51 protein-coding genes, 1 tRNA gene and 1 rRNA gene (1 of these 53 running past the window's edge) are annotated in these 57671 nt (G+C 29.1%); all 53 read left to right on the top strand.

Going from position 1 to position 57671, the window contains the following annotated elements:
- Nucleotides 1–684 carry the 3' portion of a PhnD/SsuA/transferrin family substrate-binding protein gene (locus F594_RS0105975; RefSeq protein WP_019034905.1) on the top strand. The gene continues 375 nt to the left of window position 1, outside the view, so only the last 684 of its 1059 coding nucleotides appear in the window; the start codon falls outside the window, past its left edge; the stop codon is at nucleotides 682–684.
- A 43-nt stretch (nucleotides 685–727) separates the two neighbouring features.
- Nucleotides 728–1504 carry a phosphonate ABC transporter ATP-binding protein gene (phnC, locus tag F594_RS0105970; RefSeq protein WP_004824516.1) on the top strand — a complete coding sequence of 259 codons (777 nt, stop codon included), beginning with the start codon at nucleotides 728–730 and terminating at the stop codon, nucleotides 1502–1504.
- On the top strand, nucleotides 1491–2312 hold the full coding sequence (phnE, locus tag F594_RS0105965) for a phosphonate ABC transporter, permease protein PhnE (RefSeq protein WP_019034904.1): 822 nt from the start codon (nucleotides 1491–1493) through the stop codon (nucleotides 2310–2312). Before phnC ends, phnE (F594_RS0105965) begins: the two co-directional genes overlap by 14 nt.
- A 7-nt stretch (nucleotides 2313–2319) precedes the next feature.
- A complete protein-coding gene (phnE, locus tag F594_RS0105960; protein ID WP_019034903.1) occupies nucleotides 2320–3126 on the top strand; it encodes a phosphonate ABC transporter, permease protein PhnE in 807 nt (268 codons plus the stop codon).
- A 1-nt stretch (nucleotide 3127) separates the two neighbouring features.
- Entirely contained in the window at nucleotides 3128–4579 is a 1452-nt protein-coding gene (locus F594_RS0105955; RefSeq protein WP_019034902.1) for a bifunctional metallophosphatase/5'-nucleotidase, read from the top strand.
- A 91-nt stretch (nucleotides 4580–4670) separates the two neighbouring features.
- Nucleotides 4671–6431 (top strand): aminopeptidase P family protein, encoded by a 1761-nt coding sequence (locus F594_RS0105950; RefSeq protein WP_019034901.1) that lies wholly within the window; start codon nucleotides 4671–4673, stop codon nucleotides 6429–6431.
- 4 nt (nucleotides 6432–6435) lie between these two features.
- Nucleotides 6436–8295 (top strand): excinuclease ABC subunit UvrC, encoded by a 1860-nt coding sequence (uvrC, locus tag F594_RS0105945; RefSeq protein ID WP_019034900.1) that lies wholly within the window; start codon nucleotides 6436–6438, stop codon nucleotides 8293–8295.
- Complete coding sequence (hprK, locus tag F594_RS0105940; RefSeq protein ID WP_009345918.1) at nucleotides 8292–9206, top strand: HPr(Ser) kinase/phosphatase; 915 nt, start codon at nucleotides 8292–8294, stop codon at nucleotides 9204–9206. The genes uvrC and hprK overlap by 4 nt, the downstream gene beginning before the upstream one ends.
- A gap of 256 nt (nucleotides 9207–9462) precedes the next feature.
- Entirely contained in the window at nucleotides 9463–12999 is a 3537-nt protein-coding gene (gene nifJ / locus F594_RS0105935) for a pyruvate:ferredoxin (flavodoxin) oxidoreductase (protein WP_019034899.1), read from the top strand.
- 164 nt (nucleotides 13000–13163) lie between these two features.
- On the top strand, nucleotides 13164–14150 hold the full coding sequence (plsX, locus tag F594_RS0105930; protein WP_019034898.1) for a phosphate acyltransferase PlsX: 987 nt from the start codon (nucleotides 13164–13166) through the stop codon (nucleotides 14148–14150).
- The gene (locus F594_RS0105925) at nucleotides 14150–14377 is read left to right on the top strand and encodes an acyl carrier protein (RefSeq protein ID WP_004824608.1); all 228 of its coding nucleotides are present in this window, start codon (nucleotides 14150–14152) and stop codon (nucleotides 14375–14377) included. The genes plsX and F594_RS0105925 overlap by 1 nt, the downstream gene beginning before the upstream one ends.
- A 5-nt stretch (nucleotides 14378–14382) precedes the next feature.
- Nucleotides 14383–15075 carry a ribonuclease III gene (gene rnc, locus F594_RS0105920; RefSeq protein WP_036746305.1) on the top strand — a complete coding sequence of 231 codons (693 nt, stop codon included), beginning with the start codon at nucleotides 14383–14385 and terminating at the stop codon, nucleotides 15073–15075.
- The gene (locus F594_RS0105915) at nucleotides 15068–16123 is read left to right on the top strand and encodes an elongator complex protein 3 (RefSeq protein WP_019034896.1); all 1056 of its coding nucleotides are present in this window, start codon (nucleotides 15068–15070) and stop codon (nucleotides 16121–16123) included. Before rnc ends, F594_RS0105915 begins: the two co-directional genes overlap by 8 nt.
- Nucleotides 16114–19650 carry a chromosome segregation protein SMC gene (smc, locus tag F594_RS0105910; RefSeq protein ID WP_019034895.1) on the top strand — a complete coding sequence of 1179 codons (3537 nt, stop codon included), beginning with the start codon at nucleotides 16114–16116 and terminating at the stop codon, nucleotides 19648–19650. The genes F594_RS0105915 and smc overlap by 10 nt, the downstream gene beginning before the upstream one ends.
- 8 nt (nucleotides 19651–19658) lie before the next feature.
- Nucleotides 19659–20885 carry a signal recognition particle-docking protein FtsY gene (gene ftsY, locus F594_RS0105905; protein WP_019034894.1) on the top strand — a complete coding sequence of 409 codons (1227 nt, stop codon included), beginning with the start codon at nucleotides 19659–19661 and terminating at the stop codon, nucleotides 20883–20885.
- A gap of 102 nt (nucleotides 20886–20987) precedes the next feature.
- A complete protein-coding gene (ylxM, locus tag F594_RS0105900) occupies nucleotides 20988–21341 on the top strand; it encodes a YlxM family DNA-binding protein (RefSeq protein ID WP_019034893.1) in 354 nt (117 codons plus the stop codon).
- Nucleotides 21342–21351: 10 nt separating this feature from the next.
- Nucleotides 21352–22689: a signal recognition particle protein gene (gene ffh / locus F594_RS0105895; RefSeq protein ID WP_004825658.1), complete on the top strand. Its 1338-nt coding sequence runs from the start codon at nucleotides 21352–21354 to the stop codon at nucleotides 22687–22689.
- 48 nt (nucleotides 22690–22737) lie between these two features.
- A complete protein-coding gene (gene rpsP / locus F594_RS0105890; RefSeq protein ID WP_004825655.1) occupies nucleotides 22738–23034 on the top strand; it encodes a 30S ribosomal protein S16 in 297 nt (98 codons plus the stop codon).
- A gap of 12 nt (nucleotides 23035–23046) precedes the next feature.
- On the top strand, nucleotides 23047–23286 hold the full coding sequence (locus tag F594_RS0105885; RefSeq protein WP_004825665.1) for a KH domain-containing protein: 240 nt from the start codon (nucleotides 23047–23049) through the stop codon (nucleotides 23284–23286).
- Entirely contained in the window at nucleotides 23270–23770 is a 501-nt protein-coding gene (rimM, locus tag F594_RS0105880) for a ribosome maturation factor RimM (RefSeq protein WP_019034892.1), read from the top strand. The genes F594_RS0105885 and rimM overlap by 17 nt, the downstream gene beginning before the upstream one ends.
- Entirely contained in the window at nucleotides 23767–24507 is a 741-nt protein-coding gene (trmD, locus tag F594_RS0105875) for a tRNA (guanosine(37)-N1)-methyltransferase TrmD (protein ID WP_019034891.1), read from the top strand. Before rimM ends, trmD begins: the two co-directional genes overlap by 4 nt.
- Nucleotides 24494–24841: a 50S ribosomal protein L19 gene (rplS, locus tag F594_RS0105870; RefSeq protein ID WP_004825662.1), complete on the top strand. Its 348-nt coding sequence runs from the start codon at nucleotides 24494–24496 to the stop codon at nucleotides 24839–24841. The genes trmD and rplS overlap by 14 nt, the downstream gene beginning before the upstream one ends.
- Nucleotides 24842–24895: 54 nt before the next feature.
- A complete protein-coding gene (locus F594_RS0105865; RefSeq protein WP_019034890.1) occupies nucleotides 24896–26533 on the top strand; it encodes a glycosyl hydrolase family 18 protein in 1638 nt (545 codons plus the stop codon).
- Between the two features lie 105 nt (nucleotides 26534–26638).
- Nucleotides 26639–27289: a zinc dependent phospholipase C family protein gene (locus F594_RS0105860; protein ID WP_019034889.1), complete on the top strand. Its 651-nt coding sequence runs from the start codon at nucleotides 26639–26641 to the stop codon at nucleotides 27287–27289.
- Nucleotides 27290–27379: 90 nt separating this feature from the next.
- Nucleotides 27380–28375: an aspartate--ammonia ligase gene (gene asnA, locus F594_RS0105855; RefSeq protein ID WP_019034888.1), complete on the top strand. Its 996-nt coding sequence runs from the start codon at nucleotides 27380–27382 to the stop codon at nucleotides 28373–28375.
- Nucleotides 28376–28465: 90 nt separating this feature from the next.
- Nucleotides 28466–29221, top strand: coding sequence for a hypothetical protein (locus F594_RS0105850; protein ID WP_019034887.1), 756 nt, complete (start codon nucleotides 28466–28468; stop codon nucleotides 29219–29221).
- Between the two features lie 37 nt (nucleotides 29222–29258).
- Nucleotides 29259–29753 carry a crossover junction endodeoxyribonuclease RuvC gene (ruvC, locus tag F594_RS0105845; protein ID WP_009344688.1) on the top strand — a complete coding sequence of 165 codons (495 nt, stop codon included), beginning with the start codon at nucleotides 29259–29261 and terminating at the stop codon, nucleotides 29751–29753.
- Nucleotides 29753–30349, top strand: a complete 597-nt coding sequence (ruvA, locus tag F594_RS0105840) for a Holliday junction branch migration protein RuvA (protein ID WP_009344684.1) — start codon at nucleotides 29753–29755, stop codon at nucleotides 30347–30349. The genes ruvC and ruvA overlap by 1 nt, the downstream gene beginning before the upstream one ends.
- Complete coding sequence (gene ruvB / locus F594_RS0105835; protein ID WP_009344682.1) at nucleotides 30350–31354, top strand: Holliday junction branch migration DNA helicase RuvB; 1005 nt, start codon at nucleotides 30350–30352, stop codon at nucleotides 31352–31354.
- Nucleotides 31351–32484 carry a SpoIID/LytB domain-containing protein gene (locus tag F594_RS0105830; RefSeq protein WP_009344690.1) on the top strand — a complete coding sequence of 378 codons (1134 nt, stop codon included), beginning with the start codon at nucleotides 31351–31353 and terminating at the stop codon, nucleotides 32482–32484. The genes ruvB and F594_RS0105830 overlap by 4 nt, the downstream gene beginning before the upstream one ends.
- Nucleotides 32471–33490, top strand: a complete 1020-nt coding sequence (gene queA, locus F594_RS0105825) for a tRNA preQ1(34) S-adenosylmethionine ribosyltransferase-isomerase QueA (protein ID WP_019034886.1) — start codon at nucleotides 32471–32473, stop codon at nucleotides 33488–33490. Before F594_RS0105830 ends, queA begins: the two co-directional genes overlap by 14 nt.
- An 8-nt stretch (nucleotides 33491–33498) precedes the next feature.
- Nucleotides 33499–34611, top strand: a complete 1113-nt coding sequence (tgt, locus tag F594_RS0105820) for a tRNA guanosine(34) transglycosylase Tgt (RefSeq protein WP_019034885.1) — start codon at nucleotides 33499–33501, stop codon at nucleotides 34609–34611.
- A 55-nt stretch (nucleotides 34612–34666) separates the two neighbouring features.
- The gene (yajC, locus tag F594_RS0105815) at nucleotides 34667–34963 is read left to right on the top strand and encodes a preprotein translocase subunit YajC (RefSeq protein WP_004825677.1); all 297 of its coding nucleotides are present in this window, start codon (nucleotides 34667–34669) and stop codon (nucleotides 34961–34963) included.
- Nucleotides 34964–34972: 9 nt separating this feature from the next.
- The gene (scfA, locus tag F594_RS09225) at nucleotides 34973–35128 is read left to right on the top strand and encodes a six-cysteine ranthipeptide SCIFF (protein WP_004825679.1); all 156 of its coding nucleotides are present in this window, start codon (nucleotides 34973–34975) and stop codon (nucleotides 35126–35128) included.
- A gap of 61 nt (nucleotides 35129–35189) precedes the next feature.
- Nucleotides 35190–36539 carry a thioether cross-link-forming SCIFF peptide maturase gene (gene scfB / locus F594_RS0105805; RefSeq protein ID WP_019034884.1) on the top strand — a complete coding sequence of 450 codons (1350 nt, stop codon included), beginning with the start codon at nucleotides 35190–35192 and terminating at the stop codon, nucleotides 36537–36539.
- Between the two features lie 205 nt (nucleotides 36540–36744).
- Nucleotides 36745–37272 carry an energy-coupled thiamine transporter ThiT gene (thiT, locus tag F594_RS0105800; RefSeq protein ID WP_004825687.1) on the top strand — a complete coding sequence of 176 codons (528 nt, stop codon included), beginning with the start codon at nucleotides 36745–36747 and terminating at the stop codon, nucleotides 37270–37272.
- A 274-nt stretch (nucleotides 37273–37546) separates the two neighbouring features.
- Nucleotides 37547–37717, top strand: coding sequence for a DUF362 domain-containing protein (locus F594_RS0105795; RefSeq protein WP_004825682.1), 171 nt, complete (start codon nucleotides 37547–37549; stop codon nucleotides 37715–37717).
- Between the two features lie 258 nt (nucleotides 37718–37975).
- Complete coding sequence (locus tag F594_RS0105790; protein WP_019034883.1) at nucleotides 37976–42253, top strand: acyl-CoA dehydratase activase-related protein; 4278 nt, start codon at nucleotides 37976–37978, stop codon at nucleotides 42251–42253.
- Nucleotides 42254–42571: 318 nt separating this feature from the next.
- On the top strand, nucleotides 42572–44047 hold the full coding sequence (locus F594_RS0105785; protein WP_019034882.1) for a C69 family dipeptidase: 1476 nt from the start codon (nucleotides 42572–42574) through the stop codon (nucleotides 44045–44047).
- A gap of 72 nt (nucleotides 44048–44119) precedes the next feature.
- On the top strand, nucleotides 44120–44242 hold the full coding sequence (locus F594_RS0105780) for a hypothetical protein (protein ID WP_004825684.1): 123 nt from the start codon (nucleotides 44120–44122) through the stop codon (nucleotides 44240–44242).
- Between the two features lie 114 nt (nucleotides 44243–44356).
- Entirely contained in the window at nucleotides 44357–48037 is a 3681-nt protein-coding gene (locus tag F594_RS0105775; RefSeq protein ID WP_019034881.1) for a phosphoribosylformylglycinamidine synthase, read from the top strand.
- A 127-nt stretch (nucleotides 48038–48164) separates the two neighbouring features.
- Nucleotides 48165–48551, top strand: coding sequence for a prepilin-type N-terminal cleavage/methylation domain-containing protein (locus tag F594_RS0105770; RefSeq protein ID WP_019034880.1), 387 nt, complete (start codon nucleotides 48165–48167; stop codon nucleotides 48549–48551).
- Complete coding sequence (locus tag F594_RS0105765) at nucleotides 48552–49253, top strand: prepilin peptidase (protein ID WP_019034879.1); 702 nt, start codon at nucleotides 48552–48554, stop codon at nucleotides 49251–49253.
- 7 nt (nucleotides 49254–49260) lie between these two features.
- The gene (locus tag F594_RS0105760; protein WP_019034878.1) at nucleotides 49261–50514 is read left to right on the top strand and encodes a hypothetical protein; all 1254 of its coding nucleotides are present in this window, start codon (nucleotides 49261–49263) and stop codon (nucleotides 50512–50514) included.
- Nucleotides 50515–50532: 18 nt separating this feature from the next.
- Entirely contained in the window at nucleotides 50533–51510 is a 978-nt protein-coding gene (locus tag F594_RS0105755; protein WP_019034877.1) for an AIR synthase family protein, read from the top strand.
- Nucleotides 51511–51523: 13 nt separating this feature from the next.
- Nucleotides 51524–52927, top strand: a complete 1404-nt coding sequence (locus F594_RS0105750; RefSeq protein WP_019034876.1) for an N-acetylmuramoyl-L-alanine amidase — start codon at nucleotides 51524–51526, stop codon at nucleotides 52925–52927.
- 10 nt (nucleotides 52928–52937) lie between these two features.
- Nucleotides 52938–53654, top strand: coding sequence for a ribonuclease PH (rph, locus tag F594_RS0105745; RefSeq protein WP_019034875.1), 717 nt, complete (start codon nucleotides 52938–52940; stop codon nucleotides 53652–53654).
- On the top strand, nucleotides 53651–54235 hold the full coding sequence (rdgB, locus tag F594_RS0105740; RefSeq protein WP_019034874.1) for an RdgB/HAM1 family non-canonical purine NTP pyrophosphatase: 585 nt from the start codon (nucleotides 53651–53653) through the stop codon (nucleotides 54233–54235). The genes rph and rdgB overlap by 4 nt, the downstream gene beginning before the upstream one ends.
- Before the next feature lie 50 nt (nucleotides 54236–54285).
- A tRNA-His gene (locus F594_RS0105735) sits at nucleotides 54286–54362 on the top strand.
- Nucleotides 54363–54619: 257 nt separating this feature from the next.
- Nucleotides 54620–55258 carry a tRNA (guanosine(46)-N7)-methyltransferase TrmB gene (trmB, locus tag F594_RS0105730; RefSeq protein WP_019034873.1) on the top strand — a complete coding sequence of 213 codons (639 nt, stop codon included), beginning with the start codon at nucleotides 54620–54622 and terminating at the stop codon, nucleotides 55256–55258.
- Between the two features lie 67 nt (nucleotides 55259–55325).
- The gene (bioB, locus tag F594_RS0105725) at nucleotides 55326–56309 is read left to right on the top strand and encodes a biotin synthase BioB (protein ID WP_019034872.1); all 984 of its coding nucleotides are present in this window, start codon (nucleotides 55326–55328) and stop codon (nucleotides 56307–56309) included.
- A 118-nt stretch (nucleotides 56310–56427) separates the two neighbouring features.
- Nucleotides 56428–57327, top strand: coding sequence for an arginase (gene rocF / locus F594_RS0105720; protein ID WP_019034871.1), 900 nt, complete (start codon nucleotides 56428–56430; stop codon nucleotides 57325–57327).
- Between the two features lie 249 nt (nucleotides 57328–57576).
- A 16S ribosomal RNA gene (locus F594_RS0105715) occupies nucleotides 57577–57671 on the top strand; the annotation flags it as partial.

Genomic DNA, 57671 nt, shown 5'->3' with positions numbered 1-57671 from the left:
ACTAGAAAAGCTCTTTCAGTAGAATCAGATAATCCTAAAGAATGGAATGATAAAAAGCCAACAAAACAATTAGATGACAATATGGCAAGTTTTTATAGAGGTCTTATAATTGCTGGTCCATCTGAAAAAGGTAAAGAACTTGCACAAAAAGTAAATAATGGCGAAAAGCTTACTTGGGACGATTTAAATTCTGCAAAATGGTCAGTAATGGGTTCATCTTCTTCTGCAGGATACATTTATCCATATTTATGGTTAGAAAAAAATTATAATAAAGGAATAACAGATTTAGCAAATGTAGTTCAAGCTGATTCTTACGCTTCATCAGCAGCAAGACTTGCTTCTGGTCAAGTAGATATAATTATTGGTTATGCTGATCTTAGACTAGATTATGCAGACAAATGGCAAAGTGAATTTGCAAGGAGTGCTTCAATTTGGGATGAAACAAATGTAATTGGAGTTACAGATAAGATTTATAATGATACAATTTCTGTTTCAAAGAAATCTGAAATTATGACTGATGATTTTAAAAATGCACTAGCTCAATCTTTCATAGAAATTGCTCAAACTGAAGAAGGCAAACAAATAATTTCTATTTACAATCATGAAGGATATGAAAAAGCTGAAGATAAAAACTATGACGGCGAAAGAGAAGCACAAAAATTGTTAAAAGATGCTAAAAACTAATTAATAGGGCCCCATGGGCCTTATTTTTTTAAGAGGGAGTAAAATGATAAAATTTACTAATGTAGATAAGGTATATCCTGGCGGTTTTAAAGCTTTGAAGGATGTAAATTTGGAAATTAAAGATGGAGAATTTGTAGCTATTATCGGTAGATCTGGGGCAGGCAAATCTACTTTAATTAGGACAATAAATAAAATGCACGATATTACTGGGGGTTCACTAACAGTTGGAGATATTAATGTTTCTTCATTAAAAGGTAAGGAGCTTAGAAAGTTCAGAAGAAATGTCGGTATGATTTTTCAATCTTTCAATCTAGTGGATAGAATGTCTGTAATTAATAATGTGCTCACAGCTTTTGTTCCCGAACTCAGTCCTATAAGGTCAATATTTGGAATTTATCCTAAAGAATATAAGATTAAAGCTCTTGAATCACTGGAAAAAGTTGATATTTTAGATAAAGCTTATGTTAGAGCAGATAATTTATCAGGAGGTCAACAACAGAGAGTGGCTCTTGCAAGGACCCTTGCCTATAATCCTAATATCATCTTAGCAGATGAACCAGTTGCAAGTCTTGACCCAATAAATGCAAGATCTGTTATGAGTTATTTTAAGAGAATAAATGAAGAGATGAAAATAACAATTCTTTTAAATATTCATCATGTTGATTTGGCACTTGAATATGCAACAAGTGTAATAGGTATTAAAGATGGGCAGATAATTTATCATGGTCCCAGCAAGGATGTAAACGATAAAATTTTAACGCAAATATATGGAGATTCTATTGACGAAATAAAAAAGGGTGAAAAAAATGAGTCTATATGATAAAATCTTCAAGCCTAAAGTTTACAAGCTTTCTAACGGGAAACTTGTTTATGAAAAAAGGTCAAGAATGCCTTTTATTTTATCGGTTTTATTTATTTTTTCATTTATATCAATTAAAATTACCGGTTTTTCTCTTTCAGTTTTGATTAAAAACTTTGGCGAATTTTTTATAATTCTTAAAGAAATTTTCAATCCAAATTTATCTTATTTTAAATCGGTAATTGAACCCTTATTTGATACGATTAAGATGAGTTTTTTAGGTTCATTTTTGGGAGCATTTGTAGCTATATTTTTTTCCTTTTTAGCTTCAAATAATATGGTTAAAAGTAAAATCATTAATTCTTTAACTAAACTGCTGTTTTCAATTATAAGAACTATACCTACTTTAGTATCGGCACTAATATTTACTTATATATTTGGGCTTGGAACTTTTGCAGGAACTTGTGCAATATTTCTATTTTCTTTTTCTTATGTGGGAAAACTTCTTTATGAACAGATTGAAACAGTGAATATGGGAGCGTATGAGGCTTTGATTTCTATGGGATATACTTCACCACTTGCTTTTATAAAGGGTATTATTCCACAAATTCTTCCTTATTACCTATCAACTAGCCTTTATAACTTTGAAGGAAATGTAAGATATGCGGCTATACTTGGTTATGTAGGTGCAGGTGGACTTGGACTTTTAATTAATGAAAATATAAATTGGAGAGATTATAATAGAGTTGGAACAATACTTTTAGCTCTACTTATCACAGTTTTTTTAATTGAAAATATAAGTCATTATTTCAGAAATAAATTAAACTAGGTGAAATATGGATAAAATAGAAAAAAAATATAGAGAAGAACCTAATAATAAATTATATATTTTAACAATTGTTGTGACTTTACTAGCAATCTTAATTTGGTCTAGTTCTGTAGTTAATTTTGATAATTCAGCAGGAGATGGGCTTTCAATAGCAAAAAATATTTTTAAAGGAATTTTAAATCCTGATAAAGAACTTTTATTTAGTTTGAACAGTAAGGGTGTTATTTACTTATTGCTTGAGACTATAGCCATAGCATTTTTAGGGACTGTTATAGGAGCGATAATTTCAATTCCATTGGCATTTTTAGCCTCTTCAAATATAGTTCCTAAACAAATAGCTTTTTTAACAAAACTTTTAATTATGGTTATAAGAACTATACCAGCAATTGTTTATGGTCTTATGTTTATTAGAGTAACAGGACCTGGACCTTTTGCCGGACTTATGACAATGAGTTTTACTTCTATTGGGATGTTAACTAAACTCTTTTCAGATACAATACTTGATCTTAATAAAAATATTTTAGAATCTTTAGAGGCTCTCGGTTGTACATCTTTTAGAAAAATTAGATTTGGAATTTTACCTCAGCTTTCAGCTAATTTTATTTCAACTGGTATCTATAGATTTGATATGAATTTAAGAGATGCCTCTGTATTAGGTTTAGTTGGTGCAGGTGGTATTGGTTCTCCACTTATGTTTGCTATAAATTCTTACAGGTGGAATCAAGTAGGATCTATTTTAATTGGCTTAATCGTCCTTGTTATAATTATTGAATTTTTCTCAACAAAAATAAGAAGAAAATTAGTTAGAGGTTAATATGACTAAAATTATATATACTTCAGATGTACATGGTTATTTATTTCCAACAGATTATTTAGATAGAAATATTAAGAAAAAGGGTTATATATCCTTTATCGACCAAATAAATTCCTACAGAGATGAAAATACCATACTTCTTGATGCTGGTGATATTTTACAAGGCTCATCACTAGCTTATTATTTAGAAAAAGAAAATAATCCTGAACTCATGGCTGACATCTTAAACGAGTTTAAGATTGACTATTACACATTAGGAAACCATGATTTTAATTATGGTTATGCTTATTTGAAAAAATTTGTTGACCGTAGAAATTCTACCCTTATTTGTGCCAATGTTAAGGATAAAAATAAAGAAATAATAACAAGTGATTATATTATAAAAAAACTAAATAATGGCAAGACTCTTGGAATCATAGGAGTTGTTACAGATTGGATAAAGCTTTGGGAGAGAAAAGAAAATATTGAAAATTTTATTATTACTAAGCCTTTAGATGCAATTTCAGATAATTTCAAATATATTAAAGACTGTGACTATAAAATATGTCTTTACCATGGGGGCTATGATATAGATCTTGAAACATTAGAAAAAAATACAAAAACAGATGAAAATGTAGGTGGGGAGATTCTAAAAAATTTCAATTTTGATTTACTTTTAACTGGTCACCAACATATGCCCTTTGAAGGAAAAAAGATTTATAATACTTATACTAGTCAGGCTCCTGCAAATGGAGAAGGTTTTGTTTTAGTAGATTTAGATAGTAAATCTTCTAAAATATTTAAAGGTGAAAAAATAAATACCAATATATATAATAAATACAAATATATTGATGATAAAGTTCAAGATTTTTTGGATAACAAATTATGTAAATTAAAAAGACCTTATCTCGATGAAGATAAAATTCAAAGAGCAAAACATGGAAGTATTTTGGCAGATTTTTTTAATAAGATAATTATTGATTATTCAAAAGCTGATATTTCCATAACATCTTTTGCTAATGAAATTTCTGGACTTAGCGAAAATGTAAGTATAAGAGAAATTTTAAATACCTATAGATTTCCTAACACTTTAATCGTTTTGGAAATTTCTGCTGAAAAATTAAAAAAAGCTTTGGAACAAAATTTCACCTATCTTGAAAATGAAAATACAATTAATAAAAATTTCTTGATTCCAAAAGAAGAGCATTATAATTTTGATTTTTTCTATGGTATAGATTTTGATGTTGATTTTACAAAAGATTTTTATGAGAGAATTTCAAATATAACTTTTAAAGGCAAGCCTGTTAAGGATGAAGATAAGTTTAAAATTGCCATGAATAATTATAGGGCAACAGGAGCGGGAAACTTTGATATGTATAAAGATTTGAAAGTTGTTAAATCTTTTGACAAGGAGATTTCAGAAATTCTTATTGATGCCTTTAGAAGTGGCAGAGCTTCGGAACTTGAAAAATAAAATATATTTATTATAGACTCTTTATGGGTCTATTTTTTATTAAATAATTGTAAATTTATGATATTATAATATTGTAAAAGGACGTGATTTAATGATTTTAGATAAATTAAGAAAAGAAATGAAAAAATTTGGAGTTGATTATTATATAGTTCCAACATTAGATCCTCATTCTTGTGAATATTTACCAGATTATTTTAAAGAAAGAGAATTTATAACGGGTTTTACAGGTTCAGCAGGTACTGCAGTAATTGGTGATGATTTTGCATATCTTTGGACTGATGGAAGATATTATATTCAAGCGCAAAAACAAATTAAGGATTTTGGATTTTCTTTAATGAAACAAGGTCAAGAAGGAGTACTAAATTTTGATAAATGGATAGTAGAAAATATTAAAGATGGACAGAGCTTAGCTTTTAATGATCTATATTTTTTGCAATCAACCTATGAAAAATTAGAAGAAGCTTTAAAAAAGAAAAATGTTAAAATAAAAAGTTGTGATTTAATTAAAGACCTTTGGGAAAATCGTCCGGAATTTCCTAGTGCTAAAGCTTTTATTTTTGAAGAAAAGTATGCTGGAGAATCTTTTGAAGATAAATTAAAAAGAATAAGACAAAAGCTTAATGATAAAAAGGCTGATATGACAGTTATTACAAACCTTGAAGATATATGTTGGGCATTAAATATTAGAGGGGAAGATATACTATACACTCCAGTTGTTTTATCATATTTAATAATAGAAGAAAACAAGGCAACATTATTTTTACAAAAGGAAAAAGCTAAAGACATAAAAGAATCTCTGAAAAATTTTGTGGAAATCAAAGAATATGATGATTTTTATAGGGAATTGGAAAAGTATAAAAATAAAAATATATTCATTGATAAGGATAGGGTAAATAGAAGGGTTTTTAAATCTCTTGAGGATAATAATAAGTTTATTTTTGGTACAAATATTACAAATGACTTGAAAGCAATAAAAAATCCTATAGAGTTGGAAAATCAGCGTCAAACGTATATTAGAGATGGGGTTGCCCTCACTAAATATATTTATTGGTTAAAGAATAAGGTTAAAGATGAAGTAATTGGAGAATATGATGCTCAACTTCAACTTGATAAATTTAGAGCTGAAGAAGATCTATATTTTTCTAATTCTTTTGAAACTATATCTGCTTATGGGTCAAATGCTGCTATGATGCATTATAGTGCTCATAAAGACAAACAAAGCCCTTTAAAAGCTAAGGGATTTTATCTTGTAGATTCTGGAGGGCAATATTTCACTGGAACAACAGATGTAACAAGGACTATAGCTCTTGGAAAGTTAAACAAAGAAGAAATTACTGACTTTACTTTAACTTTAAAATGTCATTTAGATTTGATGGATGCAATATTTTTGAAGGGAACTACCGATTTGGGACTTGATGCTATTTGCAGATATCCATTATGGCAAAATCATATGGATTATAAGTGCGGAACTGGTCACGGAGTTGGATATTTCTTATCAGTTCATGAAGGTCCACAGAGAATTTCACCTAATACAAGTGTTCATGAAATGGAAGTAGGTATGATTGTTTCTAATGAACCTGGAGTTTATAAAGAAAATAAACATGGTATCAGAATAGAAAACATTATGGAAGTTATAGAAGATGGAAAGTATAATGATGGAACTTTTTATAAGTTTAATACAATGAGCCTTTGCCCTATAGAATGCGAGGCTATTGATGTAAAACTATTGACTGAAAGGGAATTAGAAGTTATTAATGAATATCATAAGAGGGTTTATGAAAAACTCTCACCATTTTTACAAGAACCAGTTAAAGAATGGTTAAAAGAGGTAACAAAAAAATTAGAAAGGTAAAAGTTTGATTAATATAAAAGAAAGATTAGCTCAGCTTCCAGATAAGCCTGGAGTTTATATAATGAAAAATTCTACTGATGAAATTATATATGTTGGGAAGGCAAAGTCTTTGCGTAAGAGGGTAAGACAATATTTTGGCTCCTATGGCAAATCTTCTGCCAAAGTAAAATCTATGGTTAGTCATATTTATGATTTTGAATATATAATTGTGGAAAATGAAGTAGAATCCTTAATTTTAGAATCAAACTTAATAAAAGATAATTTACCCAAGTATAATATTTTACTTAGGGACGATAAGCAATATCCATATATCAAAGTTACAACTAACGAACTTTATCCAAGGGTAATGAAAACTAGACGAATTTTAAAGGATGGTGCTAAGTATTTTGGTCCCTATCCAGATGTTTATGCAGTTAATGACTCCATAGACACTTTTGAAAGTTTATTTCCATTGAGAACTTGTTCCTTAAATATGGAAAAAAATATGGGTAAATATAGACCGTGCTTAAATTTTTATATAGGAAAATGTCTAGGTCCTTGTCAGGGAAATGTAGATGAAAATTCTTATAAAAAAATGATAGATGAAATACTTGATTTTTTATCTTTGAAGTCTGATGCGATTTTAACTAGATTAGAAGATAAAATGAAAGAATTTTCTTATAATTTGGAATATGAAAAAGCAGCAGAAATAAGGGATAGGATAAAAAACTTGAAGGAATTAAGAGAAAAACAGTTAATCTCTAATCCTATGTCTACAAATGATAAGGATATAATTGCACTTGCTAAGGGAATAGATGAAGTCTTGATACAAATATTTTTTATAAGGGATGGAAAAATTATTGGGCGTGAACATTATATGCTAAATGATTATTTTAATGAGCCTTTAGAAGAAATATTTTCTGCATTCATAAAACAGTTTTACAATGGCACTTCCTATATTCCTAAAGAGATAATAATTGAAGAAGAACCAGCACAGAAAGAGGTTTTGGAAGAATGGCTTTCAACAAAAAGATCAAATAAAGTTACAATAACAGTTCCACAAATTGGTCAAAAGAAAGAATTAATACAAATGGTGCACAAAAATGCCCTAGATATGATCAATAAATATGGCGATAAGTATGCAAAAAGAGCTAAGACTAATGCACTAGCCCTTGAAGAAATAACAGACATCTTGGGACTTGATATTAAACTTAACAGGATAGAAGCTTACGATATTTCAAATATATCTGGCGTTGAGTCTGTAGGTTCTATGGTAGTTTTTGAAAAGGGAGAATCTAAAAAAAGTGACTATAGGAAATTCAGAATTAAAACTGTTATCGGTCCAAACGATTATGCATCTCTTAAAGAAGTTTTAACTAGAAGATTTTTGAGGGGAATTAATGAAAGAATTGATAAAGAAAAAGGTCCATCTTCTTTTTCTAGATTTCCTGATATGATTATGATGGATGGTGGCAAGGGGCAAGTAAATATTGCCTTAGATGTATTAAAAGAACTGGGAGTAAATATTGTTGTTATAGGTCTTGTTAAAGATGATTTTCACACTACAAGGGGTATTATTTATAATAACAAGGAATACAGTTTAGATTTAAATTCTAAAGGATACAAAATGATATATAAAATTCAAGAAGAAGCACACAGATTTGCCATAAACTATCACAGAAGTCTTAGAAATAAAGATATGTTTAAATCAGAGCTTGATGATATACCTTTAATTGGTGAAAAGAGAAAAAATAATCTTTTAAAATATTTTAAATCTTTAGATAAAATTAAAAAGGCTTCGGTTGATGAACTTAAAGAGGTAAGTGGAATGGACATAAGGAGTGCCGAGTCTTTATATAATCATTTCAATGGAGTAAAAAAATGACTATAAAATTAGAAAATCTTGTAAAGAAGATGAAATTGGAAGTTATTAATAAGTCTAGCGATTATTCTAATATTAGTATAGAAAATGATGAAATCAATAGACCAGGCCTCCAATTTTTAGGGGAATTTGATAAATTTGTTGATGGAAGAATACAAATTATTGGTGATAGTGAATGGGGTTATTTAAATTCTTTAACTGAAGATGAGGCTAGAGAATCCTTTGAAAAGCTTTTAAAATTTAAATTTCCCTGCATAATTTTCACAAGGAATAATGAAATCTTTCCCTTCGTTTATGAATTAGCAAAAAAATATGATATCAGCATTTTAAAGAGTTCAGATACATCTACAAAATTTATTATTGAACTTATTTCAACGATAGATGAGGAATTAGCACCTACACTTAGGGTACATGGATGTTTACTCGATATTTATGGAGTAGGAGTTTTAATAATGGGTAGAAGTGGAATAGGTAAGAGCGAAACTGCACTTGATCTTATTTCAAATGGTGCAAGACTTATTTCTGACGATTTAGTAATTATTAAAAATATTAACGAAAGATTAGTGGGAAAATCTCCTAACATCACAAGGCACTTCATGGAAATAAGAGGTGTAGGTATAATAGATGTACAAAAAATGTTTGGCATTGGCTTTGTAATGGAAGAAAAGGAAGTTGAAATTATTGTAGAATTAGTAGATTGGGATGAGTCTAAGGAGTATGACAGGTTAGGAATAGACTATGCTTATGAAAATCTATTGGGAATGAATGTGGTAAAATTTACTATTCCAGTAAAGCCGGGAAGGCATACTTCATTAATAATTGAAGTAGCCACAAGACATTTCAAACAAAAAGAACTGGGTTATAATCCTGCTCTTGAATTAAACAAGAGAATTATAGAAGAGAGAAAAATTTAATTAGGAAAATTGTTTAAACTTGTTAATAATAGATAATATTCTATATATAATATCTATTTATTATGTAATATTGTATAAATATTGTAGATTATCAAAAAACTAAGAATAATGGGGAAAAAAGCTTTAAGTTTTACTTTATATTTCACAGATTTTTATAAAAAATTAATGGAATTTATTGCAAAACATAAAGCAGGGTTTTATAATTATATTAAGTACGGTTGTTTAATATTAATAAAATTAATAAATGGAGGCTAATATGGGAAAAAAATTCAAAACCATGGATGGTAATGAAGCTGCTGCTCACGTTGCTTATGCGTTTTCAGAAGTTTCATGTATTTATCCTATCACACCGTCTTCACCAATGGCTGAACATATTGATGCTTGGGCTTCTCAAGGAAGAAAAAATATTTTTGGTCAAGAAGTTTTAGTTAAGGAATTACAAGCAGAAGGTGGAGCTGCTGGGGCAATGCACGGTTCATTGCAAGCAGGTTCATTAACATCAACTTATACAGCATCACAAGGTTTACTTTTGATGATTCCAAATATGTATAAGATAGCAGGAGAATTATTACCAGGAGTATTTCATGTTGCCGCTAGAGCTTTGGCCTCACATGCCTTAAGTATATTTGGTGACCATCAAGACGTCATGGCTGCGAGAGCTACTGGCTGTGCTTTGTTATGCTCAAATTCAGTTCAAGAAGCTATGGACCTTGCCGGAGTTGCTCACTTGAGTGCTCTTAAGGGAAGAGTTCCATTTATTCATTTCTTTGATGGTTTTAGAACTTCACATGAGGTTCAAAAGATTGAAGTTTTAGATTACGATGATTTAAAAGATTTAATAGATAAAAAAGCCCTTAAGGAATTTAAAGAAAGAGCTTTAAATCCCAATGGTGCCCAAACAAGAGGAACTGCTCAAAACCCTGATATTTATTTCCAATCAGTTGAAGCAAGCAATAAATATTATGATGAAATTCCAAGTATTGTAGAAGAGTACATGGATAAAATTTCTAAAATTACAGGTCGTAATTATGGATTATTCAACTATTACGGAGATAAAAATGCAACAGATATTATTGTTGCTATGGGATCTGTAAATGAATGTATAGAAGAAGTTGTTGATTACCTAAATAGCAAAGGACAAAAGACAGGACTTCTAAAAGTACATTTATATAGACCTTTTGCAGTTGAAAAGTTTTTGGAAAGTATTCCTAAAACTGTAGAAAGAATTGCAGTATTAGATAGAACTAAAGAAAAAGGAGCTCCAGCTCAACCTTTACACTTAGATGTTAGAAATGCATTTTATAGTTCTGATAGGAGGCCACTAATTATTGGTGGTATCTATGGTTTAGGTTCTAAGGATACAAACCCATCACAAATACTTGCAGTATTTAAAAATCTAAAGGATGCTAAACCAATAAATAATTTCACAATTGGTATTGTTGATGATGTTACGAATAAATCACTTGACACAAGTGAACATATATCAACTGAACCAGAAGGCACAATCAGATGTAAATTCTGGGGATTTGGTTCCGATGGTACAGTAGGAGCTAATAAATCTGCAATTAAGATTATTGGTGATAATACAGATATGTATGCACAAGGTTATTTTGATTATGATTCTAAAAAATCAGGTGGTGTTACTATGTCCCACTTGAGATTTGGTAATCACAAAATCACCTCAACATATTTATTATCAGAAAGTGATTTTATCTCTTGCTCTAAACAATCATATGTTTATCAATATGATTTACTTAGAGGATTAAAACAAGGCGGTAAATTCTTATTAAATACAACTTGGGATGATGAACAGTTAGAAGAACATCTACCAAATTCTTTAAAGAAAGATATTGCAGATAAAAAAGTTGATTTCTATACTATAAACGCAACAAAAATTGCAGCTCAAGTTGGATTAGGCGGTAGAACTAATATGGTTATGCAAGCAGCTTTCTTCAAACTTTCTCAAGTGTTACCTCTTGATCTTGCAGTTAAATTATTAAAAGAAGGTATTGTAAAAGATTATGGAGTAAAGGGCGATGATATAGTTCAAATGAACTATAAGGCTGTTGACGAAGGTGTAAAATCTATTCACCAAGTTAAGATTAATCCAAAATGGGCAGATTGCAAGGTTGAAGATGAACATTCAATAAAGGGTGCACCTGAATTTATAAATAAAATTCTTATCCCTATGACAAGACAAGTTGGTAATGACCTTCCTGTTTCAGCTTTAATGGATCATGTTGATGGTTCATTCCCCAATGGAACTAGTAAGTATGAAAAGAGAGGAATTGCAGTTAATGTACCACATTGGAAGATAGAAAATTGTATTCAATGTAATCAATGTTCATTAGTTTGCCCTCACGCTGTTATAAGACCATTCTTACTTGATAAAGAAGAAGCTAAAGGAAAGCCTGAAACATTTGAAACTATGAGTGCTAGAGGCAAGGGATTAACTGATTATGAATTTAGAATTCAAATTTCTCCGCTTGATTGTACTGGATGTGGTAACTGTGCTCAAGTTTGTCCTGCTAAAGAAAAAGCTTTAGTAATGACTCCTTATGAAAAAGAACTTGAAGTTCAAGCAATTAACTGGGAATTTGCAACAACAGTAAAATCTAAACAAGAAAATATAGAATTAAATAATTTTAAAAATTCTCAATTCTATAAACCATATCTTGAATTTTCAGGAGCGTGTGCTGGATGTGGAGAAACTCCCTATGTTAAACTTGTAAGTCAATTATTTGGAGATAGAATGTCTATAGCAAATGCTACAGGTTGCTCATCAATTTGGGGTGCATCTGCTCCATCAATGCCATATTGCACAGATGATTGCGGAAGAGGACCTTCTTGGGCAAACTCTCTATTTGAAGATGCTGCTGAATATGGATATGGTATGGCTGTTTCTCAACATCAAACTAGAGATAGAATTAAGAATTTAATGCAAGAATTTATTGATTTAAATATAGACAAAGAAGTAAATTCAATCTTTAGTGAATGGATTGAAGGTATGGATGAATATAAGGATTCAAAACTAGCTAGTGCTAAAGTAATAAATATTCTTGATAAGAAATTTAATGATACTAAAGCTGATCAAATTATAGAAACATTAAAATCTCTTGAAAAATTCTTGATTAAAAAGAGTCAATGGATAATTGGTGGAGATGGTTGGGCTTATGATATTGGTTATGGTGGTCTTGACCATGTACTTGCATCAGGTGAAGATTTGAATGTTTTAGTAGTTGATACAGAAGTATATTCTAATACTGGAGGTCAAGCTTCAAAGGCAACACCTACTGCTGCTATTGCACAATTTGCAGCTTCAGGAAAAATAACTAAGAAAAAAGACTTAGGTTTAATGGCAACTTCTTATGGTTATGTATATGTAGCACAAATAGCTTTAGGTGCAGATAAAAATCAAGCATTTAAGGCAATAAAAGAAGCAGAAGCCTACAAAGGACCTTCATTAATTATCGCTTATGCACCATGTATTAATCACGGAATTAGAGCTGGCATGGGCAAGACAATAGAAGAAGAAAAGAAAGCTGTAGAAACAGGCTATTGGCACTTATATAGATTTAATCCTGAACTTAAAGCACAAGGTAAAAATCCATTTGTTCTTGATTCAAAAGAACCTACAAGACCTTACAGAGAATTCCTTGATGGTGAAGTTAGATACACTTCACTTAAGAAATTGTTCCCTGAAAGAGCTGAAAGACTTTACGAAGAAGCTGAACAAAATGCTAAGGATAGATATGAATCTTATGTAAATGCTGACAAGGCAACTTTAGATTGATATTTATAAAGATTTTAAATATTTGTTGGGGGTAATTCCTCAACAAATATTTTTTTATACAAGTTCATTACAATTAATCAATCAGCATTTATTGAAATTTATTTCTAATAATATTGATTTTTCTTATGCGATAATATATATTAAAATAGTATTTGGAGGTTATTATGAAAGTAATTTTTGATGCTAATGGCGGAGATAATCCAAAAGAGATTATAAAAGGAGCGGTTGATGCTTCTAATGAATTTAATATAGATATTATTTTTGTTGGTGAAGAAAATTTTATTAATGATTGTCTAAATGATTTAGATTATGATAAAGATAAAATTTCAATTGTAGGTGCTAGTCAAAAAATTGAAAATGACGAAGACCCTGCATTTGCTTTGAGGAAAAAGAAAGATGCTTCCATTGTTGTAGCTTTAAATTTATTAAAAGAATCTAAGGCAGATGCTGTGATTTCTGCAGGTTCAACTGGAGCTCTTCTAGCAGGAGGACTTTTTTTAGTAGGTAGAATTAAGGGTGTAAAAAGAGCTGTTCTTCCAACTTCCATTCCGGGACTTAAGAAATCTACAATGATAATTGATTCTGGTGCTAATATGGATACAGATTCTATACTACTTAAGCAATTTGCTCAAATGGGTTCAGTATATTTAAAGGAATATTATAATATAGATAATCCTAAAATTGCTTTATTAAATGTTGGTAGTGAAAAAGGTAAGGGTAATTCCTTGGCTAAAGAAACTTATGAATTATTAGAAAATTCAAATTTGAATTTTATTGGAAATGTTGAGGCTAGAGAAATTACTAATACAGAAGCTGATCTTGTTTTATGCGATGGTTTTGTTGGAAATGTTCTTTTAAAAGGAATTGAAGGTATAGCAGAATTTATTTTAAAAAGTTTATTTTACACTTTAAAAACTGGCCATGGAAGTGATAATGAAAAGCAATTTATGTCCAATATTTTAGGTAATTTTTCTAAAAAATTAGATGCTAAAGAAGTTGGTGGCACAATTTTGTTGGGTCTTGAAAAACCTATTATTAAGGCTCATGGTAATTCAGATGCTAAAGCAATTAAGAATGCTTGTGCCTATGCAATAGATATTTATAATAAAGAATTAATTAATAAAATTAAAAATAATTTGGGGGAAAATTAATGAGAGATACTATTTTAAAATTAATAGCTGATGAATTTAATATGGAAGTTAGTGATTTAAGAGAAGACATGAGTTTTCAAGATGACTTAAATGCTGATTCTATTGAACTTGTTGAACTTATCATGTCTATTGAAGACGAACTTGATGTTCAAGTTGATGATGAAAAAATAGAAGAATTAAAAACAATTGGCGATGTTTTAGAATATGTTGAAGAATTGGAACAGTGATAGGTGTGTCAGTTGACAAAGAAACTCTTGAAAAAAATTTAAATTATTTTTTTAAGAATCATGCTTTATTAGACAAGGCTTTGACCCATTCTTCTTATGTAAATGAAAATAATCTCAAATCTTTTGATTCTAATGAGAGGTTAGAATTTTTAGGAGATGCAGTTTTGGGACTTGTTATGGGTGAATATTACTATAAAAAATATGAGCTTTATAATGAAGGTGAACTTTCAAAATTGCGTTCTGCAAGTGTAAATGAACACGCCTTGGCTGTTGTAGCTAATCATATAAAATTAGGAGAGCTTATACATTTTGGCAGGGGTGAAATAAAAAACGGAGGAAAATTTAGGGAATCAATTTTAGCAGATGCTTTTGAAGCCCTTATTGGAGCAATTTTTTTAGATTCTTCCTTTAAAATTGCAAGAAAAGTTATATTAGCTTTATTTGAAGATATTTTTGATGAAATAATGCTATATGACAGAGATTATAAGTCTAAGTTACAGGAATTTGTTCAAAAGGACTCTTGTACTATCAAGTATGTTTTAACTGATGAAATAGGTCCAGATAATGACAAGACATTTTCTTCTAGTGTTTTAATTTCAGGCAAAATCTATGGTAAGGGTATGGGTAAAACAAAAAAGAAATCTGAACAGATGGCTGCTTATGAAGCTTTAAAAGTTTTAGGTGATTTTGATGAGTAAATTAAATATCATACCTATTTTCGTTCCTCACTTGGGTTGCCCTTTAGATTGCTGCTTTTGTAACCAAAAAAAAATCACAGGTGTTTCTACAGATATTTCAAGTGATATAGTTGAAAAAACTATTTTGGAATATCTGTCTTATTTTAAGAGGAAAGATAATGTTGAAGTTGCTTTTTATGGAGGGTCTTTTACTGCTATAGATAAGAATATTCAGTCGGAACTTTTATCTGTTGCCTTTAAATATAAAAAGAAAGGTTTAGTCAATAATATAAGGTTATCTACCAGACCTGATTGTATAGACACTGATACTTTGGATAATTTAAAAAAATTTGGAGTAGACATTATTGAATTAGGGGTTCAAAGTCTTGATGATGGTGTTTTAATTCTTTCAAACAGAGGTCATGATAGCAAGTGTGTTCAAAAGTCATCAGAGCTAATTAAGTATTATGGATTTAAATTAGGTCTGCAACAGATGATAGGTCTTCCAGGAGATAGTTTTTCTAAATCTTATTACACTGCTAAAGAGTTTGTTAAGTTAAATCCACACTGTGTAAGAATTTATCCGACTCTTGTTGTTAAAGATACTGCTCTTGAAAATGATTTATATGAAGGGACTTATGATGCCTTGAGTCTTTCTGATTCAATAAGTATCGTTTCTGATATACTTAATTTGTACTATAAAAATAATATCAATGTTATTAGGGTAGGCTTGCAACCAACAGAAAATATTAATTATAATGGAGATGTAGTTGCAGGACCATTTCATCCGGCTTATAGGCAGTTAGTTGAAGGAAATTATTTGTATAATTGCCTTAAAAATTATTTGCTCGCTAATGATGAGAAAAAAGATATATTAATCTATGCTAACGGAAGAAATATATCAAATATAGCAGGTCAAAAATCAAAGAATAAGAAAAAATTAATTGAAAATTTAAAGTTAAACAAGTTGGTTTTAATGGAGAAAAAATTAGATAATTTCACCATTGAGATAGATGATAAAAATATAGATATAAGAGATTATTATAAGATGGAGAATAAATGTATTTAAAAGCTGTTTATATTGAAGGATTTAAATCCTTTGCAAAGAAAACTAAAATTGAATTTAATAAGGATATAACGGCTATAGTCGGCCCCAATGGTAGTGGTAAATCAAATATTACAGATGCTATTATGTGGGTCTTAGGAGAATCTTCAGCAAAAAACTTAAGAGGTCAAAAAATGGAAGATATTATTTTTTCAGGCACTGATAATATGCGACCTCTTGGCTTAGCTCAGGTTACAATAGTTTTTGATAATTCTGACAAGAGTCTTCTCAGTGATTACACTGAGGTTTCTGTTACTAGAAAAATGTATCGTTCTTTAGAATCAGAATTCTTAATAAATAATGTAAAATGTAGGCTTAAAGATATCAAAGAACTTTTCATGGATACAGGAATTGGTAAAGATGGGTATTCACTTATAGGTCAAGGTAGAATTGATTCTATTTTATCCAATAAAGCTGAAGATAGAAGAAGTATTTTTGAGGAAGCGGCTGGAATTTCAAAGTATAAATTTAAAAAGAAAGAGTCTCAAAACAAATTACAAAGGGCAAAGGATAATCTCACCAGGCTCTCAGACATCATCTCAGAAATTGAAAATCAAGAAGGCACTTTAAAAATTCAAATGTTAAAAGCTAAAAGATATCTTAAAATTTTTAATGAATTAAAAGAGAAAGATATTAACTTTGTTTACTTTAATAATCAAAAATTGCAAGTTGATCTAAAAAATTTATCTGAAGAATATAATCAAATAATTACTAAAATAAATTCAATTGAAAATCAAATATCATCATTAAAAATAGAGGAAGAAGAACTAGAGAAAAACTTAGAACTAACTGAAGTTAAAATTGATAAGAACCAAGAGCTTATAAATACAAATAATTTAACTAAGCAAAAAAATAGTTCTAACATTGAAATACTTAAAGAAAAAATTTCATCTTTACAGCTTACTATTAAGAATTTAATAAGTGATGCCCAAAAAGACAAAGAAAAAATTGAAAATAATAATGAAAGTATTAATAAAAATACAGAAACTCTTAAATTAAATGAAGATAAACTTTCTGAACTGAATATAATTATTGAAGAAAATAAAAATAAGTTGGATATTTTAAAAAAAGAAATTGATTCACAAGAAAAATTTGAGAATTCTAAAAGAAAGACTGAACTTGAATTAGAAAATCAAATTAAAAATTTAACTTTTAAAAATCAAACTTTAGAAAATTTCCTTGAAGATAAAAAACAAAGATCCCAAATTTTAAAGAATAATATTTCTAATTTTAGTGAAAATCAAATAGAACTTATAGATTCTTTAAAAGTCAATGAGGAAAAATTAAAGACTTCACAAGATAAATTAAAGGCTAAATTAAAAGAGTCTGATGAAATAACATCTAATTTATCAAAGCTTAATGGAGAATTTCAAAGTCAAAGTAAAAATCTAGAAGATTTAAATTTTAAGTCTAAAGACATACTAAATCGTTTGAATTTTTTAAAAAGTTTATCTGAAAATTATGATGGATACAATCGTAGTGTAAAATCTTTTATGAATTATACTAATAAAATAAACTTATTTAAGAATAAAATATTAGGTAGTGTTGGAGATAATATTTATTTTGAAAAGAAATACCAAAAAGCTATTTCTGTTGCTTTAGGTGGTTCTCTGCAAAACATAATAGTAGAGAAATTAACTGATGTTAGCCCAATGATAGAACTTTTACAAAAGGAAAAATTTGGCAGAATTACCTTTATGCCTCTTGATAATATTAAAAATAATAATTCAAATCTAAACTTAAATCCCTATAAGAATATGGGCGCTATTGATTTTGCAATAAACTTAATCTCTTTCCAAGATAAGTTTTATAATATTTATTCAAATTTATTGGGAAAAATTATTGTATGTGATAATTTTACCAATGCCTCAAAACTTCAAAAAACTTTGAATAACAAATTTAGGATTGTAACCTTAGATGGTGATATTTTTAATACTACAGGCTCTATTACTGGTGGCTATGTAAATAAGTCAAACTTAGATTTAATTTCTAGAAAAAATGATTTGAAGGAAAAGAAAGAAGAATTTGATGATATTAATTTAAAAATAAAAAGTCAAAGTGAAAAACTTGAAACTTTGAGCAAAAATATTGAGAAATATAAAATTCTTGAACAAGATAATAAAAAAGAAATAAATGAACTGGAACAAATAATAAATAGTTTAAAGATTAGTATAGAAAATATAAAAAATTCTAAATTGAATAATGAAGAGTATTTAAGTAGATATAATAGTGAATTGGATGATATTTATAAAAGCTTAGCCTCAGATGAGTTAGAAATTGAGAATAACAAGAAGAAGTTAGAAGAGGTAAATACAAGCCTTTCATCATTAAGTTTATCTAAAAATGATTTTTCAAATAATTTACTTGATAAGAAAAGTGAGATTGAAAGCCTAAGAGAAGAATTTCAAGAAAATATCTTAAATAGAAGAGAAATTGAGGAGAAAAATAATTATTTAAAAATTGAGATAAAGAGATTGACAGATGAGATTAAGGTTTTAAATGAAGCTATCAATAGCTCTTATGAAAGAGAAAATAATTTAAAAAATGAAATTACTTTAAATGAAGAAAGTATAGCTACTTTTGAAAGTGATTTGATTGAAAATGAAAATTCATCGTCTTACAATATTGAAATAGACAAGACTTTGAGAGAAGAGAAAACTAATTTAAGTCTTAAATTAAAAGAAATAAGAGAAAATAAAGATAAAATTAAAGAAGAGCTGATTGATTTAAATAATTTAAGAGAAAAGAACAGGTCAAAAGTTGAAAGAAAAGAAGAAATTTTAAATGATTCTTTGAGAAGAATAGAGGAAGAATATAATTTAACTTCTGTAAATGAGGCAGTAAACAAAGATTTAGGTAGGATTTCTGAAAAAGAAATTAAAAAGTTAAAAAAAGATTTGCAGGATTTAGGACCAGTAAATTTAAATTCAATTGGTGAATATGAATTGATAAAAGAAAGACTAGAGATGAATTTAAAGCAAAGACAGGACCTATTAAATTCTGGTGAAGAAATTGAAAATATATTGAGAGATTTAGATAAGGAAATGAAAGAAATTTTTAAAAAGTCTTTTGCTGAGATTTCTAAGAATTTCAATGAAATTTTTAAAATTTTATTTGATGGAGGTAAGGCGGAAATAGAGTTGACTGGCGAAATTTTAGATGGAGGCATCGAAATAAAGGCAATGCCACCAGGAAAAAGACTTCAATCACTATCATTACTATCTGGTGGAGAAAAAGCTCTTACTGCTGTTGCACTTTTGTTTGCCCTATTAAAAGTTAGACCAGCTCCTTTCTGCATATTAGATGAAATTGATGCTGCACTTGATGATGCTAATATTAAAAAATATTGTGATTATCTAAAAACTCTAGAAAATATTCAATTTATTATGATTACACACAGAAAACTAACTATGGAAATTGCAGGCACTATGTATGGAGTGACAATGGAAGAAAAAGGTGTTAGTAAGCTATATTCAGTAAAATTACAATAGGAGGACTTATGTTTAACTGGTTTAAAAAGAAAAATAAAGAAAAAGAATCTTTAATTAAGGAAGATACTATAAATAACAAAGAAGAAAATGAGCAAATACCAGAAGAGAATTCTAAGGTAAATGAAGAGATTTTTAGCGAAGCACATACTCTTTTAGATGAGGAAAAAAATTTAGATCTTACTGAAGAAATAGATAATAAAGAAAATATAGAAGAAGATAGGCTAGAAAAAACATCTAATAATTCAGTTGAAGTTAAAGAAGAAATTGAGGTAGAAAATTCTTCAGAATTAGATAATGATGAAGCCCCCAATGAAGACAAGGGTAAAGTTAACTTCTTCAAAAAATTAATGAGCGGTCTTGATAAGACAAGAAAAGAAGTAGGCATAAAAATCAATACCGTAATGGGAAATTATGTAAAAATTGATGATGATATGCTTGAAGACCTTGAAGATATTTTAATTTCAGCTGATGTTGGAATGGATACTACAATGAAATTAATTGATAATTTAAGGGAAACTATAATCAAGGAAAAAATTAACGACCCATCTAAAGTTAAAGATATTTTAAAGTCAGAAACAAAAAAATTAATGAATGAAGAATTAAATAAAGGAATAAGCGATATTTCTCCATCAATAATTTTGGTTGTAGGAGTAAATGGTGTAGGTAAAACTACAACGATTGGTAAACTTGCAAAAAGATATAAGGATGAAGGAAAATCTGTTTTAATTGCAGCAGCGGATACTTTTAGAGCTGCAGCAATTGACCAACTAAAAGAATGGGGAAATAGGGTAAATGTTGATGTAATTAGCCATAGTGAAGGTCAAGACCCAGCAGCCGTTGTTTTTGATGCTATTACAGCAGCAAAAAGTAGAAATGCTGATATACTAATAGTCGACACAGCCGGAAGATTACACAACAAAGCTAATTTAATGAAAGAATTAGAAAAAATTAATAGAATAATAGACAAAAAATATCCTGAAGCTTACAGAGAAACACTTCTGGTTCTTGATGCAACGACTGGTCAAAATGCTATGAATCAGGCAAAAACTTTCAAAGATGCTGTAAATATTACAGGCATTGCTTTAACTAAACTTGATGGGACCGCCAAGGGAGGCGTTGTCATAGCTTTACAATCTGAACTACAAATTCCCATAAAACTTGTGGGAGTAGGTGAAGGAATTTACGATTTACAAGATTTCAATTTAGATAATTTCTTGCAAGGAATTTTTGGATAATATTTTATATAAATAAGTAAATAATATTGACAAAAAAAGAAATTTATGGTTTAATACTAGAGGTCAAGTAAAAAGGTTGACCCTTATAAATATGGTGATTATATGGAAGATAAGTTTTTTCGCATAAATACTCTTATGGATTTTTATGGTTCTTTACTACCACAAAAACAGAGAAGAGTAATGAGTATGTATTATATTTATGATTGCTCTTTAAATGAAATAGCAAATGAATTTAATATTTCAAAACAAGCTGTTTCTGATAATATGAAAAGAGCAGAGAATAACTTAGAAAATTATGAAAAAAAACTTAAACTCATAGATATTACAAAAAAAAGAGATAAAGAAACTCTTTTAAAAAAAGAAAAACTAGAAAAATACTTTGATGAGTTTGAAAAAAATAGTAGAGAATATGATAAAGTTCTCTACAAAAAGATTAAAACCTTAATCTTGGAATAGGGGGTGTATTGTGGTTTTTGAATCTTTATCTGAAAAATTACAAAATACTCTTAATAAATTAACAGGCAAGGGTAAATTAACTGAAAAAGATATTGATGCAGCTATGAGAGAGGTTAAGCTTGCTCTTTTAGAAGCAGATGTAAATTTTAAGGTAGTTAAGGATTTTATAAAAAACACTAAAGAAAGAGCTTTAGGCTCTCAAGTTTTAGAATCATTAACACCTGGTCAACAGGTAATTAAAATTGTTAACGATGAGCTTAAAAACCTTATGGGAAAAGAGCAGGTAAAAATTGATTATTCTAAGAAGCCAACAGTTATTTTAATGTGCGGTCTACAAGGGGCTGGAAAAACTACAACAGCCGGAAAGCTTGCTAATAAGATGAAACAAGAAGGCAAAAGGCCACTTTTAGTAGCGTGTGATGTTTATAGACCTGCTGCAATAAAACAGCTACAAGTTGTAGGTAAATCTGTAGATGTTCCAGTTTTTACTATGGGTGATAAAATTGATCCTGTTGACATTTCAAAAGCATCTCTTGAACATGCTAAGAAAAATGGAAATGATGTTTTAATTATTGATACTGCTGGAAGACTTCAAATAGATGAAAAACTAATGCAAGAATTAAAAAACATCTATGATGCCTTAGAACCATCTGAGGTTTTACTGGTGCTTGATTCTATGACAGGACAAGAAGCTGTAAATGTAGCAGACACGTTTGATGATACCTTAAAACTTACTGGGGTTATTTTAACTAAACTTGACGGTGATGCAAGAGGTGGTGCGGCCCTTTCTATAAGAGCTGTAACTGATGTGCCTATTAAATTTATTGCATCAGGCGAAAAGATGGATAACATTGAAGTCTTCCATCCAGATAGGATGGCTTCAAGAATTTTAGGCATGGGCGATATGTTAAGCCTTATTGAAAAAGCTGAAGCTATTGTTGATGAAAAGAAGGCTAAAGAATTAGAAGAAAAAATAATTAATCAGACTTTTACCTTTGATGATTTTCTTGACCAAATGATGCAAATTAAAAAGATGGGTCCTTTGGAAGATATTTTAGGAATGCTTCCGGGAGTGAATTCAAAAGCTTTGAAGGGAGTAAAGTTACCAGAGGGTGAACTTGCAAAAGTAGAAGCAATAATAAGGTCCATGACCAAAAAAGAAAGAATTAAACCCGATATTATAGATTCGTCAAGAAGAAAGAGAATAGCTTTAGGTTCAGGGACTAGCCCTGCAGAAGTTAATAAGTTGATAAAACAATTTAAAGATTTAAGAAAACTTATGAAACAATTTGGAAACATGTCTAAGGGCATGAAGAAAAAAAGGTTTAAAATGCCTTTTTCATTTTAGGTAATTTATTTTTTAAATAAATTTATTTTAATTATGGAGGTGAATTAATTGGCAGTTAAAATTAGATTAAGAAGAATGGGTACTAAGAAAAAACCATTTTATAGAGTTGTTGTAGCGGATTCACGTAGTCCTAGAGATGGTAGAGTAATCGAAGAAATTGGTTATTATGATCCATTGACTCAACCAAAGAAATTTGTTGTAAACAGTGAAAAAGCTAACACATGGATTCTAAATGGAGCTAAACCTACTGATACAGTAGATAGACTTTTTAGAGAAAATTCTGTTTATATAAATAAAGAAGCTTCTAAAAATGAAGAAGCTCAAGAAGAACCAATAAATAAATAATTGGAGGCATACATGGTTGAATTAATTGAATACATTGCAAAGTCTTTAGTTGATGAACCGGAAAAGGTTAAAGTAAGCTCTCAAGAAGGCGAAGATGTTAACAATATACTTCTACAAGTCTCTTCAACCGACATGGGAAAAGTTATTGGAAAACAAGGCAGAATTGCAAAAGCAATCAGGTCTATTTTAAAAGCTGTATCATTAAAAGAAGAAATAAAGGTCAATTTAGAAATAGATGAAATCCAAGAATGATTTAACTTGTATAGGCGAGATTATTAATACTTTTGGTATAAAGGGAGAGCTTAAAGTAAGACCTTTTACTGATAATATCAAAAGATATTCTAAGCTGGATTATATACTTTTAGGTCAAAATAAAGACTCTTATGAAATCTCTTCTGTAAGATATGACAAAGGTTTTGTTTTTTTAAAATTAAAAGGACATGATGATATTAATGATGTCTTGAAATTTAAAAATTCATATCTTTATATTTATGATAAGGACAGAGAAAAATTGCCACAAGGGACTTTTTATGTATGGGACTTAATTGGTAAGGAAGTTTATGATTCAAATAATGAATTTCTTGGAATTTTGGAAAAAATAGATTCTTATCCAGCAAATGATGTTCTTGTTATTAAAAACGAGAATTTTCGCTACTATATACCAAATGTTAAGGAATTTGTTAAGGATATTGGAGATGTTATTATAGCTGACCCCATTGAAGGGATGAGAGAGTGAAAATTTCTGTACTAACTTTATTTCCGGAGTTTATTAATTCGCTTAGGGATTATTCAATTGTTGGAAGAGCTATAAAAGACAATATTGTAGAACTTGAGGTAATAGATATTAGAGATTTTGCCATTAATAAGTATCTACAAGTAGATGATTATCCTTTTGGTGGTGGGCCAGGAATGCTTATGCAGGTTTCTCCAATAGTTCAGGCTATTGAAAGCTGCAAAAGCCAAAAGGCAAAAGTTTATTTTTTAAGTGCTCATGGAAAAACTTTAAATCAAGAAAAATTAAAAGAGCTTAAAAATGAAGAGCATATTATTTTATTAAATGGTCATTATGAAGGTATTGATGCCAGAGTTATAGATAATTATGTCGATGAGGAAATTTCCATTGGTGATTTTGTTTTAACTGGTGGAGAGATAGGCTCAATGGTTCTTATTGATGGAGTAACTAGACTCTTAGATGGTAGTCTTTCCTCAGAAGAATCATATACAGATGAGTCATTTTATAATGGCTTACTGGAATATCCTCAATATACAAGACCTAGAGATTTTAAAGGTTTAAAGGTTCCTGATATTTTATTATCAGGAGATCATGAAAAGATAAGAAAATATCGCTTGAAAGAGTCACTAAGGATTACTCTTAAAAAAAGACCTGATTTATTAGAAAAAAAAGAATTAAATAATGAAGAAAAAATTTTATTAAAAGAAATACGAGAGGAGGAGGAAAATGGATATAATTAGATCAATAGAAGATGAATTTATAAAAGATAATTTACCTGAATTTAGAGTGGGAGATACAATTCAAGTCCACTATAGAATTATTGAAGGTACTAGAGAAAGAGTCCAAGTTTTCGAAGGTATTGTAATCAAAAAACAAGGTAAGAGTTCAAGAAAAACTTTCACTGTTAGAAGAATTTCTTACGGTATAGGAGTTGAAAGAACTTTTTTAATTAATTCTCCAAGAATAGCTGAAATTAAAGTTGTTCGTAAGGGTAAAGTTAGAAGAGCTAAACTATACTATCTAAGAGATAGACAAGGTAAAGCTGCAAAAGTTAAGGAAAAAATAAATTACTAAAATGAGCTAAGACTCATTTTAGTTTCCTTTATTTTGAATGAAGAAAGGAGCTTTATGAAAAAATTTTTTATAGGAATATTTATTTTATTGGCACTTGCTGCAGGATTATTTTTCTTTGTTGAAAATAGGGGAAACAACAAACAATCTGATATGTATGAAGGACTAAGTTTTTTATGCGAAGATAAGTTAGTAGACAAGAAGGATTATTATAGACAAGAGGATGGACAATTATATATTTCTTATGATTTTATAAAAGAAAATATAGATAAAAATATAAATTTCAATGAGAGTGAAAATAAAATTTATATTAATAACTCAAAAGGTTCAAAAGTTTTGCCTTTAGACAGCAAGCAAGCAAATTTTTCTGGACACAAGGTTATTTTGCGTTCACCTGTTAAAAAAATAGATGGTAAATTAATGTTACCTATTGAATCTTTTATTTATGATTATAATTTTGATTTAAGATATGATAAAGATAATAAGTCATATGTACTTGATAATTTAAGCATTTCTCATAAAATTGCTACAACAACAACTGATGTAAACTTGAGAGAAATGTCTAAGAAAAGATCAAAATTAATTAAAAAAGTTCCTAAAGATAGTAAAGTATTTCTATACGACCAAGAAAATTCTTATTATAGGGTAAGAGAATATAACGGATATGCTGGTTATGTCCATAAAGATTATTTAGATAATATTACAGAAATTCCACCTCATGAATTAAATACTCAAGCAAAAAAACCCTTAAATATTACTTGGGATTACACTTATGCTGGACACTCTGAAGATAAGATTGCAAATATTAAAAATATACCAGGTGTTGATATCATAATTCCAACATGGTTTTCTATAATGAATGGAAATGGAGATTTAATTGATAGGGGAAATATTGATTATGTCAATAGATATAGAGCTATGGGTATTGATGTTTGGGGATATCTTGATAACTCTTTTGATGCAGAGATTACTAACAAGGCATTGTCAAATGAAAATTCAAGAAAAAAAATAATTGATAAAACTATAGAATTATGTAAAAAATATGGCATGAAAGGTCTAAATATTGACTTTGAAGGTTTTAAAATTAGTGACAGAGATTTATTTACAACTTTTGTAAAAGAATTATCTGAAAAAGCAAAGTCAGAAAATATAATGATTTCAGTTGATGTAACTCCACAGATATCATCGGATGTAACAAAAGAACCCTACGATAGAAAAGCACTTGCAGAGATTTGTGACTTAGTTGTAATAATGGCATATGACCAACATTGGTCATCTTCTGAAAAGTCAGGTTCAGTTGCTGAATATCCTTGGGTTGAAGGTTCAATTAATGTTTTGTTCAAGTCAATTCCTAGAGATAAAATGATTTTAGGAGTTCCTTTATATTCAAGGCTTTGGTGCGAAAAAAATGGTAAAGTTTCTTCTAAAGCAATTTCTATGGACCAAACTAATAATATTATTGGGTCTAAGGGGTTAAAACCTAAGTGGAATGACGAATGTGGACAATTTTATGTGGAATTTAACGAGGGTGATGCCCTTTATAAAATTTGGCTGGAAGAGAAAAATTCTTTAGCTCTTAAAACTAGTCTAGTTAATAAGTACAAGTTAAGAGGGATTGCATCTTGGAGATTGGGTTTTGAAACTTTTGATATTTGGGATGCTATAAACAATGAAATAAAAGATTTGAAATATTAATAATAATTTCTAATGAAAATGTCAATCACTAACATTGACATTTTTTTTATTATTAGATAAAATTATAAATGAATTGCAAAATTAATTGTATTTTAATTAAAGGGAGTGCTTAAAATTTTAGCTAATACTCATAAAGTTATAGCAACTATTATTCATCAAAGGGTAAAACAAGATTATAACATTAATTTAAATTTGAATAAGATACAATGGGGAAGTGTTTGTCCTGATGTTTTGCCTTATTACAAACTAATAAGACATTATCAAAAAGAGTCAATAAATTTTATTTCTAAAGAGATATCTAACTTGATTTATTTTTGTAGATATTCAAATTTACAAGAGAACACTAATCCTATTTTGATTAATTATTTATCTAAGAAGTTAGGTATAATTTCTCATTATCTTTCTGATTATTGTTGCTATCCGCATGCTTATAGGATGACTTTCTTTGATGATATGAAAGCACATATTAAGTATGAATCAGACCTTAATGTATATGTGTTATCACAAAAATTTAAGGAAGAAAATTATGAGTACGTTATAAATACTAAAAATTTAGATTTATTCGAAAATGTTGATAAAAAGCTTAAAGTTAGAGTTAAAGAATATATAGAAACAGTTATATGTGAATATAAAAATGCTCCTATAAGTTTTGATACTGATATGAATTTTGCACTAGATATAAGTTCTAAAATAGCATCCTTTGTTATTGAATCTGCACTTGTTTACAATGAAGATTTAGAAATTCAATTTTCATAGACGAATGTGCAGTATATTAAATAGAATAGATTGTTATATTAAGGCAAAGGTCATTTACCTTGCCTTTTTTTAATTAATTTGGAGGAAAAGATGATTAATAATTCAGAAGCAAAGTATTTAGATCTAAGAGAAACACAAATTGCAATAAAATCTTTAAAAGATTATTTTCAAAGAGATTTAGCAAGCACATTAAATTTGGCAAGAGTTTCAGCACCTCTTTTTGTTAGACCTGAAACAGGTTTGAACGACAATTTGTCCGGAGAAAAAGCTGTTAACTTTAATATTAGAAAATATGATATTAATGTTGAAATTGTGCAATCTTTAGCAAAATGGAAAAGAAATGCATTAAAAAAATATAATTTTGGTATGTATGAAGGAATCTATGCAGATATGAATGCAATAAGGGCTGAAGAAAGTCTTGATAATATTCATTCGTCTTATGTTGATCAATGGGATTGGGAAAAAATAATAGGAGTTTCTGATAGAAATGACGATTATTTACATCTTGTCGTTAAAGAAATATTTTCGGTATTTAAAAGAAGTGAAGAATATATTAATCAAACTTATCCATACATTTTATCCAAAAAGTTGCCTGAAAAAATTTTCTTTGTTTCATCTCAAGAACTTGAAGATGCTTACCCTGATTTAAGTCCTAAAGAAAGGGAACATGAAATTACAAAAGATAAGAAGGCAGTTTTCATACAAGGAATCGGAAAAAAATTAAAATCAGGCAAGCCTCATGACCTTAGAAGTCCAGATTATGATGATTGGGACTTAAATGGAGATATAATATTTTGGGATAGTGTTTTAAATGATTCTATTGAATTATCAAGCATGGGAATAAGAGTCGATGAAGATTCTATAGTTAGCCAATGCAAAATTTGTGGCAATGAAGATAGACTTACCCTTCCTTATCACAGAGATATAATAGAAAAAAATCTTCCCTATACAATAGGTGGGGGTATTGGCCAATCAAGAATATGTATGTACTTTTTAGAAAAAAAGCATATAGGGGAAGTTCAAGTTGGCGTTTGGGATGAGCTTACAAGGCAACAAGCCAAAAAAGATGGTATTATATTATTGTAATATAAATTTAATATTAAAAAATTTGCTTTCTTTTTAACAATTACTCTTAAATTTATAGTATAATAAAAAATAGATTTCGGAGGAATTTTTATGAGCTTGGCAAATATTAAAATTTCAAATAATAAAAACTTTGCTTTTAAAGATATAAAAAACTATCTAGTTGAAAATTTCCTTTATAACAACGAAACAGACTGTATTAATATTCTTTTAAATATTTATAATATAGAAGAATCTATCGAAAATATTTTTCCCAGATATGTGTCTTTGGAAAATTTACGTTTAGATATAATAAAATTATATAAAGAAAAAAGAGGCATAGAATTAATTGCCAGAAATCTATCTAGTTTAATCCATGATGATATAAATAGATTAGAATTATATTTATATTTAGAGGGCTACAGAAGAGGTTTCAATTCTTCAAAATTAATCAATAAACTTGAAATGATAGCCTTGAACTATTTGTCAATTGAAGAACTATACAGTAGGAAGAAACTTTATAACTATGAATTTAAAAATAAAGATGTGGTTATTTTTAAAAAGGAACTTTTTAAATGTTTAAGAAGGGATAGGTTTACTAGATCTTATATATCATCAATCGTTAGGGGCGTTGATAAAAATCTTTTAAGAAAAAAGATTTTTAATATTAACTCCCACCTTGATTTACAGCTTGTATTTAGTGATGATTCTTCTGCGAGATTTAAGGAAATGAATTCGTATCTCTCCGTTAATGAGATTTCTAATCTCTATAAAAAAATATTAAAATTTTTATATGTTGATGGTTATAGAATTCTTACCAATGGATATTGGGATGGAATTAACGATAAAGTAATGAAAAGATATAAATAAGGGTAGGTTAACTACCTTTATTTTTTTAAGAGGGAATATGAGAATTTTAGGAATTGACCCTGGACTTGCAATTATAGGTTATGGTATTTTAGATTTCAAAGGAAATTCTTTTAAGACCGTAAGCTATGGTCAAATTAATACTCCTGCAAAAACCCCAATTACTGATAGATTGGATATGATATATTCTCAAATGTCTGAATTAATAATTAAATTTAAACCAGATGATATAGCATTTGAAGAATTATTTTTTAATAAAAACGTTAAAACTGCAATTACAGTTGCTCAGGCAAGAGGGGTAGAAGTTTTAGCTGCAAGACAGTTTACAAGAAATGTTTATGAATATACACCTTTGCAAATAAAAAAATCTTTGGTTGGTTATGGTAGAGCTACTAAGGAACAGATTCAATATATGGTAAAGGTTTTACTTAATTTAAAGGAAGTACCAAAGCCTGATGATGTGGCAGATGCACTTGCAGTTGCCATAACTCATGGTTCTTCTATCAATTTTAAAGAAAGTTTTAGGATGATATAATGTTAGATTTTATAAAGGGAAATATATCAGAAATTTATGAAGGCGAAATAGTTCTTGATAATAACGATATAGGATATTTAATATCTATTAGCCAACTTGATATTTCAAAGTTAAGTTTGAATGAAGAGTTAAAAATATATTTGAGATTAATATTAAGAGAGGATAATATATCACTCTATGGTTTTTTGAATAAAGATTCAAGAACTCTTTTTGATTTATTAAATACTGTATCAAGTGTTGGACCAAAGCTTTCTATGACAATTTTAGGAGCTTTGGGTTCATCTCAACTTAGAAGTGCCATTTTAAGTGAAGATGCAAATATATTAACAAAATCTCCAGGAGTTGGAAAAAAGACTGCTAATAGAATAATTCTTGAACTCAAAGATAAGATTTCTAAAAAATCTTTTACAGAAGATTTAGATTTAAGTATATTAGACAGTAGTGATACAATAGATATCAATAATGACCCTGCTCTTGAGGCTCTATTATCCTTAGGCTATAATGAATATGAAGCAAAAATTGCTCTGAGAAATGTAGATCAAAGTCAAGAATTATCTGAAATTATTAGACAGGCACTGAAGGTGATGGCAAAGTAAATGGATGAAAGAATTATTGATGCAAATTTTTCTGTTGAAGATAAACAGGAAATTAATTTAAGACCTAAGTGGCTTTTAGATTATATTGGCCAGGATAAGGTTATAAATAAATTAAAAATTTTTATAAAGGCAGCAAAAAATAGGAAGGAACCATTGGACCACACTTTATTAAGTGGGCCACCAGGTTTAGGAAAAACCACTTTAGCTGGAATTATTGCTAATGAAATGGGCGTAAATATAAAAGTGACGTCTGGTCCTGCCATAGAAAGGCAAGGGGATTTAGCATCAATTCTTACAAACTTAAAAGAAGATGATGTTCTTTTTATTGATGAAATTCACAGATTAAATAAATCTGTTGAAGAAATTTTATATCCTGCTATGGAAGATTATGCACTTGATATAATTATTGGTAAGGGGCCTTCCGCACGCTCTATTAGGCTTGATTTGGCAAAATTCACTTTAATAGGAGCGACAACAAGATCAGGTATGTTGACATCGCCTTTAAGAGATAGGTTTGGAGTTCTTTTAAATATGGAACTTTATTCAATTGATGCTCTTACTAAGATTGTTATAAGATCTGCTGAAATTTTAAATATACCAATTGAAAAAGAAGGCGCTTTAGAAATTGCCAAAAGGTCAAGAGGAACTCCTCGTATTGCAAATAGACTCTTAAAAAGAGTTAGAGATTATGCAGAAGTTGTGGAAAGAGGGGTAATTACCGAAAAGGTTGCTGTTAAGGGACTTAATTTGCTAGAAATAGATAAATATGGTCTTGATAATATTGATAGAAAGATAATCTTAACAATGATTGAAAACTTTGTAGGAAGACCTGTAGGGATTGATGCAATTTCTGCATCAATTGGTGAAGATAGAATTACAGTAGAAGATGTTTATGAACCTTATTTAATGCAAATAGGCTTTATAGTTAGAACACCAAGAGGTCGACTTGCAACAAAAAAAGCTTATGACCATTTCGGTTTAGAATATAAAGGAGAAGAAGAATGAAAAAAATTTTACTTATTTTCTTACTATTTCTTATGCTCTGTCCAATGAATTTATTGGCAGAAGAAAGACTTAATATTAAAGTTGGACCATCTAACCCTGTTGATAAAGAAATTAAGCTTTCTACTAAGGCTAATTTTCAAATTATATCATCAGATTTTTCATTATTAAATAATACGAATTTAAAAGAATTAAAAGTTACTTTAAAAAATGGGAAGGTATATTTAAAAGGTGAGAATTTTACAATGGAAAATTTCCCATTAGATGGTAGTATGCTAATTAATTCTTCTAAAGAAATTAAAGTTGAAAATTTAAAAAGAAGTTACTTAGGTGCTATTTCTTTTAGAATTAACAACAATAAACTTGATATTATTAATAATATAGATATAGAAAATTATTTGAGGGGAATCTTACCCAAGGAAATGAGTCCGTCTTTTGCACAGGAGGCTTTAAAAGCCCAGGCTGTAGCCTCAAGATCATTTGCAATAAGTAACAAAAATAAATGTATAAAGAATGGTTATAATCTTGATGATACAACTGCTTGTCAAGTATATAGGGGTAGCTCATGCTATAATAAAATTACAGATAAAGCTGTTGAAGCCACCAAGGGTCAAGTTTTAACCTATAAGGGAAAAGTTATTGAAGCAATATTTGGAGCATCTTCTGGAGGCTATACTGCTGATGCAAAAGATGTTTGGGGTGGCGAGATTGTAGATTATCTAATTGCAAAAGAAGATCCTTATTCCACTTATGAATGGGATGCTATTCTAACTAATCAGGAACTGTCAAAATTAGGTCTTGGTGAAATTTATACAATTGAGATAGCAGATTATGACTCATCAGGAAGAATTAAAAATATAACAGTAACAGGAGCAAATGGAGTTAAGAATTTCACAGGAAATCAATTTAGAAATAAAGTCGGCTCTATGAAATGTAAATCCACACTATTTGAAATAATGAATTTAGGTGATAGTTTTTCACTTAAGGGAAAGGGATTTGGTCATGGAGTAGGAATGAGTCAATATGGGGCTCAAAAGATGGCAAAAAGTGATTTCAAATATGAAGAAATTTTGGGCTTCTATTTTCCTGGGACAGAATTAAAAAGTATGGAAGGCGTAAATGAAAACAAGTGATTTTTCATATGATTTACCAAGTGAGCTTATAGCTCAACATCCAGCGCAAAAGCGTGACCAGTCAAGGCTTATGCTTTTGAATAAAAAGACTGGAGAGATAAATCATAAAAAATTTTATAATATTATTGACTATTTAAATAATGGTGATGTTCTTGTATTAAATGATACTAGGGTTATGCCTGCAAGAATTTTTGGACACAGACCAGAAAAAGATGAGAGTATCGAGATATTGTTGTTAAATCATAAGGGAGATACTTGGGAAACACTTGCCAAACCAGGCAAAAAATTAAAAATTGGAACTGAAATAATTTTTTCAGATGAATTAAAAGCTGAAGTCGTAGATATTTCTGAAGATGGCTCAAGGTTTTTAAAATTTATCTATAGTGGAATTTTTGAAGAAATCCTTGACAGATTAGGTGAAATGCCTTTGCCACCATATATTCAGGAAAAACTTGAAGACAAGGAAAGATACCAAACTGTATATTCAAAAGAAATAGGTTCAGCAGCAGCTCCGACTGCGGGTTTGCATTTTACAAAAGAACTATTAAAAAAGATAGAAGAAAAGGGAATTGAAATTTGTTTTATAACTCTTCATGTTGGACTTGGTACGTTTAGACCAGTTAAGGTAGAAGATGTTACTAAACATAAAATGCACAGTGAGTTTTATATTATTCGTGATGATGTAGCTCAAAAAATTAATAAAGCAAAAGATGAAGGTAGAAGAATTGTTGCAGTTGGAACAACATCTATAAGAACTTTAGAATCTGCTGCTGATGACAAGGGATATGTAAAGGCAAAAAGCGGATGGACAGATATTTTTATTTATCCACCATATAAATTCAAATGTGTTGATGCACTTATAACCAATTTTCATTTACCTGAATCAACTTTAATAATGCTCGTGTCTTCATTGAGTACAAGAGAAATTATTTTAAACGCTTATAATGTTGCAGTCAAAGAAAAATATAGGTTTTTCTCCTTTGGTGATGCAATGTTTATATATTAGGAGATTAGATGTTTAAGTTTGAATTATATAAAAAAGCAAAAGATTCTAAGGCAAGATTAGGTAAAATAATAACTGACCACGGAGAGATAGAAACACCTATTTTTATGCCTGTAGGAACTAGAGCTACAGTTAAAACTATGGCTAGTGAAGAATTGAAAAAAATTGGCGCACAAATTATTTTATCAAACACCTATCATTTATTTTTAAGACCAGGGTCTGAGATTATAAAAAAAGCAGGTGGACTTCACAAGTTTATGAATTGGGACAAGCCAATACTTACCGACTCAGGAGGATTCCAAGTTTTTTCTCTTTCTGATAATAGAAAAATTACCGAAGAAGGTGTTGAATTTAGATCGCATATTGACGGTTCAAAGAAATTTTTATCTCCTGAAGTTTCAATTGAGATGCAAAATATTTTAGGCTCTGATATTATTATGTCATTTGATGAATGTGCACCATATCCTGCATCATATGATTATGTTGAAAGATCAATGCAAAGGACTCTAAGATGGGCAAAAAGAGGTAAAGATTTTCATAAAAATTCTGAGCATCAAGCACTTTTTGGTATAATCCAAGGTGGTATGTATAAAGATTTACGAAAAATTTCTGCTCAAGAGATGGTTGACATGGATTTTCCAGGGTATTCAGTAGGCGGTCTTTCTGTAGGTGAACCAAAAGAAATAATGAATGAAATTCTTGATTATACAACAGATTTTATGCCTGAAAATAAACCGAGATATTTAATGGGAGTTGGTAGTCCTGATTATTTATTTGAAGCAGTAGAAAGAGGTATAGATATGGCAGATTGTGTTTTGCCAACTAGAATTGCAAGAAATGGTTCTGTTATAACTCATAGGGGAAAACTCGTTATTAGAAACGCAAAATATAAGGAAGATTTTTCTCCATTAGATGAAGAATGTGATTGTTATGTTTGCAGAAATTATACAAGAGCCTATATCAGACATTTATTCAATGTAGACGAAATATTGGGACCAAGACTTGCAACTATTCACAATTTATATTTTCTACTCAATATGATGGAAAATATAAGAGAGTCAATAAGGGGAGATTATTTTCTTGAATACAAAAATGATTTTTACAATAAGTATGGATATAATTAAGCTTGTTAAAAATTTATTTTTTTTGTATAATTATTTATAAGAAGGGAGCAGTTTAATGAACAGTCAGTTTCTTATTCAGTTTGGACCTTTAGTTTTAATTTTTTTAGTATTTTATTTTATGGTTATTAGACCTCAAAATAAAAAGCAAAATGAAATTAAAGATATGCGTGCTAATCTAAAAGTTGGCGATAGGGTACAAACAATTGGTGGAATCATAGGAAAAATTATTGTAATAAAAGAAGATTTTGTTGTAATTGAAACTTCCGGTGATAAGAACAAAATGGAAATTATGAAATGGGGAGTATCTTCAGTTTTTAAAGATAATTCCGATTTGAAAAAGGATAATAAATAGGAGGATATGATGAAGCATATTAAGACTTTAACAACAAGAAGATTAAAAGATACTTATGCTAAAGGTGGATGTGGAGAATGTCAAACTTCATGCCAATCAGCTTGCAAAACTTCTTGTACAGTAGGAAATCAAAAATGTGAAAATGTACAATTAAAGGGCTGTTAACAGCCTTTTATTGTGCTTAAATTTATTAAATGGGGAATAATGTTAATAATTGGGAGAAAAGATGGAAAATATTCATAAATTTTATTTAAATGGTAAGTATATAGTGCTTGATATACCTTCAGGTTCTGTTCATATTGTAGACCAAGCAGTATACAAAATAATTGATGATTTTAAAGATTTGACAAGAACTGAAATTTTAAGCAAGTATAAGGACGAATTTCCTTTAGTCCAACTTGAAGAAGCTTATGATGAAGTTAAATTTTTAGTAGATGAAGAAATGCTTTTTACTGAAGATGCTAAATATTTAAAGCCCATGTATAATCCCGCAAACATTATTAAAGCCATGTGCTTAAATGTTGCGCATGATTGTAATTTGAGATGTAAATATTGCTTTGCTTCACAAGGTGATTTTAAGGGAAAAAGATTACTGATGGACTTACAAACAGGTAAAGATGCCCTTGATTTTCTAATTAAAAGTTCTGGATATAGAAGAAATCTTGAAGTGGATTTCTTCGGTGGAGAACCTTTAATGAATTTTGAAGTTGTAAAAAAGCTTGTAGAGTATGGAAGAATTCAAGAAAAAAAATACAACAAACATTTTAGATTTACAATCACAACCAATGGAACTTATTTAACAGATGATAAGATAGATTTTATAAATGAAAATATGGATAACTGCGTACTTTCATTAGATGGTAGAAAATGTGTTAATGATTATATGAGACCTACAATAAACGGAAAAGGGTCTTTTGATATAATTGTGCCTAAATTTAAAAAACTAATTTCCAAACGTGGAGATAAAGATTATTTTATTAGAGGTACTTTTACTAATGAAAATTTAGATTTTTCTGAAGATTTAATGGAATTTTATAAGCAAGGTTTTAAAAAAACATCTATTGAACCAGTAGTTACTGATGAAAAAGAACCATATGCCATTAGAGCAGAACATTTAAATAAAATTTTAGAAGAATATGAAAAATTATCAAAAGAATATATTGATATCAAGAAAAAGGACAAAGAATTTTCTTTTTATCATTTCATAATAGACTTAAGTCAAGGACCTTGTGTTATTAAAAGGACTGTTGGATGTGGAGCAGGTTCTGAATATATAGCAGTAACTCCTGATGGAGAAATTTATCCATGCCATCAATTTGTAGGTGAAGAGGAGTTTAAATTGGGAGATATTCACAGTGGTATTGTAAATACTAAGCTTCGTGATACATTTAAGTGTGCCAATGTATATACTAATGAAGATTGTCCAGATTGTTGGGCTAGATATTACTGTTCAGGCGGTTGTCACGCTAATGCTTATTATGCTAATAAAAACCTATCAAAACCTTATAAAGTGGGTTGTGAAATGGAAAAGAAAAGAATTGAATGTGCTATATCAATTGTAGCAAATCAAGATTAATCTGTTATAAACAATTTTGTTTATATAAATAAATATAATAGAACAGGGGAGCATTCGCTGAGAGGAGATAATATCTCGACCCTTAAGCTGATCCAGGTAATACTGGCGTAGTGAGGAATAAGGACTTAAAATAGGGCTCGGCTCTATTTTTTTCTTTTGTTAATTAAGGTTCTTATTTTCCAACCTTGTTCTAAAGGAGGAAAATATGGAAAGAAGAAGTACAAAAAATTTAGTAATGGCAGGTTTATGTATAGCCTTGTCACAGGTTTTATCTTATGTAAAAGTTTTTGAGATGCCTCAAGGTGGTTCAATAACAGCCGGTTCAATGGTTCCCATAATACTTTTTTCATTAGTATATGGATTTAAAGATGGATTTTTAGCAGCCATTGTTTATGGACTTTTACAATTTGTTTTAGGTGGAACTTTTTCACTTCATCCATTATCAATAATAATTGATTATTTATTGGGATTTGGTGTATTAGGTTTAGCTGGAATATTTGGTGGAAAGAAAAATCTAACAAGTGCTTTACTAGGAACTTTTGTAGCCTGCATATTAAGATTTGTAATGTTATTTTTGTCAGGAGTTTTGGTTTGGGCATCTTATACACCACCAGGAATGGCTCCATGGTATTATTCTTTAACTTATAATGGAACTTATATGATTCCTGAAACAATACTTACACTTGTTATAGTCGCTCTTATATATAGTAAAGTATATGATTCTATGAAATAGGTATTATATAAAAATAAAACCTTATGAGCTAATCATCAACAATAACCATTTAGTATTGGTTATTACTAATATATGGTTTTTGATAATTAAATAAAAAAGCCTAGTAAATCACCATGATTAATCTTAGTAAGTTAAGTAATTACGCTAATTAATTTGTAATTGATAGTTATTTCTATTTTCAAAATATTACGCTAAATATTTGATAAAATATTAAAGATATGCTATCATTAATTCATAAAGACAAATAAAGGTATAAAATTTATGGAGGTGTACTATGGCTTATAAAATTACAGATGCTTGTATCGCTTGTGGCGCTTGTCAAGCAGAATGTCCAGTAGATTGCATTAGTGATGGAGATATTTATCAAATAAATCCAGACCAATGCATAGATTGTGGCTCATGTGCAGGAGTTTGCCCTGTAGGAGCACCAGTACCTGAAGACTAAGTAAGGTTTAGCGAGGCTATATGCCTCGCTTTTTTGTTGTAATTTTTTAAAAATAAAAGTATAATACTTTTATCATATAAGTTTTTTATTTTATATATTTTGCATCATATAAGCTTTTAACTTATTCATTTATTTTCATTTCTTACATACTCTAAATTTTTCATATAAATTTTTATTTTTATTTAGAGTTTAAATTAATTAAAGTGGTATATATGTTATATATTAAAGATGGTATTTAATATTTGAAAGGAGAATAATATGAGGATTCATATGGGATTAGATGTGGGGTCTACCACTGTTAAACTTGTAATCTTGGATAATGAATTTAATATTTTATATTCGACTTACAGAAGACATTTTTCCGATGTTAAAAAAACTGTCAAAGATGTTATTAATGAAGTTTATGATAAATATAAATATGATAGCTTAACTTGTGCTGTTACTGGTAGCGGTGGTCTTTCAGTAACAAAATTACTAGATGTTGATTTTATTCAAGAAGTTATAGCAGGTAAAGTTGCTATATCATCTTATATTCCCCAAACTGATGTCGCAATAGAACTTGGGGGAGAGGATTCTAAAATTACTTACTTAAAAGGTAGTGTAGAACAAAGAATGAATTCAATTTGTGCTGGAGGAACCGGAGCTTTTATTGACCAAATGGCTTCTCTATTACAAACTGATGCTTCAGGTTTGAACGAAATGGCAAAATCTTATAAAAAACTTTATCCTATAGCTTCACGCTGTGGAGTTTTTGCTAAAACAGATGTGCAAGCTTTGATTAATCAAGGTGCAGAAAAAGAAGACATAGCTATTTCAGTTTTTCAATCTGTTGTTAATCAAACTATTTCAAATCTTGCTTGCGGCAGACCCATAAGAGGCAATGTTGCCTTTTTAGGAGGACCTCTACATTTTTTAAATATGTTAAGGGAAAGATTTATTAAAACTTTGAATCTTAAAGATGAAGAGATTATAGTGCCTGAAAACTCTCAAATTTTCGTAGCATTAGGTGCTGCGATTTCTTCTTTTGAAACAAAATCTATGCCATTTATAGAGCTTTTTAATAGGGTTAATTCAAACATAAAAGTAATTGAAAAAGAAACAACAACACTTGAACCTCTTTTTAAAGATAAAAAAGATTTAGAAGATTTCATAGAAGACCATAAAACTAAAAATTTAAGAGAAATTCCCCTTAGTTCATATAAAGGACCTATTTTTATTGGAATTGATTCTGGATCAACTACTTCTAAATTAGTGGCTCTTTCAGATAATAATGAAATTTTATATAAATACTATGGATCAAATAAGGGGAGTCCTCTTGAAATTGTTATTGAACAATTAAAAGAAATATATAAAAAGAAAAATAATGAAGCCTATATAGCTTCTGCTGGTTGCACAGGCTATGGAGAAGATTTTTTAAAGGCAGCCTTAAATTTAGATTTAGGTGAGGTAGAAACTATTGCTCACTTTACAGCAGCTAAATTTTTTGACCCTGAAGTAGATTTCATTCTTGATATTGGAGGTCAAGATATGAAGTCAATGAAAATAAGCGATGGTGTTATAGAATCAATATTATTAAATGAAGCTTGTTCTGCTGGCTGTGGGTCTTTTCTCGAAACTTTTGCCCGTTCTGTTAATTTATCGGCAAAAGAATTCGCAAATCAAGCAACAATGGGAGAAAACCCAGTTGATTTAGGTAGCAGATGCACTGTGTTTATGAATTCTAATGTAAAGCAAGCTCAAAAAGAAGGGGCAGAGGTAACTGATATAGCAGCAGGCTTAGCTTATTCAGTAATTAGAAACGCTCTACAAAAAGTAATTAAAGTTCGTGACCCTAAGGATTTAGGTAAACATATTGTGGTTCAAGGTGGAACTTTCCTATCAAATGCTGTTTTAAGGGCTTTTGAAAATTTAACAGGTGTAAAAGTTACAAGACCAAATATCGCTGGACTTATGGGTGCTTTGGGAATGGCATTAATATGTAAAGAAAAATCTCAAGGTAAGTCTTCAATTATTGATGAAGAAGGTCTAAGTAATTTTAAATATAAATCTATATCAACTAATTGTCATCAATGCACCAACAACTGTGCTTTGTCTATTAATATATTTTTTAACGGAAAAAGATATATTACTGGAAATAGGTGTGAGAAGGGTGCAGGACTTGTTAAAAGTAATGAAGAAAAACTTCCAAATCTATATAAATATAAATTAGAAAGATTATTTTCTTATAAATCCTTAGATGAAAAATATGCTCCCAGGGGAATAGTTGGAATACCTAGAGTTTTAAATATTTATGAAAATTATCCCTTCTGGCATACATTTTTTACAAGTCTTGGTTATAGAGTTGTTTTATCAAGTAAATCCTCAAGAGAAATTTATGAAAAAGGTATAGAAACTATCACTTCTGAAACTGCTTGTTATCCAGCTAAGATTAGCCATGGACATATAGAAGATTTAATTGAAAAAGGTGTAAAATTTATTTTCTATCCTGCAGTATTTTATGAAGAAAAACAATTTAAAAATGCAGATGACACCATAAATTGCCCTGTTGTGGCAGGTTATAGTGAAGTAATTAAAAATAATGTTGATAAGATAGTAAATGGTAATATAGTATTTTTAAATCCCTTCATATCTTTTAATGATAGAAAAAGATTAGAAAAAAGGTTAAATGAAGTATTTACTGATATACCTTACGATGAAATAAAAAGAGCAGTAAGAGCTGCTTATCAAGAAGAAGATAGATATAGACTTGATGTTCTCAATGAGGGCAATAAAGCTTTATCATATATTAAAGAAAAAAATATTAAGGGTATAGTTTTATGTGGTCGTCCTTACCATGTTGACCCGGAAATTAATCATGGTATACCAGAGTTAATTAATCAATTAGGTCTAGCTGTGCTTTCAGAAGACTCAGTTGCAAGAAATGTTGAAATTGATTCTAGACTGAGGGTTTTAGACCAATGGAACTATCATTCAAGACTTTATAGAGCGGCTAAATTTGTTGGTCAATATGATAATTTAGAGCTTGTTCAGCTAAATTCTTTTGGCTGTGGAATAGATGCCGTTACAACTGACCAAGTAGCAGAAATTATGAAAGCCTATAATAAAATCTACACAGTCTTAAAAATAGATGAAGTTTCTAATTTAGGTTCCATAAAAATTAGGTTGAGGTCTTTAATCGAGGCATCAGAAAAGAGAGAATTTATTAAAAAAGAAGCTGATAAATTAGGACTTATCAATGAAAAACCTTTATTATTTACTGAAGAAATGAGGGAAAATTATACAATTTTAATGCCGCAAATGTCCCCTCTACATTTTGAAATTTTTGAACCAATTTTACAAGCTGAAGGTATAAATATAAAGGTCTTAAAAGATAGTGGAAATAAAGTTGTCAATGAGGGCTTAAAATATGTAAATAATGATGCTTGTTATCCTTCTATGTTTGTTGTGGGTCAATTTATAGATGCAGTTAAGTCTGGAAAATATGATACAGACCATTTGGCACTTCTAATGAGTCAAACTGGAGGAGCTTGCAGAGCATCAAATTATGTAGCCTTTATAAGAAAAGCCTTAAAAGACGCTGGATATGGTCATATACCTGTTATAGGTTTGTCTTTCCAAGAAATTGAATCTCACCCTGGATTTAAATTTACAAGAAAACAAATAATTAGGATGGGTAAAAAACTTGTTCAAGCTTTACTCTATGCAGATTTAATTTCAAGATTAACACTAGCCACTAGACCCTATGAACTTATTAAGGGATCTACTAATATATTAAGGGATAGATGGATAGAAATAACTACAAGTAAAGACTTATCTTATGAAAAAGAAGATTTTATAAGAAATGTATATACTATGGTAGGAGAATTTAAGAGGCTTGAAATTTCTAAAATTAAAAAGCCAAAAGTCGGTATAGTTGGTGAAATTTTAGTTAAATATGACCCAGCTGCTAATAATCACTTAGCAAAAGTTTTGGAAGATGAGGGGGCTGAGGTTGTTATTCCAGATTTGACAGATTTTATGATGTATTCATTTAAAAATCAAGAATACAAATATAGATTACTTTCAAAATCTTGGTTACCATCATTTGTTTGTAATTTAGGAATATATTATATAGAATATTACAGAAAATTTGTAAGTAAAGCCTTAGAAGGAACAAGATTTACAAAACCTGAAAAAATTGAAAATATCATAGATTATGCGAAAAAGTATGTAAGTTTAGGAAATCAATATGGAGAAGGTTGGCTTTTAACAGGTGAAATGGTAGAACTTATAGAATCTGGCACAGAAAATATAGTTTGTGTTCAACCTTTCGGATGCCTACCAAACCATATAACTGGTAAGGGTGTCATAAAAGCCATCAGGTCGACATATGAAAAAGCAAATATTATTCCTCTTGATTTTGATGCTTCAGCTTCAAGCGTTAATCAATATAATAGAATTAAATTAATGTTATCTCAAGCAAAGAAAAATATGGAACAAGAAAAATCAATATATCACAGAGGATTCTTGAAAAATAAAGTTGCTTTAGAAAATTAAATAATCTAATAAAAGCGTGCGTGATGAAATAACATCCATTAGTTGTTTTTGAGTATTACTTTTGGGGTTAGGATTCTAATCACGCTTTTTATATTATTTTTCTATTATCTAACTTATGGAATAGATATTTAAAATATTATTTTTATTTTTTTGAAAAGGTTTTGAATTTAAAATATATAATAAGATATGAGTTTTAATTATGGAGAAGTATAAAATTATTTTTTAGTCTAAGCTTAACTAAGCTTTATTTTTTAATACAAATTTATAATTATTTAGTATATAATATTACATTAATGAAAAATATATAAGGAGGAAATTATGGCTTGTACAACAATTTTAGTTGGTAAAAATGCTTCTTTTGATGGTTCAACTCTAGTAGCCAGAAATGAAGATTCACCAGCGGGTCTTTACAGTCCTAAACAAATTTTAGTAATGGAGGCTAAGGACCAACCAAGAAAATATAAATCAGTTTTATCTCATCTTGAGTTCGACCTTCCAGAAAATCCATATAGATATACTTACTGCCCAAACTCTGATCGCAAAGAAGGAATTTGGGGAGCATTTGGTGTTAATGAAAAAAATGTTTCTATGACAGCAACTGAAACTATTACTTCTAATGAAAGAGTTTTAGGAGCTGATCCTCTTGTTGTTTATAAGAAAGGAACAGATAAGGAAAAAGAAGTTATTGGTGGGCTTGGTGAAGAGGACTTTGTAACAGTTACTCTTGCTTATATTTCTACAGCAAGACAAGGTGTTGAGCGATTAGGAAAACTACTTGAAAAGTATGGCACTTATGAAATGAACGGTATTGCTTTTCAAGATGAAAATGAAATTTGGTGGTTTGAAACTATAGGCGGTCATAATTGGATGGCAAGACGTGTAAAAGATGATTCTTATGTGATTATGCCAAATCAATTAGGTATTGATTATTTTGATTTTGCAGATGCTTATGGTAAAAAAGAAAATTTCATGTGTTCACAATCTCTAAAAGATTTAGTTGAAAAGTATGATTTAGACCTTAGAATGGATAAAAATCAAGATTTTAATCCAAGACTTGCTTTTGGTTCACATGATGATTCTGACCACACCTATAACACTCCAAGAGCGTGGGTTTTACTAAAAAAATTTAATCCAACTTTTATGAGAGAACATAGTGAACTTGGTCCAGAATCCGATAATCTTCCTTTTGAAATGGTAGCAGAAAGAAAAATTACTGTTGTTGATATTAAGTGGGCTCTTTCTAATCATTATCAAGAAACACCTTACGACCCATATATAAAAGGTAATGCAGAAAAATCTAAAAAATATAGACCAATAGGAATTAATAGGACTAATGTATTGGGTTTAGTTCAAATAAGATCTAACTTACCTGATGAGTTAAAATCTATTGAATGGTTCTCTTATTCATCAAATATCTTTAATGCAATGGTTCCTTTATATATAAATGTTAATACTATTCCTAAATATTATGCAAGTTCAGAAACTAAAGTAACAACTGATTCATTTTATTGGGTGAACAGGTTAATTGCAGCTATTTGTGATAAAAATTATATGGATACTTCTAATACCTGTGAAAGATATCAAAATTTGATTGCAAATAAAGCTATGGAGCATATCAATAATACTGATAAAAAATTCAAGGAAGAAAAGCCAAAAGATATAGAAGCATTTTTCCAAGAAGCTAATCAAAATTTCGCAGACTTTGTTGAAGAAGCTAGCCGTGATTTTCTTGATAAGGTACTGTGGATTGGTTCAAATAATATGACCAATTCCTTTTCAAGGTCAGATGCTTAATATAAATTTTTAAATTCAAAATTATAAAATATTATGATATAATAATTAATATGTTATTTGGAGGTATTTTTCATGAATATAATTAATACAACTGATACAATTAAAGTTGCATTTTATTCAATTCCTTTGGACTTTGAACCTGGATGGGAAATTTTTGCCTCTTTTTCAAAATTAGATATTTATTTTATGAGTTAAATAGGGAGTCTTTCTAAGGTTCTCTATTTTTTTATTGGAAATAACATAATTCCAATTCTTACCAGTAAAAAATCTTTCAAATGCTGGGGTTTATATTCGTATTTAGGGGGAAATATGCAAAATAAAGATGTAAAGATTAATAAGGTTTATGTAAGAAAAAAGGATTCTTTAGATTTTCTTTCTAAATCTACAAAGGCTGAAATTGAAAATTCTTTAAAAATTAAGTTAGCTGATTTAAAAGTGTACAGAAGATATGATATGGATATAAGTGATGAATTACTTGACAAAATTCTATATACTATTTTAGCTGAAAAACCTGTAGATTTAATTTTTCATGGAGAAGAAGCAGACAATTTAGAAAAAATTTTTGAAAATCCTATTAGAGTTTCTTATTTACCTGGTCAATTTGACCAAAGAGAACAAGGTTTGTTAGATACAATAGCTTTATTTACGGATAAAAAAGTTAAGGCAAAAGTCAGCCTTTGCTATGATATTATGGGAGTAGATTCCAATGATATAGAAAAGATTAAAAATTTTCTAATAAATCCTGTGGATTCTCATGAAGTGTCACTTGATGATAATTTATTAGAAGAAAGACAGGTATCTGATGAGCATTTAGAAAATATTGTTTTTAATGGTTTTACAAAATATGATGACTCTAAATTAGAAGAATTTTTAAATAATCAAAATTTAGCTATGAGTCTTGATGATTTAAAAGTATTTCAAACTTACTTTAAGAAGGAAAACAGAGACCCTAATGAAACTGAACTAGCTATAATAGACACTTATTGGTCAGACCACTGTAGACATACAACTTTTAATACAGAGCTTGATATTTACTTTAATGAAGTTTCTGCCTTAGATAGAGAAATAAAAAAAGCTTTTGACTTATATTTAAAATTAAGAAAAGAATTAAATATCGAAAAACCAATTAGCCTTATGAGTTTTGGTACTATTTTATCAAAATATTTAAGAAAAAGTGGCAAATTAGATGACTTAGAAGTTTCAAGTGAAATTAATGCTTGTTCCATAAAAATAAAGGTTAAATTAGATTTTAATGGAGATATTAAATATAAAGATTTCCTTTTAATGTTTAAGAATGAAACTCACAATCACCCCACAGAAATAGAACCGATAGGAGGAGCAAGTACTTGCTTAGGTGGTGCTATCAGGGACCCACTTTCAGGAAGGGCTTTTGTTTATCAAGCAATGAGAATTTCAGGAGCGGCTGACCCCTTTACACCAATTGATAAAACCTTAAAAGGAAAATTACCACAAAAGAAAATCTGCACAGAGGCAGCAAAGGGTTATTCATCATATGGTAATCAAATAGGGCTTGCTACTGGTTTTGTTGATGAAATTTATCATCCAAATTATGTCGCTAAGAGATTAGAAGCAGGAGCAGTAATTGCGGCAGCACCAATTGAAAATGTAAAAAGATTAGAACCTCAAAAAGGCGACATTGTTATATTACTTGGTGGAAAAACTGGAAGAGATGGAATTGGAGGAGCAACAGGTTCTTCTAAATCTCACAAAACATCTTCAATAAAAACTGAATCTGCACAAGTCCAAAAAGGTAATGCACCTGAAGAAAGAAAAATTCAGAGATTATTTAGAAGAGAAGATGCTGCAAAACTTATTAAAAAATGTAATGATTTTGGCGCTGGTGGAGTAAGTGTAGCTATAGGTGAACTATCTGAGAGCATTGAAATACATCTAGATAGAGTTCCACTAAAATATCTTGGTTTAAAACCTAAAGAAATTGCAATTTCTGAATCTCAAGAAAGAATGGCTGTACTTATTGGCGAAAAAGACAAGGAAAAGTTTTTAAACTTAGCTAAGGAAGAAAATCTTGAAGCTACTCATGTAGCAACGGTTACAGATACTGGTAGGATGATTATGTATTATAAGGACAAAGTAATCTGTGATATGTCCTATGATTTTATCAACTCTACTGGAGCAAATAGAAAAACAAAAGTACAAGTAGAATCAGAAAATCCTGCAAAGTTCCTTTTTAATTCTGATAAAGACGCGGGTAATTTAAAGGATTATTTGGGACAATTAAATATTGCTTCAAAGAAAAACTTAATTGAACTTTTCGATTCATCTGTCGGTAGAGCTACTGTTTTGTGGCCTTTAGGTGGAAAAAAACAAAGTGTACCAATTCAAGCAATGGTTGCAAAAATTCCTTCATTTGAAGGTGATGTTTTAACAAGTTCTCTAATGACTTATGGGTTTAATCCTGATTTATCTATCCAGTCACAATATTTAGGTGGATATTATGCAGTTATTGAATCAATATCAAAATTAGTTGCCAGTGGAGCATCAATTGATAAGATAAGATTATCATTCCAAGAATTTTACGGTAAATTGACTGATGAAAAAGCTTGGTCTAAGCCTCTAAAATCATTATTGGGAGCCTTAGAAGCATCATATTTCTTTGATGCACCACCAATAGGAGGAAAAGATTCCATGAGTGGTACTTTTGAGGGTATTGATGTAGCACCTACATTAATTTCTTTTGCAGTTACAACAGAAGATGTAGAACATATAATTTCTCCAGATTTTAAGGGCAAGGGTAAGATAGGTTTAGTATCTTTAGATTATGATGAAAATGGAAAACTTAATTTACATGAATTAAAAAATAATTTTGAAAATATACACAAAGAAATTTTGGCTGGAAATATAATTTCTGCTTGTGCCATTACTCATAAGGGAACCTTACCTATGATTTATGAAAATGCCCTTTATAGAAGTGGATTTGATGTTAAATTAGATGATTTATACTCTCCTAAATATGGCTCATTTATTGTGGAATATTTAGAAGATAGACCATTTATTAAAAATATAGGAGATTTTGCAGAAAATATAGTAGTTAATGGTGTTAAGTTAAATGAAAGATTATTAGAAGAATCATATATGCACACTTTCGATTCTATATATCCACCTAAGGCTTCTAGTCCATTAAAAGAATTAGAAATAAAAAAATCAAATAAGAGAAATTTCAAATCAAGAAAATGCGTAGATATTCCAAAAGTTGTTATACCAGCTTTCCCTGGAACAAATTCTGAATGGGACACTAAAAAAGCCTTTGAGAATGAAGGTGCAAAAGTTCAAGTTATCTTGTTTAGAAATAGGACTGATGAGGACTTAAAAGAATCTCTAGATATTTTTGCTAGAGCTATTAAAAATGCACAAATTTTGGCTATACCAGGAGGATTTTCTATGGGTGATGAACCTGATGGTTCTGGAAAATTTATTGCAAATGTAATAAGGTCTCCAAAAGTTAAGGAAGCTATAGAATACATGCTTGATGAAAATGATGGATTAATTCTTGGTATATGTAATGGATTCCAAGCCCTTGTAAAAACAGGACTTCTTCCCTATGGTCATATAAAGGAAATGGAAGAAGACGACCCAACGCTAACTTTTAATTCAGTAAACAGGCATATTAGTTCTATTGAAAATATTAAAATTCTAACTAATAATTCACCTTGGCTTAATACTTTAGAAGAAGGAAAAGTTTATAGAATGCCAATTTCACATGGTGAGGGGAGATTTTATGCTGAGGAATCTGTTTTAAACTCTCTTATGGAAAATGACCAAATTGTTGGAGTTTATGAAAATGCACCAAATGGTTCAGCTTTAAATATTGAATCAATTATATCTAAAGATGGAAAAATTTTTGGAAAAATGGGTCACTGTGAACGTGTAGATAAAAATCTTTATAAAAACATTGATTCAGTTGAATACCAAAATATTTTTAAAAGTGGAGTAGAGTTTTTTAAAAAATAATTTTTGAGAGAAGAAAATATTTCTTCTCTCAAATTACATATAAGTTTGAATTATATCATTAAAAATTTGTTAAATTAAATTACTTGTTTTTAATATAATAGTATTATATAAATAGGAGTAAATTATTATGAAAAAATTATTAAATAAAAAGAAGAAGGGTTTTACACTTCTTGAACTTGTAATTGTAATCTCAATTATTGCTATATTAATAACTATGGCAGCTTTATCTTATAGAGGTACAAATTTGAGAGCACAAGCAGCAGCTCATAATTCAAATGTTAAGACAATCAAAAATGCAGCGGTATTGTATCTTATAGATAATCCAGAGTCTACAAGTATTACTGTTAGTGATTTAAAAGATTATTTAGAGGATGCAGACAAAATAAAACCTGCAAAGGGTTCAGGAGCAGATAGTTTTTCTATTAATGTGACTGAAGGAAAAATAACTGTTAGTCCTGGACTTGTAAAGGTAGAAAATAATAAAATAGTAGCAGATAATACTACAGGAAAATAGATGTATTTTTTAATATTTATTTTAGGGACTTGTTTTGGTTCTTTTTTCAATTTATTCTTTACAAGAAGAGAAATAAAAGAAGATTTTATTTTTAAGGCTTCTTATTGTTTGAATTGCAATAAGAAGCTTAAATTTTGGAATATGATACCAATTTATTCGTATATAAAACTTAAAGGCAGATGTGCTTATTGCAAGACTAAACTACCTTTAGATTTATTAACTTTTGAAATAACTTACGGATTAATTTTTCTTGTGTCTTTCTTTTTTTATGGACTTTCAGTTAATTTTATAATTAGGGCACTGGAGGTTTCCATTTTATTTTTAGTTTCCTATTGTGATTTTAAAACTACATATATCTATAGCATGGATATAATATTTTTAATAATCTTGCAAATTTTATTTATAATCCTAAATCATGGGGAAGTACTCCAATCTCTAAAATTTGCACTTATTATTTCTTTTATTTTTTTAATAATCATCATACTTACAAGACAAATGGGGCTTGGTGATATGCAACTAGCTTTTGTTAGCGGATTATTTGCAAATTCTTATATGGACTTACTTAAAATTTTCACCTTATCCTTTGTCAGCGGAGCTATATTTGCAATTTTTTTAATTATTTTTTATAAAAAAGGCTTAAAGACTCAGATGCCCTTTGGACCTTTTATTGCTATTGCAATTTTATTTCAATTAATGATGTGAGGTTTTTATGAATTATTTATATATTTATTTAAAAACTGGATACTTATATATAAAGTATAAGTCTAGGACAGAAATTAAATACTTACCAATTGACATTTATTCTTTAAAAGGAGTAGAAGACTATCATCATTTCTTTTATTTACTCAAAAAATATATTGAAGATATGGAAATTCCAAATAATACTAAAGTAATATTATTTGTAACAAATTGTGATATTCAATATATTAATTACAAGATTCCCAAAATAGAAGAAAAAGATTTAGATGATTTCCTTAAATTTGATTTAGAGGATTACGGAAATTTAAATATGCAAGATTATATAATAAATTATGATTACAAAACCTATAATAATATTATGGAGCTATCTATATATCTTATTCCTAAAGAATTTTACAGTAAATTTGAAGAAATATTTGATAAGTTTAAATTGAATTTATTTAAAATCTTGCCGTCAAATAGGATTTTTAAAGAAGATGGCAAGTATATTGACTTTAATTTAGATGGAATATCTTTTATTGAGATAAAAGATGGACTTTGGAAAAAATTTGATTATATTTTTATGCCTGAATTACTTGGTCTTTTTAAAAATAATAAGCTTGAAACTCCAAATATTACAAATATACTAATGGGTAAATATGACCAAAAAAATCAGACTATTGATGAAGATTTTTCTTTAAAATTAATTAATATTTTAAGCAATTATAAAAATAAAATTACTTCTTTCACATCAAATAAACCTGTATTTTTCACAGGTATATTAGGTCAAGCTGATATATTAGATAATTTAGATTTAAATAAAATTAAATATATATATCTATTGAATAAATTAGAGAATTTTTCATATAAGTCCAAAAGTAAAAAGGATATAAATTGGAAACCCTTATGTATAACATTTGTCTTTTTACTTTTAATTTTTGCTAATTTATTATATATTAATAAGTTAGACAGAGATATTTCAAAACTCTCTGAAAAAATTAATAAAAAACCTATTCATGAACAAAAAGTTAATCAGGACCTTTCAAGTGATTCTCAACAGTCAGCTAATGAAAAGTTTTTATCAAAAATTATAAAAATACAAGAGCTTGAAAATAAGGACTTGCTTTTTACTGATTATATTTATGGTAAAGATTTTATTATTGTTAAGGGAGTTACTCAAAATAAGGATAATTTATCAGTTTTCGATAAATATACGATTAATGATAAAAATTTGACTTTAGAAGATGGACTTTACAAATTTGAAATAAAGCTAAAAAATGATTAGTATATAGAGGTGATATAATTGGAAATTGGAAAAGTATCAAATAATGATTTAGAAAAATATGTTTTTAAAAATATAAATTCACATAGAAAAGAAGTTTTAACAAAATCATCAATAGGGATTGATACAGCAGTCTTAGATTTTAATGGAGATTTGATTGTTACATCTGTTGATCCTATTACTGGAGCTAATAAAAATTTAGGCTATTTGGCAATAAATATTTCAGTTAATGATGTATCTTGCCAAGGAGCAGACCCTGTGGGTGTTTTAATTAGTATTTTATTGCCAGCGGAATCTAAACTTGAAGACTTAAACAAAATTATGGAGGATGCAGATAGAGCGTGCCGACAAAATAATTTAGAAATAATTGGTGGTCATACAGAAGTTACGGATGCTGTAAATAAAATTGTTATGACAACTACTGTCATAGCAAGAGTAAATAAAAATAAAATGCCCGACATATCCTCAATTAAAGTTGGAGATGTAATTGCTGTTTCTAAGGATATAGGACTTGAAGGAACTTCAATTATTTTGGAAGAGAAAGGTAATGAATTTTTAAGCGAGGATGATTTAAGAAAAGAGTCAATAGATATAAAAGATCTATCAGTTTTGAGAGAGGCAAAAATTGCAGTAGATTTTAATGTAAAATATATGCATGATGTAACAGAAGGTGGAATATACGGAGCTTTATGGGAATGCTCTGAAGCTATTGGTAAGGGTATAGAAGTAGATAATATTAAAATACCTGTAAAAGATGTAACAAAAAAAATAGGAAGTCATTATAATATAAATATATATGGACTAATATCTTCAGGTTCTATGCTTATGGTTTTTAATGAAGAAGATTTTAAAGCTTATAAAAAAGTATGCTTAGAAAAAAATATAAAAATTACGCAAATAGGTAAAGTTACAGAAGAGGATAAGAAAATTCTAATTGATAATGGCAAAAAAATAGAAATCCCTGTACCTGCAAGTGATGAACTTTATAAAATAATATAAATTAGAGGATAAAATGAAAAAATTATTATTAATTTTAACCGTTTTTGCAATGTTAATAATATCCACAAGTGCTAAAAACAGTTTTCCAGTAAAAATTAAGAAGAAAAACTACAATGTAAATTCCTGCAATGTTAAGATTGATGGTAAAGATTTACAAACAACTTATAATGCATATGTTAAAGATGGAAGGACTTTTGTTCCAATTAGAGAAATTACAGAAGCCTTAGGTGCTGATGTTTTATGGGACAATGTGAAAAAAACTGCCTTGATCAGCATGAATGATAAAAATATAAAACTGCAAATAGGATCTTCCATAGTATTTGTAAATGATGAAAAAACTAAAATTGATAAAAATTCAGTACCTGCTCTAGTAGATTATATTGACGCTAAAGGAACAAAAACTATGGTTCCCCTTAGGTTTTTATCAGAAACTTTTGGATATGATGTATCTTGGGATCAAGATAAGTTTTTAGCACAAGTAAATTCTTATAAAACCGACTCAATTATGGATAAGGATGAGAAAAAATTAGTAGAAAAGAAAGATAATACTACAAATAAAAATGATAAAAAAACAAATATAAAAAAGAAAGATAATAAAAAAAATAAAACTAAAAAGACTAAAACTAAAAAGACTAAAACAAAAAATCCTGAAAAAAACAGTTTAAATAATATTAATTCCATAGTTAAGAATCAATACCAATCAAAAGAAGAAATTAAAGAAACTAAATATTTAACAGAAAAAATTTATGAAGATGAGAGTGAATCAGCATTAAAAGCAGTTGGCCTTGACTCTGAAGATATGGAAAAGAAACAGGTCATTAATGAAAATCTTTATGTAAATGGTAAAGTAAGAATTATTTTAGACCCAGGACATGGAGGTAAAGATAGCGGAGCTAACTCAAAGGATAATAAAGTCCACGAGAAAGATTTAACCTTATTAGTAGCTACAAAACTTTATAATAGGCTTTTAGAAGATGGAATGGATGTAAGTATTACAAGGACAAGAGATGAATTTATAAAGTTACAAGATAGAGCAAGTTTGGCAAATGAAACAAATGCTGATATTTTCCTTTCTATCCATATTAATTCTTCTGATAATACTGATGCAAAGGGAATAGAAGTTTTATATGCTTCAGAAAAAAATATTAAGATTAAATCAACAGTTCAAAAATATTTTGCTCAAGAATTACAAAAAGCTTTATTAAAAGAAACTGGAGCTGTAAATCGTGGAATAAAAAATAGACCAGCTATTATTGTTTTAAATCAAACAAAAACAGTTGCAGCGCTAGCTGAATTAGGTTTTATTTCAAATGATGAAGAGTTAAGCGATTTAACAGACGATGATTATATAGATAAATTAGTTAATGGTCTATATAATGGTATATATAGTTATATTGATAAGTATGTAAAATATTAATAGAGGTATTATGAGAACAGACAGACAAAATAGTGAAGTTAGAGAAATAAAAATAAGTCCTGATTTTGTACCAAATGCTGATGGATCAGTTCTGATTGAATGCGGAAATACAAAAGTAGTTTGTACTGCAATAATAGAAGAAAAAGTTCCACCTTTTTTAAGAGGCAAGGAAATGGGCTGGGTATCGGCTGAATATTCAATGCTACCAGGTTCAACTGTTATAAGAAAAGTAAGAGATATTTCTAGAGGCAAACAGGATGGCAGAGGAACTGAAATACAAAGACTTATAGGAAGGAGTTTAAGAGAAGCTGTAGATCTAAAGGCTTTGGGGGAAAGGACAATTTGGCTTGATTGCGATGTAATTAATGCTGATGGAGGAACTAGAACTACATCAATAAACGGTTCTTATATAGCCTTAGAAATGGCTGTAAATAAAGCACTCAAAAATAAAAAACTTGAGGTAAATCCCATAAAATGTAAAGTAGGTTCAATAAGCGTAGGTAAGGTAAAAGGGATAAAATTAGTTGATTTAGACTATAAAGAAGATTCAAATGCTGATGTGGATTTGAATTTAGTAATGAATGATAAATTTGAAATAATTGAAATTCAGGGAACAAGCGAAAGGGATACCTTTACGACAGAAGAATTGGCAGAATTTTTAAAATTTGCTCAAATAGGAATTAAAGACATTTTTAAATATATGGAAATTGTGGAAGAATATATATGAAATTAATTGTATCAACAGACAACAAAAATAAATTAAAAGAAATAAAAGAAGTATTAAAAGAACTTGACATAGAAATATTGTCAAAAAAAGAAATTGGTGCATCTAATCTTGAAGTTGAAGAAAATAAAGATAGCTTAGAAGGAAATTCGGAATTAAAGGCAAAAGCTTTAAGCTCAATGACAGATGCATATATACTAGCTGATGACACTGGGCTATTTGTTAATGCACTACATGGTGAGCCTGGAGTAAAATCTGCTCGTTATGCTGGAGATCATGACGAAAAGGGAAATAGAAAAAAGTTATTAAATAACCTAAAGGATAAAGATGACAGGTCGGCATATTTTAAAACAGTTCTATGCTTAATTGACCCCAATAAAAATATTAAATTTTTGGAAGGAGTATGTAAAGGTCATATATCAGAAGAAGAAAAAGGTGCTAATGGATTTGGTTATGACCCAATATTTATACCTGAAGGATATGATATCAGTTTTGGACAATTGACTCTTCAAGAAAAGGATAAAATCAGTCACAGAGCCAAAGCTTTAGAAAATCTAAAAAAATATTTTACGGAATTAATATGAAGTCTTGACAAAGATATAACATTTTGTTATTATAAATATGCTCTTATGTGGTGGGTATGGCCTAGTTGGTTAAGGCGTCAGATTGTGGTCCTGAAGATCGTGGGTTCGATTCCCACTATCCACCCCATATTTAAAACCATCTTATACTGTGTTTTACTTATTAAAGTAAAAAATGGCGTAAGGTGGTTTTTTAATGTTTATTTATAAAAATTCATTATAATAATAAGCAATTTAACCTTAGTTTAAGAGTTTTTAAAGATAATCTTATAAAATGTATTAATATAATTATCTTTATAATTTAATTTGACTTAGGGGCTATATCAGTTTATAATTAATAAATATTTATTGGAAAGGGTAGCGGGAAACCGTATTTTATGGTGGTTTATGAGATTAAGAAAAAAACATTTTGCAATTCCTGAAATGAAAGAAAATCCTTATGTAATATTTGATGGAAAAAAATATAAGGGTAAATGGAAGGATGTTTTTGGAAATGATAATGATATATATTTAGAAATTGGTGCTGGAAAGGGTACTTTTACCGCAACATCAGCATTAGAAAATTCTAATATCAACTATATTATGATAGAAATGGAAACAAATGCTTTCATATATGCTACAAGAAAGATTTTAGATTACAATCTTAAAAATGTAATAGCTTTACCAATGAATGCCAAAGATATACTTGAATATTTTGGTGAAGATGAAGTTTCAAGAATATACATTAACTTTTGTAATCCATGGCCAAAGCTAAAGCATCAAAAAAGAAGATTAACTTATCCTGATTTTCTCGAAAAATATAGAATAATTTTAAAAGAAGGTTCGCAAATATATTTAAAAACAGATCACAAGGAATTTTTTGAGGACTCATTAAAATATTTCCAAGAGCAAAAATTTGTTGGATTAATTAGTGATTTTAACATGAAGGAAGAAGATTATCCATTAAATATAGAAACAGAATATGAGAAAAAATGGAGAGCTGAAAACAAGCCCATTTGTTTAGGAGTATTTGAAAAATACAGTTAACCTTATTACGAAAATACATTGACAATCTTTTCTTAAGTAAGTATAATACTTTTGAGGAGTTGAGAAAATGCAAGTTTTGGAAAAAATAACTGTTGAAGATTTAAAAAATAAAGTACTAGATGGATATGAAATAAGTAGAGAAGATGCAAGATTTTTATATAATGCTGATTATAAGGAGTTGACACAAGCATCTAAAGAAATTAGGGAAAAATTTTGTGGGGATTCTTTCGATATGTGCACTATAATAAATGCTAAAAGTGGTAGATGCCCGGAAAATTGTAAATTCTGTGCTCAATCAGCTTTCTACAACACTGATGTTAAAACATATAGCCTATTAAGTAAAGATATAATTGTAAATGATGCTATAGATAAATATAATCAAGGTGTACCGAGATATTCATTAGTTTCAAGTGGAAAGAACCTTAGCAGTGAAGATATAGATAATGTATGCGAAATTGTTGAAGAAATACACAGACAAGTTCCTGTTGAGGTTTGTATCTCTGGTGGTCTTATAAATGAAGAGGGATTTGAAAAGTTAAAAAAAGCAGGGGTAACAAGAATTCATAATAATCTAGAAACATCACGTAAGTTTTTTCCAAGTATTTGTACAACTCATTTATATGATCAAAAAATAAAGGCAATTAAAGCTGCTAAAAAAGCGAATATGGAAATATGCAGCGGTGGAATAATTGGATTGGGAGAATCACGAGAAGATAGGCTCGACATGATATATCAATTAAAAGAACTAGAAGTTAATTCAATACCTGTTAATGTTTTAAACCCAATACCTCACACTCCTTTAGAAAATAATGAAATTTTATCAGAAGAAGAAATAAATAGAACTATAGCTGTTTTTAGGTTTGTAATACCTGATGCCACCCTAAGATTGGCAGGTGGTCGTGCAAATATGGCTGGACTTGGCAAAAGTGCATTTGAAGCGGGAGCCAATGCTGCCATAACAGGAGATATGTTAACAACACATGGTGTTACAATAAATGATGATAAAAAAATGATAGAATCACTAAACTACAAAGTAAGATTAATATCTTAATGATTATTTATAGCTGGTCGACATAAAATATGTCGATCTTTTTTTATGAAAACATAATTGACATTAAATAAGTAATAATCATATAATCTAATAAATATAATGAAAAATAGAGGTACTTATGAACAAAAAAATATCAATAATAGGGCTACCATTAGATATGGGAGCTTCAATAAGAGGAGCTAGATTAGGACCTAGCGCTTTGCGACTAAATGGACTTATTAGAGAGCTAAAAAGTTTAGATTTGGAAATTAAAGACTTAGGAGATATAGAAGTATCAAATAGCTACGAAGACCAAATAGGTCCTAAGAATTTAAAAAATTATCAGATAGTAAAACAAGCCTGCACAAAATTATATAACAAAGTGGATGAAATAATAAAAAATAAAAATTTACCCCTAGTACTGGGAGGAGATCATTCATTAGCTATAGGTTCAGTAAAAGCTGCATTAAACAATTATCCAGATTTGGGAGTAATATGGATAGACACACACGGTGATATAAATAACGAAAAAATATCGCCTTCAGGAAATATTCATGGCATGAGTTTATCTGCAATTATGGGGCTCGCATGCGAAGAATTATCGAACATAGGACAAAATAAAAATTTCTTAAAAAGCAAAAATTTAGTATATATAGGTTTAAGAGATTTAGATAAGGAAGAAAGACAAGTACTAAAAGACTATAACATAAAAGCCTTCAGTTTACAGGAAATAGATGAATACTCTATAGGAAAAGTAACAAAAGAAGCACTGAAATATTTAAATGAAAAAACAAACCACATACACGTAAGCTTAGATATAGATGTTGTGGATCCGATATATGCTCCTGGTACAGGAACTAGAAAAAACGGAGGTCTAACACCAAGAGAAATTTTCCTATTGACAGAAATTTTATCTAAATCAGATTTAATAACAAGTGTAGATTTAGTTGAAGTTAATCCCTTATTGGATATAAAAAGTCAAACTTCAGTACTTGCAATAGATATTGCTAAAAGTTTGTTTGGAGAAAAATTATTATAAAAAAATATTGACAAATCATTTTATAAATGTTAGACTATAAAAGCTGTCTAAGACAGTTATATCTCTTTAAAAATCTTGTAAAAAATACTTGACAGAAATGCAAGAGGGATATATAATAAAAAAGCTACTTCAAAAGTAGCCAAGAAACATGATAATTAAATAGTGTAAGAATAAATCACAAAGCAGTTCGAAAGAACAAAGAAACCAGAATTCGTAAATCAGAAATGATTTTTTGAGTTAGACAAATTTTTAATTGAGAGTTTGATCCTGGCTCAGGACGAACGCTGGCGGCGCGCTTAACACATGCAAGTCGAGCGATGAAATCTTAACAGAACCCTTCGGGG

The organism is Peptoniphilus lacrimalis DSM 7455 (genome assembly GCF_000378725.1).
Lineage (GTDB): Bacteria > Bacillota > Clostridia > Tissierellales > Peptoniphilaceae > Peptoniphilus_A > Peptoniphilus_A lacrimalis.
The sequence above is the reverse complement of the archived record's forward strand: the minus strand, read 5'-3'. Positions and strand labels throughout refer to the sequence as shown.

What these genes read in the sequence shown, in the direction of transcription:
- phnC (WP_004824516.1), top strand. Translation starts at nt 728, where the DNA reads ATGATAAAATTTACTAATGTAGATAAGGTATATCCTGGCGGTTTTAAA.
- phnE (WP_019034904.1), top strand. Translation starts at nt 1,491, where the DNA reads ATGAGTCTATATGATAAAATCTTCAAGCCTAAAGTTTACAAGCTTTCT.
- phnE (WP_019034903.1), top strand. Translation starts at nt 2,320, where the DNA reads ATGGATAAAATAGAAAAAAAATATAGAGAAGAACCTAATAATAAATTA.
- F594_RS0105955 (WP_019034902.1), top strand. Translation starts at nt 3,128, where the DNA reads ATGACTAAAATTATATATACTTCAGATGTACATGGTTATTTATTTCCA.
- F594_RS0105950 (WP_019034901.1), top strand. Translation starts at nt 4,671, where the DNA reads ATGATTTTAGATAAATTAAGAAAAGAAATGAAAAAATTTGGAGTTGAT.
- hprK (WP_009345918.1), top strand. Translation starts at nt 8,292, where the DNA reads ATGACTATAAAATTAGAAAATCTTGTAAAGAAGATGAAATTGGAAGTT.
- nifJ (WP_019034899.1), top strand. Translation starts at nt 9,463, where the DNA reads ATGGGAAAAAAATTCAAAACCATGGATGGTAATGAAGCTGCTGCTCAC.
- plsX (WP_019034898.1), top strand. Translation starts at nt 13,164, where the DNA reads ATGAAAGTAATTTTTGATGCTAATGGCGGAGATAATCCAAAAGAGATT.
- F594_RS0105925 (WP_004824608.1), top strand. Translation starts at nt 14,150, where the DNA reads ATGAGAGATACTATTTTAAAATTAATAGCTGATGAATTTAATATGGAA.
- F594_RS0105915 (WP_019034896.1), top strand. Translation starts at nt 15,068, where the DNA reads ATGAGTAAATTAAATATCATACCTATTTTCGTTCCTCACTTGGGTTGC.
- smc (WP_019034895.1), top strand. Translation starts at nt 16,114, where the DNA reads ATGTATTTAAAAGCTGTTTATATTGAAGGATTTAAATCCTTTGCAAAG.
- ftsY (WP_019034894.1), top strand. Translation starts at nt 19,659, where the DNA reads ATGTTTAACTGGTTTAAAAAGAAAAATAAAGAAAAAGAATCTTTAATT.
- ylxM (WP_019034893.1), top strand. Translation starts at nt 20,988, where the DNA reads ATGGAAGATAAGTTTTTTCGCATAAATACTCTTATGGATTTTTATGGT.
- F594_RS0105885 (WP_004825665.1), top strand. Translation starts at nt 23,047, where the DNA reads ATGGTTGAATTAATTGAATACATTGCAAAGTCTTTAGTTGATGAACCG.
- rimM (WP_019034892.1), top strand. Translation starts at nt 23,270, where the DNA reads ATGAAATCCAAGAATGATTTAACTTGTATAGGCGAGATTATTAATACT.
- rplS (WP_004825662.1), top strand. Translation starts at nt 24,494, where the DNA reads ATGGATATAATTAGATCAATAGAAGATGAATTTATAAAAGATAATTTA.
- F594_RS0105865 (WP_019034890.1), top strand. Translation starts at nt 24,896, where the DNA reads ATGAAAAAATTTTTTATAGGAATATTTATTTTATTGGCACTTGCTGCA.
- asnA (WP_019034888.1), top strand. Translation starts at nt 27,380, where the DNA reads ATGATTAATAATTCAGAAGCAAAGTATTTAGATCTAAGAGAAACACAA.
- F594_RS0105850 (WP_019034887.1), top strand. Translation starts at nt 28,466, where the DNA reads ATGAGCTTGGCAAATATTAAAATTTCAAATAATAAAAACTTTGCTTTT.
- ruvC (WP_009344688.1), top strand. Translation starts at nt 29,259, where the DNA reads ATGAGAATTTTAGGAATTGACCCTGGACTTGCAATTATAGGTTATGGT.
- ruvA (WP_009344684.1), top strand. Translation starts at nt 29,753, where the DNA reads ATGTTAGATTTTATAAAGGGAAATATATCAGAAATTTATGAAGGCGAA.
- ruvB (WP_009344682.1), top strand. Translation starts at nt 30,350, where the DNA reads ATGGATGAAAGAATTATTGATGCAAATTTTTCTGTTGAAGATAAACAG.
- F594_RS0105830 (WP_009344690.1), top strand. Translation starts at nt 31,351, where the DNA reads ATGAAAAAAATTTTACTTATTTTCTTACTATTTCTTATGCTCTGTCCA.
- queA (WP_019034886.1), top strand. Translation starts at nt 32,471, where the DNA reads ATGAAAACAAGTGATTTTTCATATGATTTACCAAGTGAGCTTATAGCT.
- tgt (WP_019034885.1), top strand. Translation starts at nt 33,499, where the DNA reads ATGTTTAAGTTTGAATTATATAAAAAAGCAAAAGATTCTAAGGCAAGA.
- yajC (WP_004825677.1), top strand. Translation starts at nt 34,667, where the DNA reads ATGAACAGTCAGTTTCTTATTCAGTTTGGACCTTTAGTTTTAATTTTT.
- scfA (WP_004825679.1), top strand. Translation starts at nt 34,973, where the DNA reads ATGAAGCATATTAAGACTTTAACAACAAGAAGATTAAAAGATACTTAT.
- scfB (WP_019034884.1), top strand. Translation starts at nt 35,190, where the DNA reads ATGGAAAATATTCATAAATTTTATTTAAATGGTAAGTATATAGTGCTT.
- thiT (WP_004825687.1), top strand. Translation starts at nt 36,745, where the DNA reads ATGGAAAGAAGAAGTACAAAAAATTTAGTAATGGCAGGTTTATGTATA.
- F594_RS0105795 (WP_004825682.1), top strand. Translation starts at nt 37,547, where the DNA reads ATGGCTTATAAAATTACAGATGCTTGTATCGCTTGTGGCGCTTGTCAA.
- F594_RS0105790 (WP_019034883.1), top strand. Translation starts at nt 37,976, where the DNA reads ATGAGGATTCATATGGGATTAGATGTGGGGTCTACCACTGTTAAACTT.
- F594_RS0105785 (WP_019034882.1), top strand. Translation starts at nt 42,572, where the DNA reads ATGGCTTGTACAACAATTTTAGTTGGTAAAAATGCTTCTTTTGATGGT.
- F594_RS0105780 (WP_004825684.1), top strand. Translation starts at nt 44,120, where the DNA reads ATGAATATAATTAATACAACTGATACAATTAAAGTTGCATTTTATTCA.
- F594_RS0105775 (WP_019034881.1), top strand. Translation starts at nt 44,357, where the DNA reads ATGCAAAATAAAGATGTAAAGATTAATAAGGTTTATGTAAGAAAAAAG.
- F594_RS0105770 (WP_019034880.1), top strand. Translation starts at nt 48,165, where the DNA reads ATGAAAAAATTATTAAATAAAAAGAAGAAGGGTTTTACACTTCTTGAA.
- F594_RS0105765 (WP_019034879.1), top strand. Translation starts at nt 48,552, where the DNA reads ATGTATTTTTTAATATTTATTTTAGGGACTTGTTTTGGTTCTTTTTTC.
- F594_RS0105760 (WP_019034878.1), top strand. Translation starts at nt 49,261, where the DNA reads ATGAATTATTTATATATTTATTTAAAAACTGGATACTTATATATAAAG.
- F594_RS0105750 (WP_019034876.1), top strand. Translation starts at nt 51,524, where the DNA reads ATGAAAAAATTATTATTAATTTTAACCGTTTTTGCAATGTTAATAATA.
- rph (WP_019034875.1), top strand. Translation starts at nt 52,938, where the DNA reads ATGAGAACAGACAGACAAAATAGTGAAGTTAGAGAAATAAAAATAAGT.
- rdgB (WP_019034874.1), top strand. Translation starts at nt 53,651, where the DNA reads ATGAAATTAATTGTATCAACAGACAACAAAAATAAATTAAAAGAAATA.
- trmB (WP_019034873.1), top strand. Translation starts at nt 54,620, where the DNA reads ATGAGATTAAGAAAAAAACATTTTGCAATTCCTGAAATGAAAGAAAAT.
- bioB (WP_019034872.1), top strand. Translation starts at nt 55,326, where the DNA reads ATGCAAGTTTTGGAAAAAATAACTGTTGAAGATTTAAAAAATAAAGTA.
- rocF (WP_019034871.1), top strand. Translation starts at nt 56,428, where the DNA reads ATGAACAAAAAAATATCAATAATAGGGCTACCATTAGATATGGGAGCT.